This is a genomic window from Spirosoma taeanense, from assembly GCF_013127955.1.
GTDB lineage: Bacteria > Bacteroidota > Bacteroidia > Cytophagales > Spirosomataceae > Spirosoma > Spirosoma taeanense.
On the sequence record NZ_CP053435.1, the window covers coordinates 3,341,048 to 3,382,500 of the forward strand.

Sequence of the window (41,453 nt, forward strand, 5' to 3'; positions counted from 1 at the left end):
CTCGCGGAAGTGCAGCCGGTCAATCAGTTCAGCGTATTTCTCCGGGTCCAGCGTTTTAACAATCTCAACGGCCTGGATGGTGTACCGCAACGTCCAGGCGGCAATGTAGTTGGTGTACCAGTTGTTGTTTACGTTGTTTTCGTACTCGTTTGGTCCCGTTACGCCGAGCATGACGTATTGTTTCTTGACCTTCGACCAGTTGACCCGCTGGCTCCAGAACCGACTGATGGCAATGAGCACTTCGAGACCATACTCGACCAGATACCGCTCGTCGCCCGTATACCGAACATAATCGTAGATGGCGTAGGCGATGGCGCCGTTCCGGTGGATTTCCTCGAAGGTGATTTCCCACTCGTTATGACATTCTTCGCCGTTCATGGTAACCATCGGGTAAAGCGCGGCCCCGGCCCGGAAGCCCAGTTTCTGCGCGTTTTCGATGGCTTTGCCAAGCTGCTTATAGCGATACACCAGCAGGTTTCGGGCCACTTTCTGGTCGGCCGTCGACAGATAGAACGGCAGGCAGTAGGCTTCGGTATCCCAGTACGTTGACCCACCGTATTTCTCGCCCGTAAACCCTTTGGGGCCAATGTTCAGCCGTTCGTCTTCGCCGGTATAGGTCTGATTTAACTGGAATATATTGAACCGGATGCCCTGCTGAGCGGCAATATCGCCCGCAATGACAATATCGTTCATTTTCCACTTATCGGCCCAGGCCTGCTTCTGCTCGAACAGCATCCGGTCGAATCCCTTGCGCGAAATGTGCTGGATGGCTTTGCGTGCTTCCTGGATGATCGTGTCCGGATCGTAATTCAGCGACGACAGGTTGACTGCGTATTTGTAAATGGCCGTTTCCTGTCCCTGCTGACAGTCGAGCGTCATGCGGTTGGCCACGTATTTCTCGTACTTGATCGGCTGGGACTGGTAATCGATTTTTACGCCGTCCTGCTCAATTTCAACGGCCATGCCCGTAGCAACGTGGAAGCCGGTTTTTCGGGTACGAAGCTCGATATAAGCCTCGCCATAGCCGGTTTCCTTACGTACCTCATCCCAGAACGTTTCGTCATAGTTCGCGTCGCGGTTGCGGATGTCGCCGTCGATGTAGGGCGTGACGGTGATTTTGGCGTCGAAATTCAGCGGGGTAATGGCGTACCGAATCGCGCCGGCCTCGTCGTCAACAATCGAGCAGAAGCGTTTGACGCTCACCTGCACCATTTTGCCGCTCTTCAAGACGGCCACAAACGAGCGTTCGAGGTAGCCCTCCTGCATGTTCAGCACGCGCCGGAAATCGCGCACTTCGCACTGGTTTAAATCGAGCGATTCGTATTCAATATCCACGTCAATACCAATCCAGTTGGCGGCATTGAGTACTTTGGCAAAATAGGCAGGGTAGCCGTTTTTCCACCAGCCTACGCGCGTTTTATCAGGATAATAAACGCCGGCCACGTAATTGCCCTGCAGGGTTGGGCCCGAAAATTTCTCCTCAAAATTGCCGCGCTGGCCCATCCGGCCATTGCCGAGCGACATCAGACTTTCTGTAACCTCATTATATTGGCGGTGGAAACCGTCTTCAACAATTGACCAGGGGTCCAGGGTAATGTATTGTTTCATTCAGTATTAAAGATTGTGAGTCAGGCAAATGTAGCCATTTCCGCTTTCACGCGCATGGCCTGTGCAAGATGCCGTTCGGTATGAGCCACCAGCATCCGGAAGGAATCGCCCAGGCGGAGTTTCAGCCAGTTACCAAACAGCGTCATCACTTTCTGTTCATTCCAGTCCAGATAAACGGCCTTGTTCAGCAGATCGCGCAGAAGCGTCTGCAACTCGCGAAACTGGGCTATTACGTCGGCTGGTTTCAGCTCGTCCGGTCGGCGGGGCCGTATCATACCGGGAGCGGGCAGTTTAATCTTTACCTGCGGATCAATCGCGTACAGCATCAGCCGACCAATCCAGTCCGATTCAAGCGGCTGATCGACGGGATTGGTCTGTATTAAACCCAGACTGTCCACTTTATGTTGGATATTCCGGATATAATATCGCTCGGCCAGGTTCAGATGCTGCAGACATTCGAGAATGCTCCACCGGTCGGGCGCGGGCTTCCAGCGCAGTTTTTCATCCGGCAACGAGCCGAATTCGCGCTCAATCGTATCCAGAACCGCGGTAATGCGATCCTGCAGGTCGCGGGCAGTGGCAAGTTTCTCCATAAGTCAGGACACAACCGCCCTTATACCGACAGTTGTACCTGTGCAAACATCTCAACATCGCGCCTGGAATCCAAATCAATAGCGCCCGCTTCAAAGGGTACTTCCGAGCAATCGTTGCGGTGGCGCACAACTACCCACTTTACACCTTTATCGCCTTCAAGCTGCAACAGTTCATTGATGTACTGGCGGCCGAAGAGCGCCGGCACGCTGATCTGCGTATCGTACCGACAGGCCACAATGCCTTTGCCTTCTTCCTGGTTCACTTCGAGCATATGCAGCAGCAACCCCAGCGATACCAGCGGCTGATCGGTATGAAGGACCAGTACGGAGTCGATGTCTTTGTGGGTAATGTAGAGGGCCGCCAGGCCGGTTTTGAGCGAAGATGCCTGTCCGGTAGGCCAGTTCGGATTATCAACGACCGTGATGTGCAGCCCGGCCAGCTCCGGCAGAATCCGTTCCCGGTTTGCACCCAGTACCACCACAACCGGCCCACGCTGTAGCGAAAGAGCACTTTCTGTAATACGCCGGATGAGCGACTGGCCTTTATAGGTGATCAGTTGTTTCGGCTCACCGCCCATGCGCGAGGAGTCACCGGCGGCTAATATGATCGTTCCAATTTTCAAAAGACTTGGATCTACGTGTTCGTATTTTCCAGAAGAACATTCGGGAAAGCGGGTGGGTTCTGCCAATGCGCAAACACTTCGGCAGGGTACCCTACTTCAACCAGCGACAGCCCTTCGGCCGGAGCCGCCCGCCTGGCCTGTTTCCGGTCCCTGGCTTCGATGATTCGTTCAAATGCATCAGGGTGCAGTCGTCCCTGACCGACGTCCAGCAGCGTCCCGACGATGGCCCGCACCATACCCCGCAGGAAACGGTCGGCCCGGATATGAAACCGTAAATCGCCGTTGGGCTGCTGCTCCCAATAGGCAAAATCAATCCGGCAGTTGAACGTCCGCACGTCGGTTTTCACTTTACTGAAGCTTTCAAAATCCGTGTGCTGACGTAAGCGCTGGGCGGCTCCGTTCATCTGTTCGACATTCAGCGGCAACGTAAAGATATACGCCAGTCCATCCTGAAACGGATCTTTCCGGCGAATGATCTGGTACTGGTAGTATCGGAACGTAGCCGTGTACCGGGCGTGGTCATCGTTCCGCACCGGAAAGCAGTCGTAAACGGCAATATCACCGGGAATCAGACTGTTCAGCGAACGTAGTAAGCTGGCTGGCAACGGACTATCGGTTTCGAAATGAGCAAACTGCTGGCCCGCGTGGACACCCGTATCGGTTCGACCGCTGCCCACAATGGCAATCGGCTGACGTAAGACGGTCGTCAGGGCGGTTTCCAGCACCTCCTGCACGCTCAGGCCGTTGGGCTGCCGCTGCCAGCCGTGGTAATTCGTGCCCCGATACGCTAAATGAAGAAAATAACGCATAACAGAGCAAAAGTACGAATTGAGCGCCGATGCCCTTCTTGCCGAAAGGATTCCTGACCAATGAGTCCGTTTGGTTCCGGGTCCGCATACGGTAAGGGGCCTTAGTTTTCAGACGCCTATTCGCCCGAAACCAAAGCCCCCATTCAAAAGAGAAAGGAACGAAACGTTGAAAGTCATCCAGTGGATCAATCAGGGTTTCTCACCAAATTTTTCGTTACGTCCTGATTTATCCGAATCGCCGGTAATAGCGCCTTTAGCCATTTCGAACAGTTTCACCATGGTTCCACCCGGCCGGTCCCAGTATTCGCCCGCGTGCGTGGTCACTTTCATCAGCGCGACGTGCGGATCGTCTTTACCATTGGGGAACCAGGTTTTCAGAAGATCAGACCACAGTTCGTCAATTTTTGCTTTATCCCTGACCACCTCGGCCAGGCCGGTGGTTACCACATACACTTCATTGCCCGGGTCCGAGAACGCTACGCTGACATGATTATTTTGCCGGACTTCGTCTACCTTATGGGAATTGTCATACGTAAAGAACCACATCGTGCCGTCGGGGTCCATCTCGTGGGTGGCCATCGGGCGCGTATGAAAGTTCCCATCCGGCTCCTGCGTAGTCAGCATGGCAATCCGAATGTCTTTGATCTTATCCCTGAGCTTGTCCAGCTCCATTGCGTTCAGGGTAGGCTGCGCCTGCATACGGTTCGGTGTTTGTTATGCACAATACAACTCCACCGAGGCAATAGAGTTTTTAAAAAGAGGCAGAAAATTTATCTGAATATGCTACGCCCCTTGCCTGTTTGGTCATTGATCCAGGGAATGTATCCACCGCTGCCTAGAGCCGTTCAACTTCGAACCGCAGTTCGTCGACGAGTTGCCGCAGGCGGTCGGTGCTGGGCGCGGGCGGGGGAAGCTGCTGGCTGACAAACGCCCGCACTTCCCATACTTCCAGAACATCTTTAAGCACGACTTCCCGGTTTGGAATATCGGCGCGGTCGGCCGTCAGTAGCAAACTACCTTTAACTTTCACCTGGTTATAAACCCGGCGGCAACTGATTGCCGGCACGTCGGGCCGATCCCGCTGCGTGAGCAGGACATACATTTTACCATCGGCAATATCGAACCAGTTGCGAACGAACTGCCCCACGAGCAAGGCACTCGGAAACGCGAAGTCATCGCCAGCTTCGAATGCCCGGTAATGTCCTTCGGGCAGCGTAGGCAGGTGCATGGCGGGAAGCCGTTGCAAAAATTCGGTTTGCTGATACCGCTGGATATACTCACCATACTGCCCCTGCATAACCACCGGGATTGTCGGCGCAATTGCCTGCACGGATGGATTCGCGTGCGCTACGGCTCCGGAACCTTCATAGACATTATTGAACGTCAACGGTTCCGGTGGTCGCCGGCCGGGCGATGGCGCAGGCAATGGTGACGCTATCGGCCGATTCTCGTCGGGTTGCCCAAACAACCGATCAACGGGCGAACGGCCGGATGAATCGGCCGGAACTGGCTGAAAAGCAACGGCCTGGGCGCGTTCGGCCGCTGGCCGCACGGGAGACGTAATAACCGGTGGCGCGGGTGCGGGCCGGGTTTCTTCCTGAGTTCGGTAGTACTTGTTCAACACCGACGCCAGCGGCTGCGGCTCGGGCGTTTTTGGTTCGGGCTGCGCAAAAATATCCGGGAAGTCGGGATGCTGAAACGGATCGTCATCATCCGGGTCAAGCGCACCATCCGACCGAATAGACGAGGGTATTCCCTCACTTCGATTACTGGACGTTCGGGTTGACTGACCCAGTGGAATACTCAGATTAGGCGTTTCGCGCAGTTTGCGCAGGTCCTGCCGGGTCAGCAGCTCGACTGTTGTATTAAACGCTTTAGCAATTGCCTGAATGTTCTGCTGGTTAGGATTAGCACGACCTTCTTCGTAGGCGCCTAACAGCGAACGCTTTATGTTTATTTTTCGGGAAAATTGCTCCTGAGTCAATCCATTGAGCTTGCGCAGGTAGCGGATATTTTCGCTGACGAGTGTCATCCGGGTTGGGTTTACTAACGTTTTGCTAAGATAGACGATTCCCCTTTTAAATTCCAACCCCGGCCTTTCTGGTCATTATTTTGTATTTTTAGCGTATTCTTTTGACCGAAATTAACCCTTTGTCTGCTCCTATGCATCCCCTGCTGCCCGAAACTGACCGACACGACGAGCTGAAAACGGTCTTCGACGCCCAGCGTCGACACGCCCCCGAAATGGCCCTGACTACCGCAGACCAGCGCATCGAACGGATTCGGCGGATTCAGGCGTGGGTCAACGCCCACGAAGCCGAGATTCAGCGGGCCATGTACGACGATTTTCGCAAGCCGCCCTCGGAGGTAATCGTCGGTGAACTGATCGCTCTATACGCTGAAATCAGGCACACGATCAAGAATCTCCGGCAGTGGATGAAGCCCCAGCGCCTGCCAACGCCCCTGAGTCTGGTTGGCACCAGAAGTTACCTGCGTCACGAACCCAAAGGGAATGTCCTGATCATTGCACCCTGGAATTACCCTTTCCTGCTCACCATCCGCCCACTGGTGTCGGCGCTGGCGGCCGGTAACGTGGCTATACTCAAGCCCTCGGAGATGACGCCGAACACTTCCCGTCTGATCCGAGAGATGATCACCGGGCTGTTTCCGCCGGAGGAGGTGACGGTATTTGAGGGCGATGCCGACGTAGCGCAGGCGTTACTGGAACTACCGTTCAACCATATCTTTTTTACGGGTAGCCCGACCGTTGGCCGTATCGTGATGGCTGCGGCCGCCAAACATCTGGCTTCGGTAACGCTGGAACTGGGCGGCAAATCGCCCGCCATTGTCGATACGTCAGCCAACCTCAGGCAGGCCGCCGAACAACTGGCCTGGGGCAAATGCCTGAACAATGGACAGACCTGCATTGCGCCGGATTACCTGCTGGTTCATCAGTCTGTCAAGCAGCCGTTCATGCAGGCCATACGCGAAACGCTGACGGGTATGTACAGCCCGAACGGTCAGCCCGTTGAACAGTCGGACAGCTACGCCCGAATCGTCAATAACCGGCATTTCCAGCGGATTCAATCGCTCATCAACGACGCCGTTGAGAAGGGCGCAACCGTTACGTTGGGTGGCAGGACGAACGCCGACCAGAATTTTATCGAGCCAACCGTGCTGGAGGGCGTTACCGACGATATGCGGATTATGCAGGACGAGATTTTCGGGCCGGTGCTGCCGGTTCTGACGTACGACACGCTCGACGACGCTCTGCAGATTATCAACCAGCGCGAGAAGCCGCTGGCCCTGTATATCCACAGCCGCAACCCGAAGGCCACGCAGTATATCCTCGATCATACCTCGGCCGGCGACACCGTTATCAACGATACACTGGTGCAGTTTGGCAATGTTGAGCTTCCATTTGGCGGGGTTAACAACAGTGGAATCGGCAAATCGAACGGATTATTCAGCTTTCAGGAGTTTTCGAACCAGCGGGGGGTCATGCAGCGCGACTTCGGCACGATGAAATTCATCTACCCACCCTATACCGATAAGGTAAAAAAACTGATCAGCTTCGTAGCAAAGTACCTGTAGTCAGGCCGTTGTGCCTCCGCAGCTCGACCCCGCTCCGGCGGTGCAACCATAGCAATGCTCATTAATAACAACGGCCCGCTGGCTGAGCCGCACAGGATCAAAATCCCGGACGTGCCGCACCGGACTGGCTACGTTCAGGTCGAGCATCTGATTGAAATCGCAGTCGTAGAGCTGCCCGTCCCAGCCGACCGAAATCGTGTTGCGGCACATGACGCCCGCAGCGGCTGCGGGGTTGAACGCGTTGACCAGCTTTTCCATATAGCCGTCGTAGTTGCCCGACTGGATCAAGTAGTCGAGGTAGCGGCTAACGGGAATATTGGTGATGGCGTAAAGGCTGTTGAACACAATCCCGAACTCGTCGAACAAAACCCGCTTGAACTGCCGCTCTAAGCCTTCCTGCGAACCAGGCAGAAACGCCCCGGCCGGGTTATAAACCAGGTTGAGCCGGAGGCCGGACGCTTCCTGCCCGTACCCCACCGCGTTCAGCAGCTTCAGCGCTTCGATAGAATCAGCAAAAACGCCCTTGCCGCGCTGGCGGTCGGTTTTGTCGGCATTGTAGAACGGCAGCGAACTAACCACTTCAATCTGATGCTGGCGGTAAAACTCGGGCAGGTCGCGGTACTTAGGGTTCGCCATGATGATCGTCAGGTTGCAGCGCACTATAACGTGACGCCCTAACCGGCGAATTTCCGCAACGAACCAGCGGAAATCCGGGTTCATCTCCGGCGCGCCACCCGTCAGGTCAACCGTCTGCAGAGTTGTTTTTGCCAGCGCATCAAGGCATTGCTGCATGGTTTCGCGGGTCATGATCTCTTTACGATCCGGCCCTGCATCCACGTGACAGTGTTTGCAGACCTGATTGCACATCTTGCCCACATTGACCTGGAAGACCGACAACTCGGTGGGTTGGAGCGGGAACAGCCCGGCCGACCTCAACTTGTCGCGGAACGAAGGTAGCTTCAGTTTTTCGGCTACCTCCTGCTCCAGCAACCCAAGCTGAGCGACCGAGCTGGCAAGCTGATGTCCGCTGGCTTTTAAACTTTTCATAGAGTGGGAGACTAAACGTCTGGCAACTGGGTGACTGAACCAGTAACTAGCAGGAATACTATTGTGGTTTAACCGTCCGGCGACGGCTACTAACTATTACATCGACACCTGCTTCACTTTGTTCATCATCTGAACGCTGTGCACCAGCGAAGACCCGCCCCGAATGGCGGCTGCGACGTGCACGGCTTCCATCATCTGCTCCTCCGTACAGCCTTTTTCGAGCGTATCGTTCGTATAGGCGTCGATGCAATACGGGCACTGAACCGTATGCGCCACGGCCAGCGCAATCAGTGACTTCTCGCGGGCGGTGAGAGCCCCTTCTGCAAAAACGGAACCGTAATACGAGAAAAACTTATCGGCCAGTTCTTTCTGGTACTCGCCGATGTTGCCAAATTTTTTGAGGTCCTCCGGGTTATAATAGGTTTCCATGAGCAGGCGTTTGGTTTTCGATATATACGTTCGGGCAAAGTAAACAGATTTTGTTTACGATGGATGAATGTCCGTATCTTCGTTATATTCCCTATGAGAACCCGACTGTTTACGCTGCTTTTTGCTTTCAATACGCTGCTGGTAACGGCCCAGACCTTACCCATTCTTAATCAGAATCCCACTCGTCTGAAGTGGTACCGGCTTACCACCCCTCACTTCCGGGTACTGTACCCGATGGGTTTCGACTCAACGGCCCAGCGGACGGCCCAGCGGCTCGAAAGTCTGTACGAACCTGTTAGTGCCTCGCTCGGCCGGAAGCCCCGGCCAATCTCGGTGCTGTTGCAGAATCAGACGACCAGCAGTAACGGCTTCGTTACGCTCTACCCGCGCCGGTCTGAGTTTTTTGCGATTCCTCCGCAGGACCCCGGTCTGCTCGGTACGTTCGACTGGCTCGATCTGCTGGCTGTACACGAATTCCGGCATGTCGTTCAGAATGACAAGGCGCTCCAGCATTACGGTCGGGTGCTGTATACGCTGCTTGGTAATACGGGCCTGTATTTTCCCCTGCTCACAGTTCCAGACTGGTTTGCCGAAGGCGACGCGGTCAGTACCGAAACCCTCCTGAGCCGCAGCGGACGCGGCCGGATTCCCAATTTTGATCTGGGTATGCGGGCAAACCTGCTGGCCGGTCGCCGGTTCAGCTATCCCAAGGCGGTCGGCGGCTCGTATCGGGATAACGTGCCGGATCATTACGTGCTGGGCTATTTCCTGACGACCTACCTCAAACAGACGAACGGCCCCGATGTCTGGAGCCGGATTCTGGACCGCAACTACCGCCGGTTTCCCTGGCCCTTCGCCTTTTCGGCCAGCATCCGTGAAGAGACGGGCCTGCGAACGGAAGCGCTCTACCAGAAGACGATGGACGACCTGACGGAAACCTGGCAGAAACAGCAGCAACAATTGTCGATTACGCCCGCTACGACCTTTCCGGTGAAAGGGGAACGGAATGTTTTTACCAATTACCAGCACCCACAGTTTCTGACCGATTCGACGGTTTTATGCGTAAAAAGCGGTCTGGGCGATACGCCCCGGCTGGTGCTGCTGAACCGGCAGGAAACAGAAGAAAAGGTTTTTGTGCAGGGGTTTCCGAATGATCCGGACCTGCTTTCGGCAACACCGCAGAAAGTCTGCTGGATAGAGTACGGCTACGACCCGCGCTGGCGTCAGCGGATCTATTCCAACATTCGCCTGCTTGATTTAGCAACGGGTCAGCTCACCCGACTTACCCACCGCACCCGCTATACGGCAGCCGCCCTCTCGCCCGATAACCAAAAACTGATTGTGGTTGAAACGACCGATCAGGCCCGCACGCGCCTGCTGGTGCTGGATGCCCGGACGGGAGCTATTTTAAAAACGCTGGCCAATCCTGACAATGAATTTTATCTGCACCCCCGCTGGCAGGCCGACAACCGGACTATCGTGGCCGTTGCGTTGAAAGGCGGGCAGAAAACCATTCAACTGCTCGATACGGGAACGGGACTTCGCACCGATCTGCTGCCCCGGGCCAACGAAAACCTGAGCCATCCGCAGCCTTGGGGCAATTACGTACTTTATAATTCACCCCGCTCGGGCATCGACAATATCTACGCGGTAAATGTTCAGACCCGGCAAATCTATCAGGTTACGTCGCGCCCCCTGGCGGCTTACCACGCAGCCGTGTCTCCATCGGCAACTCGTCTGGCGTTTGAGGATTTTGCCGCCACCGGCTATCGCATTGCCGATATGCCCCTGACCCCGGCCAACTGGCAACCCGTTGAGCCAAATCCGGCTGGGCGCCAGCCTGTTCAGCCCGTGCGCTATTTTGGCTCGCTGCCCCAGTTAGAGGCTGGTGCAGTTCTGGGACGCCGGATTCTGGCCGATTCCCTGCCAGCTGCCCGGCCCTATACCCCTACCCGCTACCGCCGGTTTACAAACGCCATCAATATCTATAGCTGGGGGCCAACTATAAGCAGCACCGGTCAGGCACTATCGGTGGGTATAGCCTCGCAGGACTTGCTCAGCACGACGCAAATCAGCGTTGGGTACACCTATAATCAGGCCGAACGAACCGGTAATGCCTATTCCCTGCTCAGCTATCAGGGACTTTACCCGATCATTGACCTGAGTTTCCAGCGCGGTAATCGCAATTCGTCGGTCTACATCGACCGGGTGTTCCCGGCCGACAGTCTACGCTCCGACCGCTGGCAGTACAACCAGCTCACAGCGGGGGTCCGGCTGCCGGTTAATTTCACGCAATCGAAATATGCTCAGTCGGCATCGGTTTCGGGGTACTACAACTACCTGTCGGTGAGCGGCTACGACCTGCCGATTCGCAGCCTTTCGGAAGTAGGTAGTGCGGGGGCACTCAGCGCCATGACGTATGGCTTTAGCTATCAGCGGCTCCTGCGGCAAAGCAAACGCGACGTCGGCCCGCGCTGGGGTCAGTCTCTATCGGCCACGTACCGCAACACACCGTTTGGTGGGGCACTCCAGGCCGAACAGTGGGGCATTCAGGGCAACTTGTTTTTTCCGGGTCTGGCCAAACACCATTCCTTACGGTTGCGGGCGGGCTATCAGGAGCAGTCGCGCGGTACGTATCGCTTTCAGCCGGTGGTTTTTTATCCTCGAGGACAGCCTTACGTAAGCGACGACCAGATTACGGTCGGCAGCGCCGAATACCGCTTTCCGGTGGCCGATATGCACTGGGCGCTCGGCCGCTGGCTTTATATACAGCGCATCAAAGCTGCTGGTTTTTACGACTACGCTCAGGGCAAGAGTACGCTACAGGTGCTTGACGTGTATGGGCGACTGCGCGGGTATCAGGACCGCACCCGCTCATACCAGACGGCCGGTTTGGATGTATCATTTGTCTTCAACGCGCTGCGGGTACGTACTCCTCTTGAACTGGGCGCACGTAGTATTTATAATCTCACAACCGGTCAGTGGCTGGTACAGCCATTAATCATTGACATTGGCTTCTAAAACAAACAAGGGCAATGAGGAACCTGAATCAATTGGTTTACGAAAAGATAGGAAACTGTCCGGTAAAACCAGACCAACTCTGTGTTCTCCAATCCATTGGGTGAGTATCCAAATTACAGCAGCTTACTTATAGCCTGACCCGCCCGGCGCAGGGCCTGCTCAATCAATCTCTTTATGACGGCGGGCGTTGCAACGCACCTGAGAAAAACGCTTCGACTGGCTATCACTAACTCACCCCGCCGGACAGGAGCCGCTAATGGTGCTGGCCCGTTTTAATGTTTGAACCGGCGTATTGGAAACCTGGAGGAACTAAGTCGGGAGATAGGCCTTGGGGTCGCCGAGCGCAACCAACGAGCTGTCAAAGTGCATTGGAGTTTCACCGTGGCGACTGCGGAAGCCAAACTCTTCCATTTTAATTCTTATGTCAACCCGGTTTGTGAACCGGGTTGACATAAGAATTAAAATGGAAGAGCACTAGGCTGGACGTAAAGACGAAAGAAAACAGATTCAGTAACAGTAACTTATTCGTAGCTTAGATTTGCATTATAAAGTTACATATATCCTATGTCTCTTTTTTCCGTTTATCGGATCCCATTAGCTTGCGCAGGGCTACTGATAGGACTTGCCGGGGCAGAGGCTCAGGACGCCACCCGATTATGGAGCCGTCCCAACCTCCTGAAAACAAATCTTCTGGCTCCTGTATCGCTGTTTTACGAACGGGCCTTATCGCGACGGTCTGCTATTCGATTCAGTTCACGATGGTTGAAACTCCCCCAAGGATATGGTGAGGACAAGGCCTTTGTTAATGCCACGCTGGAAGGGAAAATCTACACCGCATCGCTCACCCGGTTAGCTGCGAAAGCCCACCCAACGGGAATTTTTATAAACCCCTACCTGAAAGCCCGATCCATGCAGTACGTACAACGAGTAGGTTATGGCACCAATAAAACAGGCGATTTGGATGAGATAAAGGTTAACTCCATTGGTTTAGGCCTAACAATTGGTTATCAATGGGTAAGTCGCCGAGGATTTGTAATAGAGCTGTTCAACGGGGCGGGTGCATTTCCTATTCAAGACGTTCAGCATACCTTACGGTACGGTACAGTCATAGCAGACGTAGGTGACTACCTCAATCTTGATATTCGTTCGGGCATTAGTTTGGGTTATGCTTTTTAGGTTATTTAGCCATTTACTAACTAGACGGCGGCATTATCAACGTAGCGTCGTCAGGGTCGTCCCAGACAAACCCGTTTATTGCCACCTACTACGCCAGTAAAGCATTTGTGCTGAGTTTTCCGAAACGATGCACGGAGAATACCAGCACAGAGTCAGCCCGGCAACGGCTATCTGTCCCGGCAATACCGACACTGGTTTCCAGACGGAGGCCAATGCCGACTCGTCGGAAACCGTGGCCCGGCCGCGCACCAAAACAGCTTAAGTAACATATGCTGCCAAAATGAATTTCTCTTTACGTAACTGTTATATAATCGCAATCTCCGGTTTAGCCGGACGGTCAGGTAGATGACGTATTCAATACGTTTAGCACCTGGCTACCAACATTACGCTGGAAACGCAATTCCCCGCTGACGCATCAATCGTTAGCGGGGAATTGCAAATGTAACGGAATAGCTTAGCCTTTATAAAACACCCATTTTGACAGCTCGCGGTACGACACCTTCTTGCCATACATCAGGATACCTACGCGGTAGATGCGGGCCGCTATCCAGGTGGTGCCAATAAAGCCCAGAACCAGTAGAACCATCGATAGGGCCAACTCCCAGCCCGGCACGCCAAACGGAATCCGGACCATCATCACGATGGGAGAGGTCAGCGGAATCATCGACGTCCAGAACGCCATCGGACCGTCGGGGTCGCGGACCACAAACTGCGAAAACGCAATGGCGGCAATGATCGGGATTGTAATAGGAAACATGAACTGCTGCGTTTCTGTCTCATTGTCAACGGCCGCGCCCACGGCGCCGAATAAGGCGCTGTACAACAGATAGCCACCCAGGAAATAAAACAGGAAACAGGCAATAATCAGCGGAATGTTGAGCGTTTCGACCGCCTTGAAAAAATCAGCGACGGGGTTGTCGGCAGTGGCCATTTTGCGCTGGACCTCCTGCTGACCCGGCATGGCATTCATGCGGGTCGTCATAGCTGCCTGCGCCGACTCCTGCGGCCGCCCGATAATACTCGACCCAACCGTCAGCAGGCCAATCGTCAGGAAAATCCAGAGCAGAAACTGCGTCAGCCCCACCAGCGCAACGCCAATTATCTTACCAAGCATCAGCTGAAACGGCTTCACCGACGAAATAATTACCTCCACAATCCGGTTGGTCTTTTCTTCCATAACGCCCCGCATCACCTGCGTACCATAAATCAGCACGGAAATATAAATCAGCATGGCGCAGATGCCGCCGATGATGGTCGTGGCAATGGAGTTGCTACTCTTCTCACCTTCGGCGCTCAGGCTGATCGTCTGCGCGTCTACGTTGATCTTGGCATCTTCAATGATTTTTTGCGTAATGCCCGCCTGTTCCAGCTTGATCGTCTCAATTTCCTTGGAGATGGCCCGTTCAATATTGCTCTGAAGCGCCAGACTCACGCTTTTCTCGGCAAAAATCTGGACAGTTTTCGGGCGGTCGATCACGTCCTGGGGTATAAACACCAGCGCGTCGTACCCCTGCTTCACAAATTCTTTCTTGGCTGTTGCCAGCGATTGCTTCGGATAAGAATAAACCGTTTCATCGCTGTTTTTAAACTTTCCGGCAAAGCGGCCGCTCTCATCCACAACGGCTACTTTTTTCTGGTCGATCGAGCTGATGGCGGCCCAGCCGATAATGGCGTAGAACGCAAAAATCAGCATCGGCCCCAGAATCGTCATGATGATAAACGACTTCTTACGTACCCGTACCAGATATTCGCGCTTGATAATCAGGAAAATTGTATGCATTTCATGGGTTGCACAGCAGGACTGCGCCGGTTAAGTGAGTTTACGATCAAATTACTCGTTGGATTTCGGGCCTTGTAATTACGTTGTTGGCACCTCGCCGACGGCCTGAATAAAGATGTCGTTCATACTTGGGATGTTCTCTCCAAACGACCGAACAGCCACGCGGTCGAGCAGCAGGCAAATGAGGTCGTTAACGGCCGCATCGGGCGGAATCCGGATATCGGTACGCAGGAATCCGTCTTCGACCGGGGTGGTTTTCAGCATGTCGAAGGCGGGGGGAAGGTCGCCCAGGGCGCCCTGGTACTCGACATGATAGGTATGCGTTTTGAACTGCTCCTTGATGGCCCGCTTTGGCCCATCGAGTACCTTATGCGACCGGTTGATGAGTGCGATATGATCGCAGAGTTCCTCAACAGATTCCATTCGGTGGGTAGAGAAAATAATCGTCTTGCCCCGGTCCCGAAGTTCCAGAATCTCGTCCTTGATGAGGTTGGCGTTGATGGGGTCGAAACCTGAAAACGGCTCATCCAGAATAATCAGGTCGGGCTCGTGCATCACCGTGGCCACAAACTGTACCTTCTGCTGCATACCTTTGGAAAGGTCTTCTACGTGTTTGTTCCACCAGGTTTTGATGTCGAACTTAACGAACCACGTTTTCAGCTTTTCCATAGCCTGCTTCTCGCTCAGGCCTTTGAGCTGGGCCAGATAAAGGAGCTGTTCGCCAACCTTCATTTTCTTGTACAGACCGCGCTCTTCGGGCAGGTAACCAATGCGCTTGATATGGCTGGGATTAAGCCGCTCACCGGCCAGAATGACCTCGCCCTCGTCGGGGGCCGTAATCTGATTGATAATCCGGATCAGGGAGGTTTTACCCGCACCGTTGGGACCGAGCAAACCGAAGATGCTGCCCTGCGGGACAGTCAGACTGACGTCGTCCAAAGCCCGGTGTTCGGCGTATTGTTTAACAATGTGGCGGGTTTCGAGAATTGAACTCATTTAGTTTAGGAGTGTAGTTGATGCGCCTGCAATAATACCAAACTACAGACTTCTGCTGCGCAACACCAACTAATTACGGATGAACAGCTAAACCGCCGTACAGACGGTTAGAAAAAAACCACAACCTACTCAAGTTGTGGCTAAAGCAACTATAAGAATTGTCTGCTCGGCCAATTCCAGCCTTCCAATCAGGCGGTGATCTCTTCCGAATCCACCGGTTGAGTGCGGAATTCGCCTTCCCATTTTGAAATCACGCAGGTAGCCACGGCATTACCGGCTACGCTCGTGGCGCTACGTCCCATATCCAGCACCTGATCAATACCGAGCAGCAGCGCCAGCCCTTCGATGGGTAGATTGAACAGCGACATGGTGCCGGCAATAACCACCAGCGACGCTCTCGGCACACCGGCAATTCCCTTGGAGGTAATCATCAGCGTCAGCATCATCGTGATCTGCTGCTCAATGCTCAGCGGAACCCCGTAAGCCTGCGCGATGAAGGCCGTAGCAAACGTCATGTAAAGCATGGATCCATCAAGGTTGAAGGAATACCCCAGCGGCAGCACGAACGAAATAATCCGCTCCGAACAGCCAAACCTGCGCAGAGCCTCAATCGTCTGCGGAAACGAAGCCTCCGAACTGGCCGTACTGAACGACAAAATAATGGCCGACCGAACTTCTTTCAGCAGAGCCAGGTAGGGAATGCGGACGACCAGGCAAATCAGGGTTAGCACCACAAACACAAAGAAAATCAGTCCACCAAAGAAGCAAAGAATCAGGTAGGCATAGCCCGCCAGGATGCCCAGTCCCTGCTGCGCCACAACGGCCGCAATGGCACCCAGGACGCCAAAGGGTGCAAACGCCATCACGTAGCTCGTTACCTTAAACATGATATGCGACAGGGCATCAAGCGCTTTGATCATGATCTTGCCCTGTGCCCCAATAGACCCTACGGCAATACCGAAGAAGATACTGAAGACCACAATCTGGAGGATTTCATTAGTGGCCAGGGCATCCACAAAACTCGTCGGGACGATGTGCGTAATAAAATTGTCGAACGTCAGTTTCTGCACCTCAACGCCTGTGTCGGTTCCTTTGGGGGGCAGCGGCAGGCTCATGACTTCGCCGGGCTTCATGACATTAACAACCAGCAGCCCCACGACCAGCGATAGAATCGTAGCGAAATAAAAATAAGCCAGCGTCTTCAGACCAATCCGACCGACGGTGCCAAAATCACCAAGTTTGGCAATACCTACCACGAGCGTAGCGAATACCAGCGGCCCGATAATCATCTTGATCAGTCGAAGAAAAATCTTGGACAGGATATTCAGATCGGTGCCGGAGAAACCAGAGTCTGTGGCCGGAAACAGATAACCGATCAGAATGCCGAGCACCATGCCCAGAAAAATGCGGGTTGTCAGATTGGGGAGTTTCATGCAGTCGGTTTAAAAAGCCGTACTGACAAAAGTAACGGAATCCACCCAGTTCGGAAAGAGTCCGGCCCGAAACCATACCAGAAACAGACGCTCGTTTGTTTATACCCGAAAAGCCGCAACTCGCACTCGTTTTTTGCAATAGTTAGTTACATAGTGTAATATGCAGTTTGGTTGGTGACCGTTCACTCAATAACGGCGGGGCCGTTTCTACTTAAAAACGGCCCGGTAAATGGGTTTACGATACGCAAACAGAAGCCACATGAGCGGATACATCAAATAATCAGTCAATTGAAATGGGGTGCTGAAGTTAATATCATCAACAACGACGGTACCGCCTGAAGGGTGACGCAACAGCCGATGATGGTGGCGCCAGGAAGCCAGGAAAAAGGGTAATTTAGTTCCCTGATCGATAAAATAGATTTCCTGGCCCGTGGTTTGCTGGTCCGTAATCAGGCTGATCCAGTCCTGGCGAAAAAACAGAAAATTAAGCCGAAGGTGCACAACATCGCCCGGCAGACACCCGTCGAACCGGACGACATCGACGGGTGGAAAGGGAGGGCTAAGCCGGTCGAATAACGTTCGGTTAAAGCCAGCCCAGACAACAGGCAGGGACTGGTTAACGTGGGTTTTGAGGAGTAGTTGCATCACCGGTGCTGGTAACTTGTTGGACGAATGGGATTAAAATTTTATCAATTACTAAATCATATTCCGTTGTCGCTGGCCAGCCTGGGGATGAGTCAGTACATAGCTTGTTTGCTTCGACGGATAACCCATTCGCCTATGCTTCGGTTTGGAAGCGGGTTCCTGATTTTGCTTATCCTGCTGACATCTGGCTACCTGGGCCGGGCGGATGTGCCTCCTCCGGAATACCTGACCGTCCGGAAGGGACTGCCCCAGGGCTATATCAAGTCGATGCTGCAGGATCAGCGTGGTTTTATCTGGTTAGCCACCCGCGATGGACTGTGCCGATACGACGGAATTCGCTTCAAAATTTTTTACCATGATCCGCAGAACGTTCGTTCGCTATCCTTCAGCAGTATTTACGAGATTCGGGAGGATAAGCTGGGGCAGATCTGGGTGCGTACGGAAAATAACAACATCGATTGTTTCAACCCGATTACGGAGCAGTCGCACCGCGTCTCCGACTCCCCCGCTTTCCGGCGGATCGCCACCCGGAAGCTGCTCACCTCTATTGTACCCGATCAGCGTGGTCAGGCCTGGGTCGCCACCCAGACGAATGGCTTTTTCCGGATCAGTGCCAACGGCACTATCAGCCATCACCGCTGGGCAATCCGAAATGATTCGGTACAGCACCGGATTTCGGCGATTCTCACTGACCAGAAAGGTTTTCTATGGCTGGCTACGTCAGATGGTCTTCACCGCTACAATCCGGCGAGTGGTGAGTTTACCGTTTTTCGAACGTTCGCCGGCCTACCTCACAACGACGTACGAGCGCTGCACCTGCGGGCGAATGGCGAACTGATGCTTGGTTTTCCCGGGCAGTTCGCGCTGTTTAATCCCACTACCGGCCGAACCCGGCGGGTGATTGCGGTGCCGGGCCTTTCGGCAGAATCGCCTTTATTTGCGCAGGACCAACAGGGCAACGACTACGTAAACCAGGCGGTCTATAACGACCGCACGGGACTGGTTTTACTGCCAACCGATCCGAAATTTGCTTTTTACCAGCCCCTCTCGATGCTGGTTGACCGCTCGAACGTACTTTGGGTTGGCACAAACGGCGATGGTGTGGTGAAGTTTGACCTTAACAGGAATCCGTTTCATTCCTGGCCCCACCGGATTAACTTTCAAACCGACTGGATAACCCAGGAACTGGGGATACCCATCAGTGCTGTTCCAGCCCCTATCCGGACACAGGGACCTTTTCAGTTGCGTTATCAGTTCGACAAACAAAAAAATCTGTGGGTCGGCGGACGCTCTATTGTCCCGTATCAGTACAATACGGCTCAGCGACGTTTTACGCCCGTTCAGCCCGTGGGTATTCCGGCACGCTGGCTACCGGGGGGGGTATTCCGGTTACCTATCCTGACCACCGGACCCGAGGGCGAGATGTGGGGCCTGCTGGGAACCGATGGGCGCGCGGTGGTTCGCCATAACCCCAAACAGCACTCCTTTACGGTCTTCCCATTACCCATACCCGCCGGAAATCCCTACGAGGTGATGGCCATGACAGTTGATGGCGGCCGTATTTATCTGGCTACGCAAAGCCACGGCCTGCTTCGGGCCGACCTGTCGGCGAACCGGCTGATCCGCTGGCGCATGAATCCGGCTAGTCCGGATGCGCTACCGGTGAATTCGCTGCTCAGTCTGGCGCAGGACCCGGCGCAGTATAACTATCTGTGGATCGGTACGTTCGGCAATGGCCTGTGTCGACTCGACAAGCATACAGGTCAGATTCGCTGTTTTACGGTACGCAATGGGTTACCGAATAACGTTGTTTACGGTATTCGCCCTGATGCCGACGGTCATCTCTGGCTGAGTACGAACCGGGGGTTGTGCCGCTTCGACAGTAAATCGTTCGACGTGCGGAACTATACTACCGACGACGGGCTGCCCAGCGAAGAGTTCAACCGGTTTCAGGACCTTGCGCTGCCCAACGGGCGGATCGTCTTCGGCGGTATTGGCGGCTACACGGTTTTTAACCCGCGCCGGGTCAATGATGATAATTTCAAGCCCGTCGTGGCGCTCACGGCCCTGCGCATTAACAATCAGCCGGTCAGTGCGCTTGACCCGGAGTCACCCATCCGACAGGATATTAACGAAACCCGCGAGATCGTTCTGAACCACGAGCAGAACTTCCTGTCGTTCGATTTTGCGGCTCTGCAATACAACCAGAGTGACAAAAATCAGTATCGGCACAAGCTGATTGGTCTCGACAACGACTGGGTATATACCAATAACCTCGCCACCGCGACGTACACTAACCTGCCACCTGCTACCTATACGTTCGTGGTCAACGCATCCAATACGTCGCGAATCTGGAGTCCGCATACGCACCAGATTCGGGTCGTCATTGAGCCGTCGCCCTGGGCAACTTGGTGGGCCTATACACTCTACGGTCTGCTGGTGCTGGGCGCGATCATTACGTTTGTCCGCATCCGGATCAATCGGATACGCCTGCAAAGCCATATTGAACTTCAGGAAAAGGAATCTATTCAGCTTCGGAATCTCGACGAGGTCAAATCCCGTTTCTTTGCCAACATCACCCACGAGTTTCGCACTCCACTTACGCTCATTCTGACGCCGTTGGAGCAGCTGCTCAACGAAATCAACGATCCCCAGCACCATAGCAGGCTGTCCATGGTCTATCGGAATGCCAGCCAGTTGCTGCGGCTCATTAACGAGCTGCTGGACCTGGCTAAGCTGGAGGCCGGCAGTCTGACAGTCACACCCGCTCAGGGCGATCTGGTGGAGTTTGTCGAGCGTACAACGCTCGTCTTTGAGGAAGAAGCCGAACGCAAACAGATTCAGCTTCGGCTACAGCCCCAGGTTACGCACCGCTTCTACTGGTTCGACGCCGACAAGCTGGAGAAAATCCTGAATAATCTGCTGGCTAACGCGCTGAAATTTACCGGCGAAAATGGGAAGATCGATGTAACCCTGTCTGTCCGGTCAATACCCGAAACCCCGGCACCAACGGAGGCTGAGCAACCCGCCGACAGTATTATCCGGTTAATCGTCAGCGACACGGGCACGGGTATTGCCGATCATAAACTACCTTACATCTTTAACCGGTTTTATCAGGCCGACCAAACGGCCAGTCGCAGCCTGGTTGGATCGGGAATTGGACTGGCTTTGGTGAAAGAACTGGTCGACGTGATGCAGGGCACTATCCGGGCCGAAAGCCGGCCGGGTGCAGGTTCAACGTTCACCGTTGAATTACCCTGTCGCTCAGCCCGCGCGGGTGGCGAAACACCCGTGCAGCCCCTGCCTACTCCCCAACGGGAACCCGTCACCTCGCCGGAGTCAACCAATTCCGCCGATCTGCCCTATATTCTGCTCGTAGAAGATAACGACGAGCTTGCCGAGTTCATTACAGATATCCTGAGCGTGGAATGGCATGTCCGCCGGGTACATAACGGCCGCTTAGGGGTCGATACGGCAACTTCTGAAGGTCCGGACCTGGTCATCAGCGATGTTCTGATGCCCGAAATGAATGGGTTTGAACTCTGCCGCCAATTGAAAAGCAGCCCTGTTACGAACCATATTCCGGTGCTGCTTCTGACGGCCAAAGCCGGCTCGGACAGCCGCGTGGAAGGTCTGACCGCCGGTGCTGACGATTATTTAACGAAGCCTTTTCAGGTTGATGAACTGCGCTGGCGGGTCAGAAACCGCCTGGAGCAGCAACGCCGGTTCCGGCAGCATTTCCGAATGCAGCTGTTAAGCGAGGGGCACCTGCCAACTCAGAGTGAAGTGGCCGAAGACGAATTCATGAACCGTCTGTATGACGTGATTAAAGCCAGGCTGGGCGACACCAATTTTGGCGTAGAACCCCTGGCGGCATCCGTTAATCTGAGCCGCATGCAGCTCAACCGGAAGGTGAAAGCCATGACCGGTCTTACGCCCGTTGAATTGATCCGGGCCGTGCGGCTCAACCGGGCGGCTGATATGCTGCTGACCAACGTATCTATTTCCGACGTAGCCTTCGCCGTTGGTATGGACCCTGCTTATTTCTCGAAAGTCTTTAAGGACCAGCATGGTTTAACCCCTTCCGAGTACGTTGAACAGAATCGGCGCAGGTCTGCTTAGGCCTCCGCTCCTCAGTTGTCTGCTTATTTTTCTTTAAGCCCGGCTATCTGTACGGGCTTTCTTTTGCACTTTAATTAGTTGTTTATACACGTAAATTGGACGTTTGGGGGTCATGTTACAAACTTGATAGAACGTGTTACGAATGAACTAGGTGCCAAATGTAACTTCCTGTAACATTGTATCAGTTCTTCAACACACTCAAATCATACTCGCATGACTTACTTTTCCTCCGCCGTAAATTCAGCCCGCACCCAACCCGCTGAATGGCCCCCGCTGAAACTTTACTTACGTGAAACCGGTCGTCAGTCATTCCCTGTAGCTGACCTGGTCTATATGCAGGCCGTTGCTAACTATAGCTGGCTCAACTGGATGGATGGCAAGCGAATGCTGATGCCCCGCACGCTGAAATACTATACGCCCAAGCTGCCGGCCGAATGGTTTATCCGGCTGCACCGCAACTGCGTAGTTAATCGCCGTTACGTTGAGCGGCTGGAGCGTACTGATACGGGCGGTCTGGTTCATCTGTCAACGGGCGATGTGCTGCCCGTATCGCGTCGGCGCTGGAGTACGGTTCGCCGGCAGCTCATGAACAACATGCCCCATCTGAACTGATCTTCTTGAAGCACCTGATAAAGAAACGCCCTGGCCAAACTGACCGGGGCGTTTCTGCATTAAAAACAGGTTCTGTAAGTCTAGTAACCCTTTAAGAATTACTTTCGGGAAACCTGTTACTAATCTTACATTTTCTCTAACACACGCTCCATTGAAACTTCCTGACTAATGCGGGCTTTCAGTTCGCTGATGGGCACACGAATCTGCTCGGTTGTGTCGCGGTAGCGGATCGTCACGGTATCGTCTTCCAGGGTCTGGTAATCCACGGCGATGCAGAAAGGCGTTCCAATCAGATCCTGCCGGGTATACCGCTTACCGATAGCATCGCGTTCTTCGTAGATCACGCGAAATTCGGAACGTAAACTCTTAACAATCTGCTCCGCTTTCTCGGGCAGACCGTCTTTACGGACCAGCGGGAACACGGCCGCTTTGATGGGCGCCAGCGCGGGGTGCAGTTTCAGATACGTCCGCTCTTTCTGGTCGGCACCCTCGCCCACGGTTTCTTTCGTGAAGGCATTGCAGAACACGGCCAGGAACAGCCGGTCGGCGCCTACGGAGGTTTCGACTACGTAGGGAATGTAATTGCCGTACGGCTTGCCCGTGGCGGGGTCTACGTCGTTGTCGAAGTATTGCTGTTTTTTGCGGCTCAGCTCCTGGTGCGACTTCAGGTCAAAGTCGGTACGGGAATGGATACCCTCCATCTCGCGGAAACCAAACGGGAATTGGTACTCAATATCAACGGCCGCATTGGCGTAATGCGCCAGCTTCTCGTGGATATGAAACTTCAGCTTCTCGGCGGGTAATCCCAGCGCCTGATGGAATTTCATCCGGGTGTCGCGCCAGCGTTCGTACCACTCCATTTCGGTGCCGGGCCGTACGAAGAACTGCATCTCCATCTGCTCAAACTCGCGCATCCGGAACGTAAACTGCCGGGCTACGATCTCGTTGCGGAACGCCTTGCCAATCTGGGCGATACCAAACGGCACCTTCATCCGACCGGTTTTTTGTACGTTCAGGAAGTTGACAAAAATACCCTGAGCCGTTTCGGGACGGAGGTAAATCAGACTGGCGTCCTCGGCCAGCGAACCGACCTGCGTCGAGAACATCAGATTGAACTGTCGGACTTCCGTCCAGTTGTCGGTGCCGGATACGGGGTCTTTGATGCCCTCGGCAATGATGAGGTTACGAACGCCTTCGAGGTCGTTCTCGCCCAGCAGACGCCCCATTTCCTGAAGCAGCGCGGTGCTGCGGGCTTCGTCGCCGGCATTGGCATATTCTTCAGCCTTCAGTTCAAGCAGTTGATCGGCGCGGTAGCGTTTTTTGGAATCCCGGTTGTCGATCATGGGATCGTTGAACGAATCGACGTGCCCCGACGCCTTCCACGTAAGCGGGTGCATGAAGATCGACGCGTCAATACCGACGACGTTATCGTGGAGTTGGGTCATGGCCTTCCACCACAGCGTTTTGAGATTATTTTTGAGTTCGACGCCGTTCTGACCGTAATCGTACACGGCCTGCAGGCCATCGTAGATTTCGGAGGACGGAAACACGAAGCCATATTCTTTGGCGTGGGCGATAATGTCCTGAAGGGACGTTGCCGGGGATACTTTCTGCTCTGTCATAATCCGTTACTGAGACCACAAAGATAGGACTTGCGCCGAAAACTACCGGCCTGAGCAGCCGCAGCTCTGGAGAAATGTCTGTTTATTCCCACTCGTTTTTACCCGTAGCTTTACGTAAGGATTCTGTCAGGTGGTCTGTTGATGGAATCTACCCATCACATCTAAAGCGCCTATTCGTATGAACACCTGGCCCGATAATCGCATCCAGCAGCTGCTGGGTATCGACATTCCAATTATTCAGGCGCCTATGGCGGGTTCGGTCTTCTCCGAGATGGCCATTGCCGTATCGGAAGCTGGTGGTTTAGGCTCCCTCCCCTGCGCGTTGCTGAGCCCAGAGCAGATACGCAGTGAACTCCAGCTCATTCGGCAGCAGACGAGCCGCCCCATTAACCTGAACTTTTTCTGCCATCAGGCCCCGCAGGCCGATCCGGATCGGGAGAACGAATGGCGTAACCGGCTGGCTCCGTATTATCGGGAGCTGGAACTTGATCCGCAGATGATGATTCCCACGGCTAGCCGAAGCCCCTTCGATGCGATTCTCTGCGATCTGGTTGCTGAGGAACGCCCCGAAGTAGTCAGCTTTCATTTTGGCCTTCCTGACCCAACCCTTCTGACTCGGGTGAAAGCTACGGGCGCTAAAATCATTTCTTCGGCGACTACAGTGGACGAAGCCCGCTGGCTTGAAGCGGCCGGCTGCGATGCCATCATTGCTCAGGGAGCCGAGGCCGGTGGCCATCGGGGAATATTCCTGAGTGACGACATAGCCACTCAGGTAGGAACCATGGCGCTGGTGCCGCAGGTGGTGGATGCCGTTAAGGTGCCCGTCATTGCGGCCGGGGGCATTGCCGACGCTCGTGGTATCGTTGCGGCCTTTGCGCTGGGCGCTTCAGCAGTGCAGCTTGGAACGGCCTACCTGTTCTGTCCCGAAGCCCGGATTTCTCCGGTTTACCGGCAGGCGCTCCGAACGGCAAAAGACAGTAACACCGCCCTAACGAATGTGCTTACGGGTCGTCCGGCGCGTAGTATCGTCAATCGGCTGGTTCGGGAAGTGGGTCCCCTATCGGCCCTGGCACCGGAATTTCCCTTGGCGGGGGGCGCTCTTACTCCCCTGCGCGCTAAAGCGGAATCGAAAAACTCAGCCGATTTCAGTCCGCTCTGGTCGGGTCAGGCGGCCCGGTTAAGTCAGGAACTACCAGCAGGCGAGTTAACCAAACGACTGGCTCAGGAAGCACTCGCCCGATTCGGATCGCACTAGTCCGATGGTTGTAGGGCAGGTTTCAGAAGAAATCAGCCCTACAACCATTATCTCCTGTTTCAAGTTTTACCGGAACACCACTATTCAAATGACAACTGCCTTTCTGCAATCGCCACTGGGTCGGGTTCGGATTACCGGCAATGACCTCGGCGTTTCGACTATTACCTGTCTGGACGTTTCGGACGAAACACCCGATTCAGCAAACCCTTCAGAGCCGGTTATGCAGGCCGTTACGCAGCTCAACGAGTATTTTGCGGGTACCCGTAAAACCTTCGATTTTTTGATTAATCCAGCCGGAACTGCCTTTCAGCAAAGCGTCTGGCAGGCGTTGCTCGACGTACCCTTTGGCACAACCTTATCCTATCTGGCCCTCACCCGACGCCTGGGCGATGAGAAAGCCATCCGGGCGGTAGCCGCTGCCAACGGCCGGAACCCGCTCTGGATTGTGGTGCCCTGCCACCGGATTATCGGCTCCAATGGTTCGCTGACGGGCTACGCAGGTGGACTGTGGCGCAAGCAGTGGCTGCTGGAACATGAGCGCGGCAGCATCAGGCAATTATCCTTGTTCTCTTAAAAATACTTTTACGTATGCCGCCTGCGCGTATTGCACGTCTTGTTTGTCTGCTCCTCACCGGCGTTGTTACGGCCTGTGCCCCGCATTACAACGGCCCCGTTAGCGATCATTTTGATGGCAAGAAGTTTTTTAACCCCGGCATGCCCGAACGTGAATCCGGCGGACTGCTGAAGTGGCTGCTCAACCGCGACAAAAAGCCGTGGCCCGAACAGCCCAACGCCTTTGTCGGTCTCCGACCCGCCACGCGCATCGAAGGCGACAGCCTGGTGGTTACGTTCGTGAACCATTCTACGTTCCTGCTGCAAACCAACGGCCTGAACATCCTGACCGATCCGGTCTGGTCGGAACGCGTTGGGCCGACCTCGTGGCTGGGTGTCAAACGCCATCGGCCACCGGGATTACGTTTTGACGAGCTGCCACCCATCGACGTCGTGCTGCTGAGCCACTGCCACTACGACCACCTCGACCTGCCCACTATCGAACGACTGGTGAAGGCCCATAATCCGCTGTTTGTTACGCCCCTCGGCGTGTCGTACCTCCCCCGCTCGGTAGACGCCCGAACCAGCCGCGAGCTCGACTGGAACGATACATTGCGGGTAAACGACCGACTCAGTCTGACCTGCGTACAGGCACAGCATTTCAGCAACCGGGGCCTGGGCGACCGGAATGAAACGCTCTGGGCGGGCTACCTGCTTCACACCCGTTTCGGAACGGTTTACTTCTGTGGAGACAGCGGCTACGGTCAGCATTTCAAACAGATTGCCGAACAGGCGGCACGTAGTCCAACCGGCCCGATCAAGCTGGCCATGCTGCCCATCGGCTCCTACCTGCCCGAATGGTTTATGGCACCCGTCCACACCTCACCCGCCGGGGCCGTACAGGCCTTTCTGGATCTCAAAGCCGCACAGGCCATAGGTATTCATTTCGGCACCTTCCAGCAGGGCGACGATGGGCTGTACGAACCCGTGACGGATTTACGTAAAGCGTTGCAGCAGAAAGGCGTTGCCGAGCGTTTGTTTCTGGTACCCACCGAAGGGCGGGCCACCGTGTTCCGGTAGATGCGTTTAGAGCATCGCGGCTCCAAAAACGCCTGCGCTGTCGCCCAGCTTAGGTTTCAGAAAACGCGTGTGCAGTTCGCCGTTATTGAAAATATATTTCTTAGCGCGTTCGACGCCTTCCGTATAGAGCAGGTCTACGTTACCCACACCCCCACCCAGCACAATCGCATCGGGGTCGAGGATATTAATAATAACCGAAACCGCGCGGCCAAAATACTCCAGCATCCGGTTGACCGTCTGGCTGGCGAACAGATCCGTACCGGCGCTGAAGCCTTCCATAATGGTCTGCATCGTTTTGACTTCGCCACTGATCTGCTGGTGATACCGCTGCAGAGCCGGACCGGAGATAACCTGTTCGGTACAGCCCCGCTTCCCGCAATAACAGGGGTAGCCGTTCTCTTCGAGAATATTATGGCCCCACTCTCCCCCAATGCCCTGAAAGCCATTCAGCACGAACGGTCGGCCGTCTTTGCCGCGCACTACGATGCCTCCACCAACGCCGGTGCCCATAATAACCCCAAACACCGTCTGGTAGTCGGGCACAACATCGGGCACAATTCCCAGCGTCGCTTCGGCCAGGGCAAAGCAGTTGGCGTCGTTCGCTACTTCAATGGGTAATCCCAGCAGCCGGGTCAGATCCTGCTTCATGGGTTTACCGTTCAGCACGGTCGTATTGCAGTTTTTCATCGCCTGCCGGGCCGGGTCAAACGTTCCAGGCGTACCAAAGCCGATGCGTTCGGGCGTGAGGCCAGTTTCGGCTTTGAGCAGCTCAATCAGCCGGACAATTTGATTCAGAATGTGGTCGTATCCTTTATCGGCTTCGGTGTCAATCCGTTTACGGATAAGAACGGCATCGGGCGAAGGCGCGGTCATCACTACGCCTTCGATTTTGGTGCCGCCTAAGTCAATACCCCAATAGGTCGTCATGAACGCAAATAACTGTTGTTTTTTGATTTGAACCAGAATTCAGCTTGGATTGATATGGCTTTTTCGGAATTTCGTCGTCTCAAATCCAAACCGGATTCAGCGCAACAAACCAAATTCAAAAATAGATTATGATTAAGCCCGGACAAACAGCGCCCGAGTTTACGCTGTTCAACAGCGATAAAAAAGAAGTCTCTCTAGGCGATTTCCACGGCAAAAACCTGATTATTCTGTTCTTCCCGCTGGCATTTACGAGTGTCTGTACCGTCGAACTTTGCGAGATACGCGACAAAATCAGCACGTACACAGATCTGAACGCCGAGATTGTTGCGATTTCGGTGGATTCACCTTATGTACTGGCAAAATTTAAACAGGAGCAGAACCTACCCTTCGATCTACTGTCTGATTTTAATAAAGAGGTTTCGGCGGCTTATGACTCACTCTACGAAACCTTCTCGATGAATATGAAGGGCGTGAGTAAGCGCTCGGCTTTCCTGATCGATCCGAACGGTATCATTCAATACGCCGAAGTGCTCGACAATGCCGGTGAAGTGCCGAATTTCAATGCCCTGCGGGAAACACTGGCGCAGCTAAAGTAATTCTTGAACAGCGGGCTGTCGGCAGCCCTCTGCCTCTTTTCTTATGGCCTGGTATCATACATTCTTTCAGGGTCTGCCCCAGAGTGCCTGGAAAGCCGCACAAACCGAAGAGCAAACCCAGCTCGACCTGGAGCTGCTCGTTGACACACTCGAATTTGGCCCCGACGACCGGCTGCTGGATATATTCTGCGGCTATGGTCGGCATGCCCTGCCACTCGCCCGAATGGGCGCCCGGCTAACGGGCGTCGATATTTCAGAGGAGTACATAACGGAATTGCAGGCCGAGGCCAGGGGGCAGAAACTTTCTCTGGAGGCTATTCAGGCCGATTTTCTGAGCATACTGCCTGACCAGCTGGCGCCGGAAGCCTCGTTTGATGCGGCTTATTGCCTGGGCAACAGCTTCAGCTTTTTTCCCCGAGCCGACATGCTGGCCTTTTTAACCCGCATTGCCCTGCTTCTTAAACCAGGTGGCCGTTTTCTGGCCCATTCGCAGATGGTTGCGGAGTCGGTGCTGCCCGATTACCAGACCCACAACTGGCAACCCATTGGTGAAGGTACCGATCGAATCCTGTTTCTGATGGAGAATGACTACGACCCGCTCGAAAGCCGGATCGATTCGCACCTAACTTACGTACAGAATGGGCTTACGCAGTCCCGCACGGCGCAGCACTACGTCTATACCCTGGCCGAACTCAGGTGGTTGTTTGCGGAGGCAGGTCTAAACACGATTGACTGTTACGGAACCGTCGACAGAGAGCCGTATGCATTCGGCGACGAGAACGTCTGGCTGCTGGCCGAACGGGTGTTTTCCTAATTAACAGGGCTGGTGCATCGAGTGAAGCTGGAACGTAGAGCATTCTTACCGTAACCCGCTATCCGTCAATTAATTATAAAAGCTCTCGAAGATAGAATTTAACTTTTTGTAGAAAATCTGCATTTATCCTGGATAATACCAGCATAAATCCGTAGTTTTCAGACAATTTAACACCGTTAACTGTCGATAGAGAGCCTATAGGTATGGAAGTTATTGAGCGAAAACTGCGCACCCGCGAACAGACGCGCTCTGGTATAATAGGAACGGCGAAAGCCATTGCCCGCCGGGAAGGCTGGCAGGCGGTGTCGATCCGCAAAATCGCCGATGCAATAGATTACAGCGCCCCCGTTGTTTATGAATACTTCGACAGCAAAGACATTTTGCTGGACGAAATACGAAATGAAGGATTCCGCTATCTCCATCAGGAATACGAGCGTATCCTCAAGCTTTACCGCGACCCCGAAAAACGGCTTTACGAAATCTCTCTGATCCAATGGGCCTTTGCCCGGGAGCAGCCCGAAATGTACCAGGTTATGTATAATCTGGACGGAGCCTACTGCACCCTGCCCGTGTACCAGTCCAGCGCGATGCAGGAAGTCAGCGATATCGTGAGCGAAATTATTTTCTCGTTCATTCCGAAATCGAAGGAAAGTATCCGGCGGCTGTATTTCGAGTGGTGGTCGGTTTCGCACGGGATGATCATGCTCGCGATGCTGCTGAAAGATGAGCAACCCCTCGATCAGTCGGAACAGATTTACCGCGAAACCATGCGTCGGTTTGTACGTGGCCTTCGATAGCCAGATTCGTTACGCTTCCGTTGCTTTTGGGTAAGGTGGGTATGCAGACGACCAAACCACGCATTATTTACGTGTATGATGCCCTATGCGGCTGGTGCTATGGCTTCAGCCCCGTCATTCGGCGCTTGTACCAGACCCGCTCTGACGAGTTTGACTTCGACGTTTTGAGTGGCGGAATGATGGCTGGTGACCGGGCCCGACCCATTGCTGAATTAAGAACGTTCATCGAGCAGGCTTACAGGACTGTCGAAGACCATACGGGTGTCCAGTTCAGCGAATACTACCTGACCGACATCCTGCAATCCGACACGTATATTTCGGACTCCGAAAAACCGGGCATGGCCATGACGCTGTTCAAAGCAGTGCTGCCGGACCGGGCCATTGAGTTTGCCGGGATACTTCAGCATGCGCTTTATCGAAAAGGTCTTGATCTGAACGTCGATGCCAATTACGGTCCCCTGGTCGAACCCTTCGGGATTGACCCCGACGAGTATGTAGCGCATCTGTCCGATTCAGCTATCAAACGGCAGACTTGGGCCGAGTTTGACCTTGTTGCCAACTACGGCATCAACGGGTTTCCATCGGTCATACTGGACAATGGCAGTAAATTGTTTCTGATTGCCCGTGGCTACCTTTCCTATGAACAGTTCGAGCAAAATATAACCCGTGCCCTGGAAAGCGTCTAATTGCGTTCTAAAATCCAATAGCCGTTCTCTATGACAGCCATTGCCTTTATTGGGGCAACGGGAATGCTTGGGCAGCCCGTTGCCCGTAAATTTATCCAGGCAGGTTACCAGGTGCGCATTATCGCCCGTAACCCCAGACAGGCAAAAAAACTTTTCCCGGACACCGAGGTCGTAACGGGCGATTTGCGCGACCCAACGAGCCTGCTCAGCGCCCTCAAGGGCATGGACACAGTTTACCTGAACTTGTCTATCCAGCAAACCGAAAAACCCACCGACTTCCATACCGAAGCCGACGGCCTGGTGCATCTCCTGGCGGCAGCCCGGCAGGCGGGTGTCGGACGGATCGCCTACTTGTCGTCTCTCATCATGCGCTACCAGGGCACCAACGGGTTTCGGTGGTGGGTATTCGACGTAAAACAGGAGGCCGTTCGGCTGATCAAAGCGGCCGGAATTCCATCCAGTATTTTTTATCCTTCCTGCTTTATGGAATCCCTGCTCAAAACGCAGCGCGTTGGTCCACTTGTCTTACTGGTTGGGCAGTCCAGCGTACGCCCCTGGTACGTAGCCGCTCACGACTACGGTCAGCAGGTAGCCCGGGCGTTACGGCTTGCCAAAGATGGTCAGAATCAGGAATACGTAATTCAGGGCCCCGAGGCCGTTACGCAGCACGAGGCCGCCCTCCGACTCGTTGCGGCTTATTCATCGAAGACGTTACGTGTACTTACGATGCCTCCTTTCCTGATGCGGCTGGGGCGTCCGTTCTCGGCTCAGGCTAACTATGGCTGGCACATTACCGAGGCACTTAACCAGTATCCCGAATCGTTCGAAGCGGCCCAGACGTGGGCGGAGCTAGGCAGGCCCGAAACAACAATCGAACGGTTTGCGAATCAGTACAGCCCGTCGATCGACAGATAGCGCTCGCCGGTATCATAGCAGAACGTCAGAATCCGGCTGCCGGGCGTAATGTCGGGCAGTTTTTTAGCAACGGCCGCCAGCGAGGCCCCCGACGAAATACCCACAAAAATGCCTTCTTCCTTCGCCACCCGACCGGCCATGGCAAAGGCGTCGTCTTTGCTGACCTGAACGGTTCCGTCGATGGCGTCGGTGTGCAGATTCTGGGGAATGAAGCCGGCCCCGATACCCTGAATCGGATGCGGGCCCGGCGCGCCCCCGCTGATTACGGGCGAGAGTTCGGGCTCAACAGCATACACCTTCAGATTGGGAAATTTTTCTTTCAGAACTTCCGCAACGCCGGTAATATGCCCTCCCGTACCAACGCCGGTAATCAGAACGTCGAAACCATCCGGGAAGTCAGTGAGAATCTCTTGGGCCGTCGTTTGTTTATGCACGGCAATATTGGCCGGGTTATCAAACTGCTGCGGCATCCAGGCGCCGGGCGTCTGAGCTACCAGTTCATGCGCCCGTTCAATAGCGCCCTTCATGCCCTTCTCGCGGGGTGTCAGATCGAATTCGGCTCCGTAGGCCGCCATGATCTTACGGCGTTCGATACTCATGGATTCCGGCATAACCAGAATGAGTTTATACCCCTTCACAGCAGCCACCATCGCCAGGCCAATACCGGTGTTGCCCGAGGTCGGCTCGATAATGGTACTGTCGGAAGTCAGCAGGCCCTGCTGTTCGGCATCTTCAATCATCGCCAGGGCGATACGATCTTTGATGCTGGCACCGGGGTTGGCTCGTTCGAGCTTCATCCAGACCTCATAACCGGGGTAAAGCCGGTTAAGCCGTACATGGGGTGTCTGGCCTATGGTATCGAGAATGCTGTTGGCTTTCATAAAAACGAGAGAAAACAAAAGGTGTAAAGAGGTGCAGGACGCTCATCGTTCGACAAGACGTTTGCCAGCTGCCTTTTTACACCTCAACGGAGGAATGTTATATGACGAAATTGATTGGTTCTCTGGATTCCAGCGATTTAAGCCGGATATCGGTCTGGTGCTGATGAAACACCAGCGAGTGTGCTTCGACACTTTCAGTCAGCCAGACGTTGCCGCCAATGACTGAGTCGTGTCCAACCACCGTATTGCCGCCCAGAATGGTAGCATTGGCGTAAATAACGACGTTGTTTTCGATGGTTGGGTGCCGTTTTTTCTGCGCCATAGACTTGGCTACATGCGTGGCCCCCAGCGTTACGCCCTGGTAGATTTTAACGTTATCACCGATGGTGGTTGTTTCACCAATGACAACCCCTGTTCCATGGTCAATAAAAAACGAGCGTCCAATTTTCGCACCGGGGTGGATGTCAATTCCCGTCTGCCCGTGCGCATACTCGGTCAGCATACGCGGTAGCAAAGGCACTTTCAACTGAAGCAGCTCATGCGCAATCCGATAGACAGCAATAGCATAAAAGCCCGGATATACAGCCACTACCTCTTCAATACCAACAGCGGCCGGGTCATTATCGGCGATAGAATGAGCGTCAAACAGCAGGTTATCATAGATCGCGGGCAGCTGCTCAAAGAACCGCTCAGCAATGGCTTCGGGAGTGTCTGGCAGATTAGCCATCAGTGGCCGAAACAGGCATACCAGCTGTTCGTTTAGTTTATGATAGGTTTCCTCTACGTGCTGCGAAGCCGACTGGCAGTCCTGCGTAACGGGAAACAATAAGCGCATGAGTTGATCAATGAAACGGCCAGCGTCGGGTCGGGACGGAAGTTTGTACCGATAAGCAGCCCGCTGAGCCATCAGGTGATCGAGAAACGTGGCGTTAGCAACAGTCATAATAACGCAAAAAATAACAGTCCGGTAGCTTTTTATAGTGGAATCCTCACCCCGGTCTGAGGAGATGCTACAACACCCCCGGATTTACACTATTGATCGACTTCAGTCCAGAAACGAAGCCGGGTTTGATTTTGAAACAAATTACGTGTTGTTAAGTTCGTTAGCGCAGATTGGTGTCGAATTTGTTTCAATAAATTGAATACAACCCCGTAAATAATCATGTTTGGTAAAGCCATATACGCATTACTCATTTCACTCGTTGCCACAGCCGGATTTGCCTGGCTGCTGTCGTCCTATTGCGGATCGAAAGATACCCGTGCGGAGGACTCGGCCGAAGAAGGCGTTACGGTAAAGCCGGCTAGCTTTATTTCTCCCGTTAATGAAGATGACGACAAGCCAAAGCTGGCCGCAATGCAGGTAGTGAACGCTTATCCAAAACTGACGTTTGAATCGCCGGTCGAATATACCTATGCTAACGACGGCACAAACCGGGTGTTTGTTGTGGAGCAGGTGGGCCGTATCCGGGTTTTTGAAAATACCTCCGGTGCCGCTTCCGCCCCAACGTTTTTAGATATTCGTCGGAAGGTTGCCTATGGGGGTGAGATGGGCCTGCTGGGCCTCGCCTTTCACCCCAAATTCAGCGAGAACGGCTTTTTCTACGTTAACTACACCAAAAACAACCCACGCGAAACGGTGGTGAGCCGATTCAAGGTTTCGTCGCCAAAAGCCATGCAGGCCGATCCGAACTCAGAAACGATTTTATTTAAGTTCAGCCAGCCGTATTCCAACCACAATGGCGGCAAAGTGCTGTTTGGCCCGGATGGGTATCTGTATGTTTCGACCGGCGACGGTGGCAGCGGTGGCGATCCGCAGAACAATGGACAGAACCGTAAAAGCTGGCTCGGAAAGATTCTGCGCGTGGACGTAAACAGCACCGAAAAAGGGAATTATGGTATTCCGGGCGACAATCCCTTTGCCAGTAATAAAGAAGGATTGCGCGAAGAGATCTTTGCTTATGGTCTGCGCAACCCCTGGCGAATGAGTTTCGATGACGACGGCCGTTTATGGGTGGGTGATGTTGGCCAGAACGAACTTGAAGAGATTGACATCGTCACCAAAGGCGGGAACTACGGCTGGCGCATTCGGGAAGGCCGCAAGGCTTACAATGCGGAGAGCAACACTTCTGGCGGAAACCTAATTGGCCCCATCTGGCAATATAGCCATGACGACGGTAATGTCTCTGTCACGGGAGGAATCGTTTATCAGGGTCAGCAGCACTCGTCCTTGAAAGGTAAATACATTTATGCCGACTACGCCAGCGGTCGCGTCTGGGCATTAACACCAAACGGCTCCAGCGAGGCTTCCAATCAGGAGATCGTCTCCAGAGCCGGATCTATCTCGGCTTTTGGCGAAGATCAGAAAAAGGAGCTGTATATGTGTGATCTGGGCGGAGGGCAAATCCTAAAATTAGCCGCACGCTAGAGGTTTCCGGCCTGTAGGTTTGCTTTATGACCAGAATCAGAAAGAAAACGGTGTGAATATGCACGGAGAAAATCAGGTGTTCATACTAATACTTCCGTAAGCGAAAATACTAGTATGAACACCTTTTGGTTAAACGTCGGCATTGGAACCCCGGCGATCATGAATATGAGCAGGGTAAAGTACATTTCGGGTTGACTGGCTATAGATTGTTCCGTAGTTTACGCGCTTTAGTCACCCCACCGTATCCGTTCAATCATGTTCAACCGTTTCCAGTCGCTTATACGTGACTATTTTGGCCTGTCCCATTCTGAAGCCCGCGGTTTTTCTGTACTTATCGGCCTCACCCTGCTCTGCCTGCTTATCCCGTTTCTGTATCGCTGCTCCGCTGACCGCCGTCCTGCCGATACCTCCGCCACCGACCAGCGTAAACTCGACAGCCTGGTTGCACTGATGCAGACCGAAGAAGCCCGGCAACCCCGATTCCGTGACCAGTCGGATAACGACAAAACCACCGCCGAGCGATTCAGCGAGCCGAAACTGTTTCCGTTCGATCCGAATACGGTTAGCGTAGCGGGTTGGCAGCAGTTGGGTCTGCCTCGCTGGATGGCCGAGCGGATTGAGAAATACCGGAGCAAAGGCGGTCAGTTTCGACGTAAAGAAGATCTGTTACGTATCTATGATTTTCCGCCTGATCTCTACGAGCAGTTGGAGCCTTACATGACGTTGAAGCAGACCGCTGCCGCAAGTCAGTACGTCGAAGGCCGGTATAAAGCGGAAAAGTCATTTTCGGATAACATAGCGTCCTCCGCCGAACGACCACCGTTTGAAGCCCGACCAGCAAAGCCAGTTATGCAGCCCTTTGACATCAATACGGCCGATACGGCGCAGTTGATTGCCCTGAAAGGGATTGGTTCAGCCCTGGCCAAACGGATCGTCAAGTTTCGCGATGTGCTGGGCGGGTTTATTTCGACGGAGCAGTTTCGGGAGGTGTATGGCCTGGACTCATTAGCACGCGAAGAGTTGCAGAAATACGGTCGGATTGGATCGGCCCCGCGCCGGATACCCATCAATACAGCCAGCGCCGAAGACCTGGACCGGCACCCGTTCCTGTCGCGTCGGCAGGCCGAAATTATTGTCCGTTACCGGGAGCAGCACGGCGCTTATACGTCGGCGGAGTCGCTGAAACCTATCCGAATTCTGGACGCCGTAACGATTGGAAAAATTGCGCCTTATCTGGAGTTTTAAGAACTGCATCGGCCGGTCGACGCCTGTCAACCGGCCGAAACAAATTAAAAATTGGGCTTCAGCAGATACTTGCTGTAGAAATCATCGATTGCCTTCACAGCCTCAGTCGGTGTGTCGACAAGGCTAATGAGCTTCATATCTTCTGGATTGATGTTGTGTTCCTGTTCCAGCATCACCTCCATAATCCAGTCGATCAGCCCCTGCCAGTATGCCCGGCCTACGAGCACAATCGGGAAGCGGGCAATTTTACGAGTCTGAATGAGCGTCAGAGCCTCAAACAACTCGTCGAGGGTGCCCATACCGCCGGGCATTACAACAAACCCCTGCGCGTATTTTACGAACATCACCTTCCGGACGAAGAAGAAATCAAAATTGATACTCTTATCAGGATCAATATAGATGTTGCTATGCTGCTCAAACGGAAGTTTAATATTCAAACCTACGGATTTCCCTCCCTGCTCAAAGGCTCCTTTGTTACCGGCCTCCATGATGCCCGGTCCGCCCCCCGTAATGACCCCGTACCCATGCCGTACCAGTTTGGCCGCAATTTCTTCGGTCATTTTGTAATACGGGCTATCAGGTTGGGTGCGGGCCGAGCCGAAAATTGAAACGCACGGACCAATTTTGGCCAGTTTATCGAACCCTTCCACAAATTCGGCCATCACTTTAAAAATGACCCACGAATCGGCGGTCTTAATTTCGTTCCAGTTATGATCCTGAAACGCATCTTTAATCCGTTGTTCGTCGGGCGTAAGGAGTAACTCGTCGCGCTTGGGTAAATCCTGCGTAATGCGTTCGGTACTCTGCGTTTCAGAGCGTTGAACATTTTCTTTTGTTGATTCCATTCACGTAATAAAAAAGGCAGTGGGCGCGAAACGTACTCACTTGATGGATAAAATTTTGTCCGCCCAAACTGTTCAAAAAATCAGGTTGTCAGCCACGTCAACGAGATTTTTCGCAGGGCGGATTACAATAACGAATAATTTTGCCAAAACGTTTCTCAATTTTCCTGAATACTATGCCCCAACGTATTGCTCTCGGTGCCGACCATGCCGGATTTGCCTACAAAGACGCTGTTAAAACCTGGCTGGAACAACACGATTATCTGGTCGAGGATTTCGGCACGTATTCTGCTGATTCGGCCGACTACGCCGATTTTGCCCACCCCGTTGCGTCGGCCGTTGAAGAGAACCGGGCCGACCGGGGCATCCTGGTATGTGGTAGCGGACAGGGTGTGGCCATGACCGCCAATAAGCATCAGGGCATTCGGGCCGCGCTGGTCTGGCAACCCGAGATTGCCGAGCTTACCCGACAGCATAATGATGCTAACGTACTTTGCCTGCCAGAACGCTTTATCTCGCTGGACGACGCGCTTCAATGCGTTCAGCGGTTTCTGACGACAGACTTCGAAGGCGGGCGCCACCAACGCCGGGTCGAAAAAATGATGTGTACCTGATTAATTTTTGGGCAGGAAACAGACGTACCCTGCCCGTTGCCTTATTTGCGTCGGCTCTCCAGAAACGCTTCGATGCGATCCAGCGCAATGTTTAGTTCATCCACTGTGGGCAGGCAGACGATACGGAAATGGTCGTTTCGGATATAGTTGAAGCCGGTTCCCGATACGACCAGGACTTTCTGATCGGTGAGCAGGTCATACACAAACTGGTCGTCGTTATTAAACCGAAACTGGCTCAGATCAAGTTTTGGGAAGATATACAAAGCTCCTTTGGGCTTTACGCAGGACACACCGGGGATAGCTGCCATACGCTCGTAGGCCAGCATTATCTGTTTATGCAGGCGTCCCGTGGGCATTACCAGGTCATTAATACTCTGGTAGCCGCCGAGTGCCGTCTGAATCGCGTATTGCGTAGGCACATTGGCACAAAGCCGCATAGATGCCAGCAACGTCAGCCCCTCGATATAGGATTTAGCCCGGTGCCGCGCTCCGCTCAGAATCAGCCAGCCGCCCCGAAAACCGGCTGCCCGATAATTTTTAGACAGGCCCCCCATGGTGATACAAAGTGTATCGTGAACGAACCGGGCCATCGGGTAATGAAGAGCGCCATCGTATAAAATTCTGTCGTAAATCTCATCCGAGAAAACGATGAGCTTATGCCGCTCGGCAATACGGGCAATCCCTTCCAGCACGGCTTTGTCATAAACAGCACCCGTTGGGTTGTTGGGGTTAATGACGACAATCGCCCGCGTTCGGGGGGTGATTTTGCTTTCCATGTCGGCAAGGTCCGGGTTCCAGTCGGCGGCTTCGTCGCAGACGTAATGCACGGGTTTACCGCCACAAAACGCCACCGATGCCGTCCAGAGTGGATAGTCTGGAGAAGGAATCAGGACTTCATCGCCCTCGTTGATCAGAGCCTGCATCGACAGCATGATCAGCTCACTAACGCCGTTGCCGATGTAAATATCGTTGATGGTAATACCCGGTAACCCGATATTCTGGGTATGATGCATCACCGCCTTACGGGCAGCAAACAAACCCCGCGAGTCGGCGTACCCCTGCGCATTGCGAATGTTGAGAATAACATCGTGAACAATCTCATCGGGTGCATCGAAGCCGAATGAGGCCGGATTACCAATGTTGAGACTAATGATTTTATATCCCTGGCTTTCGAGTTCGAGCGCCTTTTCATAAACCGGCCCCCGAATGTCGTATTTTAAGTGAGTGAGCCGCTCACTCTTGCGTATTTCCATGCCGGAACCTTCCATGCCGTAAAAATACGGAATAGTCTACTCCGACGGGCACTCAACGCAGTTTTTCGGCTAACCAGCTGGTTAGCGTTTATAGAACTCGTCCAACTTATGATAATAGCCACTAGCGAATAAATCCCTGTAAATGCCAGAAGCCACCCCGGCTGGAGTGGCTTCTAACGTACTAAAGTATAAGATCTCTTCCCGTTTGAGAAAAGAAGATAGATAATCAACCGAATACGCGTCCGGGCTCATTAGTACGGCTCAGCTCAACACCTCTCAGCGCCTACACCTGCCGCCTATCCACGTGCTCGTCTCGCACAACCCTTTATACCGGATGACTCATCTCGGGGCCAGTTTCGCACTTAGATGCCTTCAGCGCTTATCTTAACCATACGTAGCTACTCGGCCGTGCCTGCGGCCAAACAACCGATCCGCCAGCGGTATGTCCATCCCGGTCCTCTCGTACTAAGGACAGACCCCCTCAGTCATCCAACGCCCACCACAGATAGGGACCGAACTGTCTCACGACGTTCTGAACCCAGCTCGCGTGCCACTTTAATCGGCGAACAGCCGAACCCTTGGAACCTTCTCCAGCCCCAGGATGTGACGAGCCGACATCGAGGTGCCAAACCTCCCCGTCGATGTGAGCTCTTGGGGGAGATCAGCCTGTTATCCCCGGCGTACCTTTTATCCTTTGAGCGATGGCCCTTCCATGCGGAACCACCGGATCACTATACCCGACTTTCGTCCCAGATCGGCCTGTTTGCCTCACTGTCAAGCTGGCTTCTGCTATTGCACTCCCCTGCCGATTACCGTCCGGCATGAGCCAACCTTGGGAAACCTCCGTTACCCTTTCGGAGGTGACCACCCCAGTCAAACTACCCACCAAACACTGTCCCCTTCCGGGTTAGGCAGCCGGTCAGCCAAGGGCGGTATTTCAAGGGCGGATCCACGATGCCTGGCGACACCGCTTCACGTCCTCCCGCCTATCCTACACATGCCTGACCAGCTACCCATGTTAAGCTGTAGTAAAGGTGCACGGGGTCTTTCCGTCCCGTGGCGGGTAAGCGGCATCTTCACCGCTACTACAATTTCACCGAACTCATGGTTGAGACAGTGCCCAGATCGTTACACCATTCGTGCAGGTCGGAACTTACCCGACAAGGAATTTCGCTACCTTAGGACCGTTATAGTTACGGCCGCCGTTTACTGGGGCTTCAGTTCAAACCTTCGGAGTTACCCCCTAAGCTCCCCCCTTAACCTTCCAGCACCGGGCAGGTGTCAGACCCTATGCGTCAACTTTCATTTTTGCAGAGTCCTGTGTTTTTGGTAAACAGTCGCCTGGGCCTTTGCTCTGCAGCCTTCCATTACTGGCTAGGCCCCCCTTCTCCCGAAGTTACAGGGTCATCTTGCCGAGTTCCTTAACCATGATTCTTTCGCGCACCTTAGCATATTCTGCCCAGCTACCTGTGTCGGTTTGCGGTACGGGTATCCATACGCTTAACGCTGACTGACTTTTCTTGGAAGCCCCTTCAGTCCTTCGGTTCGGCCGAAGCCTCCCCTCAACGCCCACTTCCGTCCGGACGTAGAACCCCCGGCACTCCGTCATCATCCAGCCTGCATGGATAGTAGCGGAATATTAACCGCTTCCCCCTCAGGACCCACCCTTCGGCTGCCCCTTAGACCCCGACTAACCCTCCGATGACTGCCATCGCGGAGGAAACCTTAGCCTTTCGGTGTGAGGAGTTCTCATCCTCATTCTCGTTACTTATGCCTACATTTGCTTTTCTATACGGTCCAGCTCGGCTCACGCCTGACCTTCACCCCCTATAGAATGCTCTCCTACCACAATACACTCTAAGTGTATGTCCATCGCTTCGGTGCTGTGCTTGATGCCCGTTTATTATCGACGCCCGCCCCGCTCGACCAGTGAGCTGTTACGCACTCTTTAAAGGAATAGCTGCTTCCAAGCTAACCTCCTGGCTGTCTCAGCAGCCGGACCGCCTTTGTTCAACTTAGCACACACTTGGGGACCTTAGCGGATGGTCTGGGTTGTTCCCCTCTCGGAACAGGACCTTAGCACCCTGCCCCTCACTGCCCCGCACCCGTCTTGCGCATTCGGAGTTCATCAGAAGTTGGTAGGATGTGACTCCCCCGCATCCTGTTGGTCGCTCTACCTCACAGACGGTAACACGAGACGCTGTTCCTAAAAACATTTCGGAGAGTACGAGCTATTTCTCAGTTTGATTGGCCTTTCACCCCTACCCGCAGCTCATCCGGAAGCTTTTCAACGCTTATCGGTTCGGCCCTCCACGGTGTGTTACCACCCCTTCAGCCTGGCCACGGGTAGATCACCAAGTTTCGCGTCAACCCCCACTGACTAGAGCGCCCTGTTCAGACTCGCTTTCGCTTCGGATCCGGACGTCCACGTCCTTAACCTTGCCAGTGACGGTTACTCGTA

General features: G+C 53.9%; 35 protein-coding genes and 1 rRNA gene (2 of these 36 running past the window's edge). 17 read left to right on the top strand and 19 right to left on the bottom strand.

Features of this window, described 5'->3' with window-relative positions:
• The 6 genes from HNV11_RS13945 to HNV11_RS13970 form a co-directional block, all read right to left on the bottom strand.
• Positions 1–1,608: the 5' portion of a glycoside hydrolase family 65 protein gene (locus HNV11_RS13945; protein ID WP_171740246.1), read on the bottom strand. Its footprint begins 714 nt before the window's first position; 1,608 of the gene's 2,322 nt are visible here — the first part of the coding sequence; its start codon is at positions 1,606–1,608; its stop codon lies off the left edge, out of view.
• Positions 1,609–1,628: 20 nt separating this feature from the next.
• On the bottom strand, positions 1,629–2,201 hold the full coding sequence (locus HNV11_RS13950; protein WP_171740247.1) for a DinB family protein: 573 nt from the start codon (positions 2,199–2,201) through the stop codon (positions 1,629–1,631).
• Positions 2,202–2,221: 20 nt separating this feature from the next.
• A complete protein-coding gene (locus tag HNV11_RS13955; protein ID WP_240163976.1) occupies positions 2,222–2,779 on the bottom strand; it encodes a nucleotidyltransferase family protein in 558 nt (185 codons plus the stop codon).
• A gap of 56 nt (positions 2,780–2,835) precedes the next feature.
• Entirely contained in the window at positions 2,836–3,633 is a 798-nt protein-coding gene (truA, locus tag HNV11_RS13960; RefSeq protein WP_171740249.1) for a tRNA pseudouridine(38-40) synthase TruA, read from the bottom strand.
• A 189-nt stretch (positions 3,634–3,822) separates the two neighbouring features.
• The gene (locus HNV11_RS13965; RefSeq protein WP_171740250.1) at positions 3,823–4,332 is read right to left on the bottom strand and encodes a pyridoxamine 5'-phosphate oxidase family protein; all 510 of its coding nucleotides are present in this window, start codon (positions 4,330–4,332) and stop codon (positions 3,823–3,825) included.
• Between the two features lie 136 nt (positions 4,333–4,468).
• A complete protein-coding gene (locus HNV11_RS13970; protein WP_171740251.1) occupies positions 4,469–5,665 on the bottom strand; it encodes a helix-turn-helix domain-containing protein in 1,197 nt (398 codons plus the stop codon).
• A gap of 131 nt (positions 5,666–5,796) precedes the next feature.
• Between HNV11_RS13970 and HNV11_RS13975 the strand changes: the two genes are divergently transcribed.
• Positions 5,797–7,227, top strand: coding sequence for an aldehyde dehydrogenase family protein (locus HNV11_RS13975; protein ID WP_171740252.1), 1,431 nt, complete (start codon positions 5,797–5,799; stop codon positions 7,225–7,227).
• Here the strand turns inward: HNV11_RS13975 and arsS are convergent, their stop codons facing one another.
• Together arsS and HNV11_RS13985 are read right to left on the bottom strand one after the other, a co-directional pair.
• Positions 7,228–8,274 carry an arsenosugar biosynthesis radical SAM (seleno)protein ArsS gene (gene arsS, locus HNV11_RS13980; RefSeq protein WP_171740253.1) on the bottom strand — a complete coding sequence of 349 codons (1,047 nt, stop codon included), beginning with the start codon at positions 8,272–8,274 and terminating at the stop codon, positions 7,228–7,230.
• Positions 8,275–8,370: 96 nt separating this feature from the next.
• Complete coding sequence (locus HNV11_RS13985; protein WP_171740254.1) at positions 8,371–8,703, bottom strand: arsenosugar biosynthesis-associated peroxidase-like protein; 333 nt, start codon at positions 8,701–8,703, stop codon at positions 8,371–8,373.
• 93 nt (positions 8,704–8,796) lie between these two features.
• Here HNV11_RS13985 and HNV11_RS13990 point away from each other — a divergent pair, with 93 nt between their 5' ends.
• From HNV11_RS13990 to HNV11_RS24080, 3 genes are all read left to right on the top strand, one after another.
• Positions 8,797–11,724 carry a hypothetical protein gene (locus tag HNV11_RS13990; protein ID WP_171740255.1) on the top strand — a complete coding sequence of 976 codons (2,928 nt, stop codon included), beginning with the start codon at positions 8,797–8,799 and terminating at the stop codon, positions 11,722–11,724.
• Positions 11,725–12,288: 564 nt separating this feature from the next.
• Positions 12,289–12,900 carry a hypothetical protein gene (locus tag HNV11_RS13995; protein WP_171740256.1) on the top strand — a complete coding sequence of 204 codons (612 nt, stop codon included), beginning with the start codon at positions 12,289–12,291 and terminating at the stop codon, positions 12,898–12,900.
• Positions 12,901–13,027: 127 nt separating this feature from the next.
• Entirely contained in the window at positions 13,028–13,162 is a 135-nt protein-coding gene (locus tag HNV11_RS24080; protein WP_262889945.1) for a hypothetical protein, read from the top strand.
• 192 nt (positions 13,163–13,354) lie between these two features.
• Here the strand turns inward: HNV11_RS24080 and HNV11_RS14000 are convergent, their stop codons facing one another.
• From HNV11_RS14000 to HNV11_RS14015, 4 genes are all read right to left on the bottom strand, one after another.
• The gene (locus HNV11_RS14000) at positions 13,355–14,680 is read right to left on the bottom strand and encodes an ABC transporter permease (RefSeq protein WP_171740257.1); all 1,326 of its coding nucleotides are present in this window, start codon (positions 14,678–14,680) and stop codon (positions 13,355–13,357) included.
• 78 nt (positions 14,681–14,758) lie between these two features.
• The gene (locus HNV11_RS14005) at positions 14,759–15,676 is read right to left on the bottom strand and encodes an ABC transporter ATP-binding protein (protein WP_171740258.1); all 918 of its coding nucleotides are present in this window, start codon (positions 15,674–15,676) and stop codon (positions 14,759–14,761) included.
• Between the two features lie 188 nt (positions 15,677–15,864).
• The gene (locus HNV11_RS14010) at positions 15,865–17,109 is read right to left on the bottom strand and encodes a dicarboxylate/amino acid:cation symporter (protein WP_171740259.1); all 1,245 of its coding nucleotides are present in this window, start codon (positions 17,107–17,109) and stop codon (positions 15,865–15,867) included.
• A 207-nt stretch (positions 17,110–17,316) separates the two neighbouring features.
• The gene (locus tag HNV11_RS14015; protein ID WP_171740260.1) at positions 17,317–17,754 is read right to left on the bottom strand and encodes an SRPBCC family protein; all 438 of its coding nucleotides are present in this window, start codon (positions 17,752–17,754) and stop codon (positions 17,317–17,319) included.
• Between the two features lie 135 nt (positions 17,755–17,889).
• Here HNV11_RS14015 and HNV11_RS14020 point away from each other — a divergent pair, with 135 nt between their 5' ends.
• Both HNV11_RS14020 and HNV11_RS14025 read left to right on the top strand, forming a co-directional pair.
• Positions 17,890–21,876, top strand: a complete 3,987-nt coding sequence (locus HNV11_RS14020; RefSeq protein WP_171740261.1) for a hybrid sensor histidine kinase/response regulator transcription factor — start codon at positions 17,890–17,892, stop codon at positions 21,874–21,876.
• Between the two features lie 213 nt (positions 21,877–22,089).
• On the top strand, positions 22,090–22,488 hold the full coding sequence (locus tag HNV11_RS14025; protein ID WP_171740262.1) for a LytR/AlgR family response regulator transcription factor: 399 nt from the start codon (positions 22,090–22,092) through the stop codon (positions 22,486–22,488).
• Between the two features lie 125 nt (positions 22,489–22,613).
• Here the strand turns inward: HNV11_RS14025 and HNV11_RS14030 are convergent, their stop codons facing one another.
• Positions 22,614–24,110, bottom strand: a complete 1,497-nt coding sequence (locus HNV11_RS14030) for a glycine--tRNA ligase (protein ID WP_171740263.1) — start codon at positions 24,108–24,110, stop codon at positions 22,614–22,616.
• A gap of 178 nt (positions 24,111–24,288) precedes the next feature.
• Between HNV11_RS14030 and HNV11_RS14035 the strand changes: the two genes are divergently transcribed.
• The 3 genes from HNV11_RS14035 (at position 24,289) to HNV11_RS14045 (ending at position 26,997) form a co-directional block, all read left to right on the top strand.
• Positions 24,289–25,365: an NAD(P)H-dependent flavin oxidoreductase gene (locus HNV11_RS14035; protein WP_171740264.1), complete on the top strand. Its 1,077-nt coding sequence runs from the start codon at positions 24,289–24,291 to the stop codon at positions 25,363–25,365.
• 88 nt (positions 25,366–25,453) lie between these two features.
• Complete coding sequence (locus tag HNV11_RS14040; RefSeq protein ID WP_171740265.1) at positions 25,454–25,939, top strand: methylated-DNA--[protein]-cysteine S-methyltransferase; 486 nt, start codon at positions 25,454–25,456, stop codon at positions 25,937–25,939.
• A 14-nt stretch (positions 25,940–25,953) separates the two neighbouring features.
• A complete protein-coding gene (locus HNV11_RS14045; RefSeq protein ID WP_171740266.1) occupies positions 25,954–26,997 on the top strand; it encodes an MBL fold metallo-hydrolase in 1,044 nt (347 codons plus the stop codon).
• A 6-nt stretch (positions 26,998–27,003) separates the two neighbouring features.
• Here HNV11_RS14045 and HNV11_RS14050 read toward each other — a convergent pair whose 3' ends face one another.
• Positions 27,004–27,924 (bottom strand): ROK family protein, encoded by a 921-nt coding sequence (locus HNV11_RS14050; RefSeq protein ID WP_171740267.1) that lies wholly within the window; start codon positions 27,922–27,924, stop codon positions 27,004–27,006.
• 128 nt (positions 27,925–28,052) lie between these two features.
• Between HNV11_RS14050 and HNV11_RS14055 the strand changes: the two genes are divergently transcribed.
• The 5 genes from HNV11_RS14055 (at position 28,053) to HNV11_RS14075 (ending at position 31,732) form a co-directional block, all read left to right on the top strand.
• A complete protein-coding gene (locus HNV11_RS14055; RefSeq protein WP_171740268.1) occupies positions 28,053–28,520 on the top strand; it encodes a redoxin domain-containing protein in 468 nt (155 codons plus the stop codon).
• Positions 28,521–28,563: 43 nt separating this feature from the next.
• Positions 28,564–29,334, top strand: coding sequence for a class I SAM-dependent methyltransferase (locus HNV11_RS14060; protein ID WP_171740269.1), 771 nt, complete (start codon positions 28,564–28,566; stop codon positions 29,332–29,334).
• 203 nt (positions 29,335–29,537) lie between these two features.
• On the top strand, positions 29,538–30,131 hold the full coding sequence (locus tag HNV11_RS14065; RefSeq protein ID WP_171740270.1) for a TetR/AcrR family transcriptional regulator: 594 nt from the start codon (positions 29,538–29,540) through the stop codon (positions 30,129–30,131).
• Between the two features lie 41 nt (positions 30,132–30,172).
• Positions 30,173–30,817 (top strand): DsbA family protein, encoded by a 645-nt coding sequence (locus tag HNV11_RS14070; protein ID WP_171740271.1) that lies wholly within the window; start codon positions 30,173–30,175, stop codon positions 30,815–30,817.
• Positions 30,818–30,847: 30 nt separating this feature from the next.
• Positions 30,848–31,732, top strand: a complete 885-nt coding sequence (locus HNV11_RS14075) for an SDR family oxidoreductase (protein WP_171740272.1) — start codon at positions 30,848–30,850, stop codon at positions 31,730–31,732.
• On the opposite strand, the gene cysK is transcribed toward HNV11_RS14075, so the two are convergent.
• Both cysK and epsC read right to left on the bottom strand, forming a co-directional pair.
• Positions 31,705–32,613: a cysteine synthase A gene (cysK, locus tag HNV11_RS14080; RefSeq protein ID WP_171740273.1), complete on the bottom strand. Its 909-nt coding sequence runs from the start codon at positions 32,611–32,613 to the stop codon at positions 31,705–31,707. The two genes, HNV11_RS14075 and cysK, sit on opposite strands and share 28 nt — an antisense overlap.
• Before the next feature lie 97 nt (positions 32,614–32,710).
• On the bottom strand, positions 32,711–33,556 hold the full coding sequence (gene epsC / locus HNV11_RS14085; protein ID WP_171740274.1) for a serine O-acetyltransferase EpsC: 846 nt from the start codon (positions 33,554–33,556) through the stop codon (positions 32,711–32,713).
• A gap of 219 nt (positions 33,557–33,775) precedes the next feature.
• Between epsC and HNV11_RS14090 the strand changes: the two genes are divergently transcribed.
• Positions 33,776–35,038, top strand: coding sequence for a PQQ-dependent sugar dehydrogenase (locus HNV11_RS14090; RefSeq protein ID WP_171740275.1), 1,263 nt, complete (start codon positions 33,776–33,778; stop codon positions 35,036–35,038).
• A 255-nt stretch (positions 35,039–35,293) separates the two neighbouring features.
• On the top strand, positions 35,294–36,283 hold the full coding sequence (locus tag HNV11_RS14095) for a helix-hairpin-helix domain-containing protein (protein WP_171740276.1): 990 nt from the start codon (positions 35,294–35,296) through the stop codon (positions 36,281–36,283).
• A gap of 44 nt (positions 36,284–36,327) precedes the next feature.
• Here the strand turns inward: HNV11_RS14095 and HNV11_RS14100 are convergent, their stop codons facing one another.
• Positions 36,328–37,128 (bottom strand): LOG family protein, encoded by an 801-nt coding sequence (locus HNV11_RS14100; protein ID WP_171740277.1) that lies wholly within the window; start codon positions 37,126–37,128, stop codon positions 36,328–36,330.
• Between the two features lie 173 nt (positions 37,129–37,301).
• Between HNV11_RS14100 and rpiB the strand changes: the two genes are divergently transcribed.
• On the top strand, positions 37,302–37,739 hold the full coding sequence (gene rpiB, locus HNV11_RS14105) for a ribose 5-phosphate isomerase B (RefSeq protein ID WP_171740278.1): 438 nt from the start codon (positions 37,302–37,304) through the stop codon (positions 37,737–37,739).
• Between the two features lie 41 nt (positions 37,740–37,780).
• On the opposite strand, the gene HNV11_RS14110 is transcribed toward rpiB, so the two are convergent.
• Together HNV11_RS14110 and HNV11_RS14115 are read right to left on the bottom strand one after the other, a co-directional pair.
• On the bottom strand, positions 37,781–38,992 hold the full coding sequence (locus HNV11_RS14110) for a pyridoxal phosphate-dependent aminotransferase (RefSeq protein ID WP_171742182.1): 1,212 nt from the start codon (positions 38,990–38,992) through the stop codon (positions 37,781–37,783).
• Between the two features lie 230 nt (positions 38,993–39,222).
• A 23S ribosomal RNA gene (locus HNV11_RS14115) occupies positions 39,223–41,453 on the bottom strand (it continues 609 nt past the right edge of the window).

Coding starts and splice junctions, on each gene's coding strand:
- HNV11_RS14030 (WP_171740263.1), bottom strand. CDS start 24,110: ATGACAGAGCAGAAAGTATCCCCGGCAACGTCCCTTCAGGACATTATC.
- HNV11_RS14070 (WP_171740271.1), top strand. CDS start 30,173: ATGCAGACGACCAAACCACGCATTATTTACGTGTATGATGCCCTATGC.
- HNV11_RS14065 (WP_171740270.1), top strand. CDS start 29,538: ATGGAAGTTATTGAGCGAAAACTGCGCACCCGCGAACAGACGCGCTCT.
- HNV11_RS13995 (WP_171740256.1), top strand. CDS start 12,289: ATGTCTCTTTTTTCCGTTTATCGGATCCCATTAGCTTGCGCAGGGCTA.
- truA (WP_171740249.1), bottom strand. CDS start 3,633: ATGCGTTATTTTCTTCATTTAGCGTATCGGGGCACGAATTACCACGGC.
- HNV11_RS14090 (WP_171740275.1), top strand. CDS start 33,776: ATGTTTGGTAAAGCCATATACGCATTACTCATTTCACTCGTTGCCACA.
- HNV11_RS14010 (WP_171740259.1), bottom strand. CDS start 17,109: ATGAAACTCCCCAATCTGACAACCCGCATTTTTCTGGGCATGGTGCTC.
- HNV11_RS14095 (WP_171740276.1), top strand. CDS start 35,294: ATGTTCAACCGTTTCCAGTCGCTTATACGTGACTATTTTGGCCTGTCC.
- HNV11_RS14100 (WP_171740277.1), bottom strand. CDS start 37,128: ATGGAATCAACAAAAGAAAATGTTCAACGCTCTGAAACGCAGAGTACC.
- arsS (WP_171740253.1), bottom strand. CDS start 8,274: ATGAAAAGTTTAAAAGCCAGCGGACATCAGCTTGCCAGCTCGGTCGCT.
- HNV11_RS13985 (WP_171740254.1), bottom strand. CDS start 8,703: ATGGAAACCTATTATAACCCGGAGGACCTCAAAAAATTTGGCAACATC.
- HNV11_RS14005 (WP_171740258.1), bottom strand. CDS start 15,676: ATGAGTTCAATTCTCGAAACCCGCCACATTGTTAAACAATACGCCGAA.
- HNV11_RS14035 (WP_171740264.1), top strand. CDS start 24,289: ATGAACACCTGGCCCGATAATCGCATCCAGCAGCTGCTGGGTATCGAC.
- epsC (WP_171740274.1), bottom strand. CDS start 33,556: ATGACTGTTGCTAACGCCACGTTTCTCGATCACCTGATGGCTCAGCGG.
- HNV11_RS13975 (WP_171740252.1), top strand. CDS start 5,797: ATGCATCCCCTGCTGCCCGAAACTGACCGACACGACGAGCTGAAAACG.
- HNV11_RS14060 (WP_171740269.1), top strand. CDS start 28,564: ATGGCCTGGTATCATACATTCTTTCAGGGTCTGCCCCAGAGTGCCTGG.
- HNV11_RS14075 (WP_171740272.1), top strand. CDS start 30,848: ATGACAGCCATTGCCTTTATTGGGGCAACGGGAATGCTTGGGCAGCCC.
- HNV11_RS13950 (WP_171740247.1), bottom strand. CDS start 2,201: ATGGAGAAACTTGCCACTGCCCGCGACCTGCAGGATCGCATTACCGCG.
- HNV11_RS13965 (WP_171740250.1), bottom strand. CDS start 4,332: ATGCAGGCGCAGCCTACCCTGAACGCAATGGAGCTGGACAAGCTCAGG.
- HNV11_RS13955 (WP_240163976.1), bottom strand. CDS start 2,779: ATGGGCGGTGAGCCGAAACAACTGATCACCTATAAAGGCCAGTCGCTC.
- HNV11_RS14055 (WP_171740268.1), top strand. CDS start 28,053: ATGATTAAGCCCGGACAAACAGCGCCCGAGTTTACGCTGTTCAACAGC.
- HNV11_RS24080 (WP_262889945.1), top strand. CDS start 13,028: ATGCACGGAGAATACCAGCACAGAGTCAGCCCGGCAACGGCTATCTGT.
- rpiB (WP_171740278.1), top strand. CDS start 37,302: ATGCCCCAACGTATTGCTCTCGGTGCCGACCATGCCGGATTTGCCTAC.
- HNV11_RS14025 (WP_171740262.1), top strand. CDS start 22,090: ATGACTTACTTTTCCTCCGCCGTAAATTCAGCCCGCACCCAACCCGCT.
- HNV11_RS14000 (WP_171740257.1), bottom strand. CDS start 14,680: ATGCATACAATTTTCCTGATTATCAAGCGCGAATATCTGGTACGGGTA.
- HNV11_RS14015 (WP_171740260.1), bottom strand. CDS start 17,754: ATGCAACTACTCCTCAAAACCCACGTTAACCAGTCCCTGCCTGTTGTC.
- HNV11_RS14050 (WP_171740267.1), bottom strand. CDS start 27,924: ATGACGACCTATTGGGGTATTGACTTAGGCGGCACCAAAATCGAAGGC.
- HNV11_RS13970 (WP_171740251.1), bottom strand. CDS start 5,665: ATGACACTCGTCAGCGAAAATATCCGCTACCTGCGCAAGCTCAATGGA.
- HNV11_RS14110 (WP_171742182.1), bottom strand. CDS start 38,992: ATGGAAATACGCAAGAGTGAGCGGCTCACTCACTTAAAATACGACATT.
- HNV11_RS14045 (WP_171740266.1), top strand. CDS start 25,954: ATGCCGCCTGCGCGTATTGCACGTCTTGTTTGTCTGCTCCTCACCGGC.
- HNV11_RS14020 (WP_171740261.1), top strand. CDS start 17,890: ATGCTTCGGTTTGGAAGCGGGTTCCTGATTTTGCTTATCCTGCTGACA.
- HNV11_RS13990 (WP_171740255.1), top strand. CDS start 8,797: ATGAGAACCCGACTGTTTACGCTGCTTTTTGCTTTCAATACGCTGCTG.
- HNV11_RS14040 (WP_171740265.1), top strand. CDS start 25,454: ATGACAACTGCCTTTCTGCAATCGCCACTGGGTCGGGTTCGGATTACC.
- cysK (WP_171740273.1), bottom strand. CDS start 32,613: ATGAAAGCCAACAGCATTCTCGATACCATAGGCCAGACACCCCATGTA.